44 protein-coding genes and 2 pseudogenes (1 of these 46 running past the window's edge) are annotated in these 46,155 nt (G+C 62.8%); 13 read left to right on the top strand and 33 right to left on the bottom strand.

Annotated elements, in window-relative coordinates; all coding sequences use genetic code 11:
- Positions 1-153, top strand: a pseudogene (locus tag AB4074_RS19320) (lipoyl synthase); the annotation flags it as partial.
- Between the two features lie 89 nt (positions 154-242).
- Complete coding sequence (locus AB4074_RS19315; RefSeq protein ID WP_441414823.1) at positions 243-1,007, top strand: DUF4191 domain-containing protein; 765 nt, start codon at positions 243-245, stop codon at positions 1,005-1,007.
- A gap of 65 nt (positions 1,008-1,072) precedes the next feature.
- Here the strand turns inward: AB4074_RS19315 and AB4074_RS19310 are convergent, their stop codons facing one another.
- Positions 1,073-1,510: an RDD family protein gene (locus AB4074_RS19310; protein ID WP_236816955.1), complete on the bottom strand. Its 438-nt coding sequence runs from the start codon at positions 1,508-1,510 to the stop codon at positions 1,073-1,075.
- Between the two features lie 319 nt (positions 1,511-1,829).
- Here AB4074_RS19310 and glnA point away from each other — a divergent pair, with 319 nt between their 5' ends.
- The 3 genes from glnA (at position 1,830) to AB4074_RS19295 (ending at position 4,304) form a co-directional block, all read left to right on the top strand.
- Positions 1,830-3,254 carry a type I glutamate--ammonia ligase gene (glnA, locus tag AB4074_RS19305; RefSeq protein ID WP_234753877.1) on the top strand — a complete coding sequence of 475 codons (1,425 nt, stop codon included), beginning with the start codon at positions 1,830-1,832 and terminating at the stop codon, positions 3,252-3,254.
- Positions 3,255-3,355: 101 nt separating this feature from the next.
- The gene (locus AB4074_RS19300) at positions 3,356-3,667 is read left to right on the top strand and encodes a hypothetical protein (RefSeq protein ID WP_441414822.1); all 312 of its coding nucleotides are present in this window, start codon (positions 3,356-3,358) and stop codon (positions 3,665-3,667) included.
- Between the two features lie 376 nt (positions 3,668-4,043).
- On the top strand, positions 4,044-4,304 hold the full coding sequence (locus tag AB4074_RS19295; RefSeq protein ID WP_284983876.1) for a hypothetical protein: 261 nt from the start codon (positions 4,044-4,046) through the stop codon (positions 4,302-4,304).
- 7 nt (positions 4,305-4,311) lie between these two features.
- On the opposite strand, the gene AB4074_RS19290 is transcribed toward AB4074_RS19295, so the two are convergent.
- The 3 genes from AB4074_RS19290 to AB4074_RS19280 are packed head-to-tail and all read right to left on the bottom strand — an operon-like array spanning position 4,312 to position 9,244.
- Positions 4,312-4,833 (bottom strand): GNAT family N-acetyltransferase, encoded by a 522-nt coding sequence (locus AB4074_RS19290; RefSeq protein ID WP_441414821.1) that lies wholly within the window; start codon positions 4,831-4,833, stop codon positions 4,312-4,314.
- Positions 4,834-4,882: 49 nt separating this feature from the next.
- Positions 4,883-7,894, bottom strand: coding sequence for a bifunctional [glutamine synthetase] adenylyltransferase/[glutamine synthetase]-adenylyl-L-tyrosine phosphorylase (locus AB4074_RS19285; protein WP_441414820.1), 3,012 nt, complete (start codon positions 7,892-7,894; stop codon positions 4,883-4,885).
- Between the two features lie 9 nt (positions 7,895-7,903).
- The gene (locus AB4074_RS19280; protein ID WP_234753871.1) at positions 7,904-9,244 is read right to left on the bottom strand and encodes a glutamine synthetase family protein; all 1,341 of its coding nucleotides are present in this window, start codon (positions 9,242-9,244) and stop codon (positions 7,904-7,906) included.
- A gap of 190 nt (positions 9,245-9,434) precedes the next feature.
- On the opposite strand from AB4074_RS19280, the gene panB reads away from it, so the two are divergent.
- A complete protein-coding gene (panB, locus tag AB4074_RS19275; protein ID WP_441414819.1) occupies positions 9,435-10,346 on the top strand; it encodes a 3-methyl-2-oxobutanoate hydroxymethyltransferase in 912 nt (303 codons plus the stop codon).
- Positions 10,347-10,370: 24 nt separating this feature from the next.
- Here panB and AB4074_RS19270 read toward each other — a convergent pair whose 3' ends face one another.
- Positions 10,371-10,535 carry an SPOR domain-containing protein gene (locus AB4074_RS19270; protein ID WP_345446838.1) on the bottom strand — a complete coding sequence of 55 codons (165 nt, stop codon included), beginning with the start codon at positions 10,533-10,535 and terminating at the stop codon, positions 10,371-10,373.
- 115 nt (positions 10,536-10,650) lie between these two features.
- On the opposite strand from AB4074_RS19270, the gene map reads away from it, so the two are divergent.
- The 3 genes from map (at position 10,651) to AB4074_RS19255 (ending at position 13,180) form a co-directional block, all read left to right on the top strand.
- Positions 10,651-11,529, top strand: a complete 879-nt coding sequence (gene map / locus AB4074_RS19265; protein ID WP_441414818.1) for a type I methionyl aminopeptidase — start codon at positions 10,651-10,653, stop codon at positions 11,527-11,529.
- Between the two features lie 72 nt (positions 11,530-11,601).
- Complete coding sequence (gene ppgK, locus AB4074_RS19260; protein WP_272909619.1) at positions 11,602-12,405, top strand: polyphosphate--glucose phosphotransferase; 804 nt, start codon at positions 11,602-11,604, stop codon at positions 12,403-12,405.
- A 16-nt stretch (positions 12,406-12,421) separates the two neighbouring features.
- Entirely contained in the window at positions 12,422-13,180 is a 759-nt protein-coding gene (locus AB4074_RS19255) for an SDR family oxidoreductase (RefSeq protein ID WP_441414829.1), read from the top strand.
- A 50-nt stretch (positions 13,181-13,230) separates the two neighbouring features.
- Here AB4074_RS19255 and nrdR read toward each other — a convergent pair whose 3' ends face one another.
- The 3 genes from nrdR to AB4074_RS19240 form a co-directional block, all read right to left on the bottom strand.
- Positions 13,231-13,743: a transcriptional regulator NrdR gene (gene nrdR / locus AB4074_RS19250; RefSeq protein ID WP_441414817.1), complete on the bottom strand. Its 513-nt coding sequence runs from the start codon at positions 13,741-13,743 to the stop codon at positions 13,231-13,233.
- Between the two features lie 170 nt (positions 13,744-13,913).
- On the bottom strand, positions 13,914-15,287 hold the full coding sequence (hisD, locus tag AB4074_RS19245; RefSeq protein ID WP_441414816.1) for a histidinol dehydrogenase: 1,374 nt from the start codon (positions 15,285-15,287) through the stop codon (positions 13,914-13,916).
- Between the two features lie 9 nt (positions 15,288-15,296).
- Complete coding sequence (locus tag AB4074_RS19240; protein WP_441414815.1) at positions 15,297-15,848, bottom strand: hypothetical protein; 552 nt, start codon at positions 15,846-15,848, stop codon at positions 15,297-15,299.
- Positions 15,849-16,006: 158 nt separating this feature from the next.
- On the opposite strand from AB4074_RS19240, the gene AB4074_RS19235 reads away from it, so the two are divergent.
- On the top strand, positions 16,007-16,465 hold the full coding sequence (locus AB4074_RS19235) for a flavin reductase family protein (protein ID WP_441414828.1): 459 nt from the start codon (positions 16,007-16,009) through the stop codon (positions 16,463-16,465).
- Positions 16,466-16,516: 51 nt separating this feature from the next.
- Here AB4074_RS19235 and dnaE read toward each other — a convergent pair whose 3' ends face one another.
- From dnaE to AB4074_RS19115, 24 genes and pseudogenes are all read right to left on the bottom strand, one after another.
- Complete coding sequence (gene dnaE, locus AB4074_RS19230) at positions 16,517-20,074, bottom strand: DNA polymerase III subunit alpha (protein ID WP_441414814.1); 3,558 nt, start codon at positions 20,072-20,074, stop codon at positions 16,517-16,519.
- A gap of 61 nt (positions 20,075-20,135) precedes the next feature.
- Positions 20,136-21,062, bottom strand: a complete 927-nt coding sequence (locus AB4074_RS19225) for an RluA family pseudouridine synthase (RefSeq protein ID WP_441414813.1) — start codon at positions 21,060-21,062, stop codon at positions 20,136-20,138.
- Positions 21,055-21,675, bottom strand: a complete 621-nt coding sequence (lspA, locus tag AB4074_RS19220) for a signal peptidase II (protein ID WP_441414812.1) — start codon at positions 21,673-21,675, stop codon at positions 21,055-21,057. The genes AB4074_RS19225 and lspA overlap by 8 nt, the downstream gene beginning before the upstream one ends.
- 92 nt (positions 21,676-21,767) lie before the next feature.
- Positions 21,768-22,448, bottom strand: coding sequence for a DivIVA domain-containing protein (locus AB4074_RS19215; RefSeq protein WP_437773212.1), 681 nt, complete (start codon positions 22,446-22,448; stop codon positions 21,768-21,770).
- Positions 22,449-22,612: 164 nt separating this feature from the next.
- Positions 22,613-22,900 carry a YggT family protein gene (locus AB4074_RS19210; RefSeq protein ID WP_437773211.1) on the bottom strand — a complete coding sequence of 96 codons (288 nt, stop codon included), beginning with the start codon at positions 22,898-22,900 and terminating at the stop codon, positions 22,613-22,615.
- A 104-nt stretch (positions 22,901-23,004) separates the two neighbouring features.
- Positions 23,005-23,535, bottom strand: coding sequence for a cell division protein SepF (locus tag AB4074_RS19205; RefSeq protein ID WP_345446866.1), 531 nt, complete (start codon positions 23,533-23,535; stop codon positions 23,005-23,007).
- Positions 23,536-23,623: 88 nt separating this feature from the next.
- The gene (locus AB4074_RS19200) at positions 23,624-24,373 is read right to left on the bottom strand and encodes a YggS family pyridoxal phosphate-dependent enzyme (RefSeq protein ID WP_441414811.1); all 750 of its coding nucleotides are present in this window, start codon (positions 24,371-24,373) and stop codon (positions 23,624-23,626) included.
- Positions 24,366-25,061 (bottom strand): polyphenol oxidase family protein, encoded by a 696-nt coding sequence (locus AB4074_RS19195; RefSeq protein WP_441414810.1) that lies wholly within the window; start codon positions 25,059-25,061, stop codon positions 24,366-24,368. The genes AB4074_RS19200 and AB4074_RS19195 overlap by 8 nt, the downstream gene beginning before the upstream one ends.
- Before the next feature lie 38 nt (positions 25,062-25,099).
- The gene (ftsZ, locus tag AB4074_RS19190) at positions 25,100-26,329 is read right to left on the bottom strand and encodes a cell division protein FtsZ (protein WP_441414809.1); all 1,230 of its coding nucleotides are present in this window, start codon (positions 26,327-26,329) and stop codon (positions 25,100-25,102) included.
- A gap of 215 nt (positions 26,330-26,544) precedes the next feature.
- Entirely contained in the window at positions 26,545-27,384 is an 840-nt protein-coding gene (locus AB4074_RS19185; RefSeq protein WP_441414808.1) for a cell division protein FtsQ/DivIB, read from the bottom strand.
- Positions 27,377-28,651, bottom strand: a pseudogene (murC, locus tag AB4074_RS19180) (UDP-N-acetylmuramate--L-alanine ligase); the annotation flags it as partial. The pseudogene murC and the gene AB4074_RS19185, both read right to left, overlap by 8 nt.
- Positions 28,652-28,746: 95 nt before the next feature.
- Positions 28,747-29,853 (bottom strand): undecaprenyldiphospho-muramoylpentapeptide beta-N-acetylglucosaminyltransferase, encoded by a 1,107-nt coding sequence (gene murG, locus AB4074_RS19175; RefSeq protein WP_441414807.1) that lies wholly within the window; start codon positions 29,851-29,853, stop codon positions 28,747-28,749.
- Between the two features lie 6 nt (positions 29,854-29,859).
- On the bottom strand, positions 29,860-31,164 hold the full coding sequence (gene ftsW / locus AB4074_RS19170; protein ID WP_441414806.1) for a putative lipid II flippase FtsW: 1,305 nt from the start codon (positions 31,162-31,164) through the stop codon (positions 29,860-29,862).
- A 2-nt stretch (positions 31,165-31,166) separates the two neighbouring features.
- Positions 31,167-32,768 carry a UDP-N-acetylmuramoyl-L-alanine--D-glutamate ligase gene (gene murD, locus AB4074_RS19165; RefSeq protein WP_441414805.1) on the bottom strand — a complete coding sequence of 534 codons (1,602 nt, stop codon included), beginning with the start codon at positions 32,766-32,768 and terminating at the stop codon, positions 31,167-31,169.
- Positions 32,750-33,859: a phospho-N-acetylmuramoyl-pentapeptide-transferase gene (gene mraY / locus AB4074_RS19160; RefSeq protein ID WP_437773203.1), complete on the bottom strand. Its 1,110-nt coding sequence runs from the start codon at positions 33,857-33,859 to the stop codon at positions 32,750-32,752. Before mraY ends, murD begins: the two co-directional genes overlap by 19 nt.
- Positions 33,856-35,346 carry a UDP-N-acetylmuramoyl-tripeptide--D-alanyl-D-alanine ligase gene (locus AB4074_RS19155; protein ID WP_441414804.1) on the bottom strand — a complete coding sequence of 497 codons (1,491 nt, stop codon included), beginning with the start codon at positions 35,344-35,346 and terminating at the stop codon, positions 33,856-33,858. Before AB4074_RS19155 ends, mraY begins: the two co-directional genes overlap by 4 nt.
- Positions 35,347-35,352: 6 nt before the next feature.
- Positions 35,353-36,990 (bottom strand): UDP-N-acetylmuramoyl-L-alanyl-D-glutamate--2,6-diaminopimelate ligase, encoded by a 1,638-nt coding sequence (locus AB4074_RS19150; RefSeq protein ID WP_441414803.1) that lies wholly within the window; start codon positions 36,988-36,990, stop codon positions 35,353-35,355.
- A 159-nt stretch (positions 36,991-37,149) separates the two neighbouring features.
- On the bottom strand, positions 37,150-38,946 hold the full coding sequence (locus AB4074_RS19145; RefSeq protein WP_441414802.1) for a peptidoglycan D,D-transpeptidase FtsI family protein: 1,797 nt from the start codon (positions 38,944-38,946) through the stop codon (positions 37,150-37,152).
- Between the two features lie 55 nt (positions 38,947-39,001).
- Entirely contained in the window at positions 39,002-39,667 is a 666-nt protein-coding gene (locus AB4074_RS19140) for a hypothetical protein (protein ID WP_441414801.1), read from the bottom strand.
- Positions 39,664-40,662: a 16S rRNA (cytosine(1402)-N(4))-methyltransferase RsmH gene (rsmH, locus tag AB4074_RS19135; protein ID WP_441414800.1), complete on the bottom strand. Its 999-nt coding sequence runs from the start codon at positions 40,660-40,662 to the stop codon at positions 39,664-39,666. Before rsmH ends, AB4074_RS19140 begins: the two co-directional genes overlap by 4 nt.
- A gap of 179 nt (positions 40,663-40,841) precedes the next feature.
- Complete coding sequence (mraZ, locus tag AB4074_RS19130; RefSeq protein ID WP_059389147.1) at positions 40,842-41,273, bottom strand: division/cell wall cluster transcriptional repressor MraZ; 432 nt, start codon at positions 41,271-41,273, stop codon at positions 40,842-40,844.
- Positions 41,274-41,651: 378 nt separating this feature from the next.
- The gene (locus tag AB4074_RS19125) at positions 41,652-42,017 is read right to left on the bottom strand and encodes a DUF3040 domain-containing protein (protein ID WP_441414799.1); all 366 of its coding nucleotides are present in this window, start codon (positions 42,015-42,017) and stop codon (positions 41,652-41,654) included.
- A gap of 235 nt (positions 42,018-42,252) precedes the next feature.
- Positions 42,253-43,455, bottom strand: a complete 1,203-nt coding sequence (dinB, locus tag AB4074_RS19120; RefSeq protein ID WP_441414827.1) for a DNA polymerase IV — start codon at positions 43,453-43,455, stop codon at positions 42,253-42,255.
- 182 nt (positions 43,456-43,637) lie between these two features.
- A complete protein-coding gene (locus tag AB4074_RS19115; protein WP_441414798.1) occupies positions 43,638-43,940 on the bottom strand; it encodes a hypothetical protein in 303 nt (100 codons plus the stop codon).
- Between the two features lie 22 nt (positions 43,941-43,962).
- Here AB4074_RS19115 and AB4074_RS19110 point away from each other — a divergent pair, with 22 nt between their 5' ends.
- Positions 43,963-44,151, top strand: a complete 189-nt coding sequence (locus tag AB4074_RS19110; protein ID WP_308193892.1) for a hypothetical protein — start codon at positions 43,963-43,965, stop codon at positions 44,149-44,151.
- An 89-nt stretch (positions 44,152-44,240) separates the two neighbouring features.
- Positions 44,241-45,239: a polyprenyl synthetase family protein gene (locus tag AB4074_RS19105; protein WP_441414826.1), complete on the top strand. Its 999-nt coding sequence runs from the start codon at positions 44,241-44,243 to the stop codon at positions 45,237-45,239.
- 51 nt (positions 45,240-45,290) lie between these two features.
- Here the strand turns inward: AB4074_RS19105 and AB4074_RS19100 are convergent, their stop codons facing one another.
- On the bottom strand, positions 45,291-45,644 hold the full coding sequence (locus tag AB4074_RS19100; protein WP_236816870.1) for an Rv2175c family DNA-binding protein: 354 nt from the start codon (positions 45,642-45,644) through the stop codon (positions 45,291-45,293).
- 224 nt (positions 45,645-45,868) lie between these two features.
- Between AB4074_RS19100 and AB4074_RS19095 the strand changes: the two genes are divergently transcribed.
- Positions 45,869-46,155, top strand: the beginning of a protein-coding gene (locus AB4074_RS19095) for a LysM peptidoglycan-binding domain-containing protein (RefSeq protein ID WP_441414797.1). It continues 1,099 nt past the right edge of the window; the window shows 287 of its 1,386 coding nt (coding positions 1-287); its start codon is at positions 45,869-45,871; its stop codon lies beyond the right edge, outside the window.

The following is a 46,155-nucleotide window of genomic DNA, read 5'->3' as shown; positions in this document are numbered from 1 at the left end:
CGCTCCTCCTACCGCGCCGGACGCCTCTGGGCCACCGCGATGCGCAAAAAAGGCCGCGAAATCCCCGCCCACCTGGCCCACATCGCCGAAGGCATCCAGGACTCCGGCACCACCCGCCAGGAAGCCCGCACCCTCCTCGCACACCACGCATAGCACGTCGGCTAAAGCACGGTCAAAGGACCGGACCCCGGACAAATCCGGCGTCCGGTCCTTTGGCATAAATCACGTAGAATTAAGGCACTATGGCGAAATCCCCTGATCCCAGCAACTCGACAACATCGGCTGCCGACGCTCCCAAACGCGGCTTGTTTTCCCGCAAGCCCAAGGAAGCCAAGGCCAAGAAGCCGAGCCAGCTGAAGCAGATCGGCGAGGTCTTCAAGATGACCCGCCGCAATGACCCCATCGTCGTGTGGCTCATGCTTCTGGCGTTCCTTGGCGTCATTGCTGTCAGCCTCGTCGTCGGGCTCCTCCTGAACAACTGGGTCACAGGCCTGATCATCGGCATCCCCTTGGGGCTGCTGGCAGCTGTCTTCATCCTGTCGCGCCGCGCGGAACGTGCGGCGTTCGCGCAGATCGAGAACCAGCCCGGAGCTTCAGGTGCGGCTTTGGGCACCCTGCGCCGCGGCTGGATCACCGAAGACCAGCCGGTCGCCGTCAACCCGCGCACCCAGGACGCTGTCTTCCGCGCCATCGGCCGTCCCGGCGTCGTGCTTGTCAGCGAAGGACCGTCGCACCGCGTCAAGCCGCTGGTTGACGCCGAGCGCAAGAAGCTCGCACGTATCCTGCCGAACGTCACCATTCACGTGATCGAAAGCGGCCGTGGCGAAGGCCAGGTGCCCATCAGCCAGATCGCAAAGACCATGAACAAATACAAGAACGAGCTCACCAAGGGTGAGGTCGGTGCTGTCAGCAAGCGGATCTCGTCGCTCGGCAACCGCCTGCCGATCCCCAAGGGCATCGACCCCTACAAGGCACGCCCTGACCGCAAGGCAGCACGCGGACGCTAACCAAGACAACAGCCGCCCGTTCCTGGAATCTCCAGGAACGGGCGGCTTTTTTGTCCGCGCAAAAATTACATCCGAATGAGGATTGTGTTCATGGCCCTGTCGTGGAGGCCACGCTGGTCGGGATCGAAAACAACCGCGGGAATCACCAGGCACAGGAGGATCGTCCTGACCAAGGCAGCCAGGGGTCCTGCCTGTGCTCCCCCGAGCCGTACTACGTGGATGCCGGCAACCCGGTGTCCGATGCTATAGCCCAGCGTGCCGATGAGAAGGATCTGCTCCACGGCAAACACGGCAAGCGTCGCCCACTGGTTGCCGCCGAAGGCAAAGTTGCTGATCACCAGGGCAATGACCCAGTCAATGCAGATTGCCAGGATGCGACGGCCGGCCCGGGCCATCGAGCCGGGGCCGGACTCCGGCAGGCCGAGCCGTGCTCCCGGGTACTTGGAGATTCCGGACGTGTCCGGCCCTGTGAGCCATGAACCAATATCTTTACGATCAACCACGCTTCAAGCTTACGGCTTCACCATCGCACGCCCGACGGCGAGAGGTTGCGCCGGTGGGATGTCAGCTGTGTTCACAAGGAAACAGACACACAGGCGTAAGACATAGACTGGCACTGCAGTAGACCAGTAGCGTTTACACGGCAGGCAGTTCTGTAACCTGCTCGAAACAATACCGACACTCCGGGGAAATCCCATTTCCCTATGGTTGGAGAAGTTGCTAGCCGCCGCATCAGGGATACTTTTTTGTTTCCCTGCTTTCGGTTTGCGCTGGACCAGACGGCCCGAGGGGCCTGTTACCTGTTATGCGTTAGGAGCATAGATGTTCAAGACTGCGGACGAAGTCCTCAAGTTCATCAAAGACGAAGATGTTAAATTCGTCGATATCCGCTTCACCGATCTTCCGGGCGTCCAGCAGCACTTCAATGTGCCGGCCAAGAGCGTCGACGCTGACTTCTTTGTCAACGGCCAGCTCTTTGACGGATCTTCCATCCGCGGTTTCCAGGGCATCGCCGAGTCCGACATGCAGCTCATCCCGGACGTCACCACGGCCTTCATCGACGCCTTCCGCATCGAGAAGACCCTCGCGCTGAACTTCTCCATCGTGAACCCGCGCACTGGCGACCCGTACCACCGCGACCCCCGCGGCGTTGCCGAAAAGGCCGAAGCTTACCTGGCCTCAACCGGCATTGCTGACACGGCATTCTTTGCTCCCGAAGCCGAGTTCTACGTCTTCGACAACGTCCAGTTCGAATCCTCCCCGCAGGGTTCCTTCTACAAGGTCGACTCGATTGAAGCCCCTTGGAACACGAGCCGCGAAGAAGAAGGCGGAAACCTCGGTTACAAGACCCCCTTCAAGGGCGGTTACTTCCCGGTATCGCCGGTTGACCACCAGGCTGACCTCCGCGACGCCATGTGCCTCGCCCTGGACGAAGCAGGCCTCGAAGTCGAGCGCTCGCACCACGAAGTCGGCGCCGCTGGCCAGGCTGAGATCAACTACAAGTTCACCACTCTGGTGCACGCTGCCGACGACCTGCAGAAGTTCAAGTACGTCATCAAGAACACCGCGTGGGAGTACGGCAAGTCCGTAACCTTCATGCCGAAGCCGATTTTCGGTGACAACGGCTCGGGCATGCACTGCCACCAGTCCCTCTGGAGCAACGGCGACCCGCTGTTCTACGACGAGAAGGGTTACGCCGGACTGTCCGACACCGCACGCTGGTACATCGGCGGCCTGTTGAAGCACTCCTCTGCTGTGCTCGCCTTCACCAACCCCACGGTCAACTCCTACCGCCGTCTGGTCAAGGGCTTCGAAGCTCCGGTCAACATGGTGTACTCGCAGGGCAACCGCTCGGCCGGCATCCGCATCCCGATCACGGGCTCCAACCCGAAGGCCAAGCGCATCGAGTTCCGCGCTCCGGACGCCGCCTCCAACCCGTACCTGGCGTTCTCCGCCCAGCTCATGGCTGGCATCGACGGCATCCGCAACCGCATCGAGCCCCCGGCTCCGATCGACAAGGACCTGTACGAACTGCCCGCAGAGGAAGCCAAGGACATCCCCAAGGCTCCGGGCTCCCTTGAGGAAGCCCTCGAGGCACTGCGCGAGGACAACGAGTTCCTGCAGGCCGGCGGCGTCTTCACCCAGGACCTGATCGACACCTGGATCGAGTACAAGTACGAGTACGAGATTCGTCCGCTGTCGCTGCGCCCGAACCCCTACGAGTTCGAGCTCTACTACGGCGTCTAGCAACACCGCACGAGGCAAATGAAGGGCCACGGTTCATTTTGTGAACTGTGGCCCTTTTCCTTTTAACGTCCTCGGACTCGGGCCCACAAAAAAGAACGGCTGTGTCCGATAAGACACAGCCGTTCTTTGGTAAAGGCCCCGGATCGCCGGGGCCGGACCCCCAATATTCCCTACACCCGCCGGCGCCCGCTAATCAACCTGAAGAGGAAGACGATAATCGCCAAGACGATCAGTATCGGGGCGATCCAAAGAAGGAATCCCAGGGCCTTGACAGTTCCGCCAATGATAAAGAAAACGATCGCGATGACCGCGACGATTCCGAGGATGACATTCATGATGTACCTTCCGTTTCAGTCGTAAACATTCTGATGATTGCCTTTATCGCTGTGCAAACCTCAGCAACCTTACTGTAAGTAAGCTTATTATCCCAATCGGCCAAGACCCACCTTCCCCGCCTGACCCTCGCTCACATATAGCCGCTCTTCCTGAACCCCCGCTCACATATAACCGTTCTCCCCCAATCCCGCGCTCACAAAAAATAGGTAACCTGCCCACCTTGAAGTCATAACTGCAGGAGCGTTGACCAGATGGACGGCGCAAGTGAGCGAGCGTCCCGCCAAGCACCGATATAAGTGGGCGAGCGTCCCGCCAAACGCCCATATAAGTGAGCGAGCGTCCGTGCCCTGTCGCCGACGTGGATGCCGTGGTACGTTCAGCGTGATCAGGATGCTCAAGAGAGTCCTCATCCCTTCCGGCTCCTGACGCAACTTCTGAAAGCGGAGGCATACGATGACAACCTTGATGATCTTCCATGAGGTCGACGACGTTGAGCACTGGCTCAGCTCACCAAAACGGGAAGAAATCTTCGGACCCATGGGCATTACGGTTCGGACGTTCGCAGACCCGGCAAAAACCAACCGTGTTGGCCTGATCGTCGAAGTCCCGGACATGGAAACATTCCAGCGAATGATGGAGTCCGAAGTTGCGGCCGACGCCATGAAGTTCGACGGCGTGCGCCCGGAAACAATCCTGACGCTCGTCGAGTCCTAGTTACGGCCTAGGCGCCGAAACCCCGGAACATCGTCCATTGCGGACCGGCGGAACCACCCAAGTATCTGCCTGTCTGGAGAAAACCCGCCTTTGCGTACGCGGCTTTGGCGGCGGGATTGCGTTCGTTGACTGAAAGTACGACGCCGGTCTGCCCGCCGCCCAGCCTCGCTGTCAGCTTCAGCGCTTCCCGGGCAGCAGCTGCAGCCGATAGGGAGCCCAGGCCCCTCCCCTGTCGCGCCTGGTCGATCAGGAACCCACGCAGGAGCCAGGCGGAATCGTCGTCGGGCCATCCCGCCAAGGTCGCGGCACCGGCCTGCAGGGTGAATACTCCGACGGCGGCACCGGCCGCTTCGATCACGTACGGCAGGCGGCTTTCATCTTCGAGGCCCATGAGCATCATCTTGAACGGGTCCCCGACAAAGTCTTCCTGCCCCGCGGCCAATTCCATCACTGCGACGTCGCCGAGGGTGATGGCGCGGGCATCGTCGTCGAGATCCTTCAAAGGAATGAGCCACACGGTTTCCAGCATCCTTCGAGCTTAGCCGTCTCCGCACTCCGCGAAACGGCCTGGCTGGAGCTCACTGGCCGTAGAAGTCCTTCTCAAACACGGCCCGGGTCCGCCGGCTCAGGCGCAGATAATCTTCCTCGAACACCGCGGCTTGCCCAGGAGCGTAACCACACCATCTGGCAACGGCCTCGAGATCCCTGCGGGAGGCAGGGAGGACATCGGAGGCGCGCCCGGTGCAAATCACATTCGCCGAGCGGATACGGCTCGCGAGCCGCCAGGCTTCGCGAAGCAACACGATGTCGCTCCTGTCGATCAAGCCCAACGACTCAATCGCGTCGAGGGCCTGCAGCGTGGAAGTCGTCCGGAGTTGCGGATGCTTCCCTGCGTGTTGGAGCTGGAGCAGCTGCACAAGCCATTCGACGTCACTGAGTCCGCCCCTGCCGAGCTTTACATGCCTGGCCGGATCGGCGTTTCTCGGGAGCCGTTCGGACTCGACGCGTGCCTTGACGCGTCGGATCTCACGTACATCGGTCTCCGCGAGCGATTCCGGGTAACGGATCGGGTTGATGAGCCGGAGGAACTCCGCGGCCAAATCGTCGTTGCCGGCCATTGGCTGGGCCCGCAACAGCGCCTGGGCTTCCCAGATGAGGGACCACCGCCGGTAGTATTCCGCGTATGACTCGAGGGAACGGACCATGGCCCCGTTCTTTCCCTCGGGACGCAGATCGGCGTCGACACTAAGGACCCGCTCCGCCTGGATGGCCGGTTTGAGGGGTTGGGTCAGCAAGGTGGAAATGTGCCCCACGATGGCAAGTGCTTGTTGCTGGGCTTCGGATTCACTCGCCTCGGGAAGAGCGCGATGGACGTACATGACGTCGGCGTCGGAGCCGTAGCCGATCTCGCGTCCGCCTTGCCTACCCATGGCAACCACCAACACCTGAGTCTTGAGGGGTCCATCGGAGGCCACGATGGCCTCGGCGACGTGCAAGGCGCCCAGAACCGCGGCCCGGTCGGCATCGGCCAATGCCGCGCCCACCGCATCTTGTTCCAGGAGGCCTGAGCTATCTGCGATGGCGATCCGGAGGATTTCCCGGCGCCGGATGAGCCGGATGAGCCGCATCGCGTTCGCGGGATCGGCGTGGCGCGACATCTTGGACTGGATTTCCTGCCACTGCGCTTCGAAGCTAAGCGGCATGAGTTCCTTGTCGGCACCAAGCCACGCAACGGATTCCGGGGAAACCTCCAGGAGATCGGCGATCAACCGCGAGTTGGAGAGCACGTGGCAAAGCCGCTCGGCCGCCGCTTTCGAGTCCCGGAGCATCCCGAGATACCAATGGGTCGTTCCGAGGGTTTCGCTGACGCGGCGGAAGGCGAGCAGTCCGGTGTCGGGGTCTACACCTTCGGCGAGCCAGCCGAGAAGGATGGGAAGCAGTTGCCGCTGCAGCGCGGCGCGGCGGCTGACACCCGCAGTGAGGGCCTCGATGTGGCGCATGGCCCCTTGCGGGTCACGGTAACCGAGTGCCGCAAGCCGGCCTTGGGCGGCCTCCGGAGTGAGCCGGGCGTCTTCGGTGCTCAGCTTCGCGGCAGTATTGAGCAGCGGCCGGTAGAAGATCCGATCGTGCAGTTCGCGAACGGAGCGTTTGGTCTTCTGCCAGGTTTCGATCAGGGCGTCCGGATGCGGCCTGCCCGTTGAAAAGGGCCCCAGGACGGCCTTTGCGAGGAACCGCAAAGACTCCTGGCTCGTAGGCATGAGGTGGGTACGGCGCATCTGGAACAACTGGATGCGGTGCTCAAGAACCCGCAGATAGCGGTAAGCGGCGTCGAAGGCAGCGGCGTCCACACGGCCGATGTAGCCACCCGCGGAAAGCGCGGATATCGCCGACGTCGTGTCCCGGCACCGGAGCGTTTCATCGGACTTTCCGTGGACGAGTTGCAGGAGCTGCACCGTGAACTCGACATCGCGCAGGCCGCCGGGACCGAGTTTGATCTGGCGCTGTTCTTCCGCCGGAGCGATGTTGTTCGTCACCCTGCGGCGCATCGCCTGCACCGATTCCACGAATCCTTCCCGGCCGGCCGAAGCCCACACGAGCGGTTGGACGGCCTGCTCGTAACGCGAACCCAGATCCTTGTCTCCCGCGATGGTCCGCGCCTTGAGGAGTGCCTGGAACTCCCAGCTTTCAGCCCATTTCGCGTAGTAGCTCAAGTGCGAGGGCAACGTCCTGACGAGGGGACCCGATTTCCCCTCGGGCCGCAGGTTCGCGTCGACCTCCCACAGCCCGGGTTCGGATCCCGTGGACGAAATGGCACGGGAGATTCCGGCCGCCAAGGCTGTACCGATGGTCGCAGCCTCGGCGTCCTCCAGGTCCGGCGCCTCGATCACGTAGATGACGTCGACGTCGGAAATGTAGTTGAGCTCCCGGGCCCCGCATTTGCCCATGCCGATGACGGCCAGCCCAACGCCGGCAATATCGGCAGGATCGAAAGTCGCCGCGGCTTCTGCCCTGGCAACCGCCAGTGCCGCCTCTATCGCCGCACCGGCGAGGTCGGCCAATTCAGCGCCGACGGCCGGCATGAAGTCCTGGGGACTGGCGGCGCAGAGGTCCTTGATAGCCAGCTCGGTGAGCCCGCGACGGTAAGCCGTCCGGAGGGCGGTGTAGGCGCTGGCTCCCTTCATCGAGGCAACGGGCCTGGGCGAATTGGGGTCTGCCTTCACCGATCGGAGCAGCTTCGTCCGAAGCTCACGGGGGTCGGCGGACAACGGTTCCGGGCTGACGCGGACATCGAAGACGTCCAGGTGTTCCGGATGCCTGATCAGGAACTCCCCCAAGGCTTCGGAGGCCCCCAGCAAGCGGTAAAGCGGCTCACTGCGATCCGGGTGCTCCCCCGCGAGCTGCCTGAGTGAGGGATGCTTCTCAATCAAACGGACGAGCGACTGGAGCGCGGTGTCCGGGTTGGCGCTCAGGTGCAGGCCGGCAAAGATCGTGTCCTGGTCGATGCCGTCGAGTTCACGCGCGGCAAGGAACCGTTCGCCCTTTTCAAGATCGCTGAAACCGGCCGAGATGAGCCGGCGGGCCAGGCTCACACTCACAGCCTAGAGAATGCCGAGATTGCGCTTGAGCTCGTAAGGTGTGACCTGGAGCCGGTAGTCCTGCCATTCCGCACGCTTGTTGCGCAGGAAGTGGTCAAAGACCTGTTCGCCGAGGATGTCCGCTACGAGTTCCGAATCCTCCATGGCGCGGATGGCATCGTGGAGGCTGGCGGGCAGCGGAGTGTGGCCCATCGCCTTGCGCTCGGCCGTGGTCAACGACCAAACATCATCTTCCGCGGCGGCCGGAAGGTCGTAGCCTTCCTCGATGCCCTTGAGCCCGGCACCCAGCAACACGGCGTAGGCAAGGTACGGGTTGGTGGCGGAGTCAATTCCGCGGTATTCGATCCGCGCGGACTGGCCCTTACCTGGTTTGTAGAGCGGCACACGAACCAGGGCGGAGCGGTTGTTGTGGCCCCAACTCAGGTAGCTCGGCGCTTCGCCGCCGCCCCAGAGGCGCTTGTACGAATTGACGAACTGGTTGGTGACTGCGGTGAATTCCGGCGCGTGGTGCAGGATACCGGCAATGAACTGGCGCGCGGTCTTGGACAACTGGAATTCCGCGCCGGCCTCGTAGAAGGCATTGGTGTCGCCCTCGAACAGCGAGAAGTGCGTGTGCATGCCTGAACCCGGGTGGTCGGTGAAGGGCTTTGGCATGAACGTGGCGTAGGTGCCCTGCTGCAGGGCCACTTCCTTGATGACCGTGCGGAAGGTCATGATGTTGTCGGCCGTCTGGAGGGCATCCGCGTACCGGAGATCAATCTCGTTCTGGCCGGGTCCGCCTTCGTGGTGGCTGAACTCCACGGAGATGCCCACGGATTCAAGCATGGTGACGGCAGTGCGACGGAAGTCCTGTGCCACGCCGCCGGGCACGTGATCGAAGTAGCCGCCCTCGTCAACCGGTACAGGAACGCCGTTGGCGTCGAGGTCCTGGGACTTGAGGAGGTAGAACTCGATTTCAGGATGCGTGTAGCAAGTGAAACCCATGTCAGCGGCCTTGGCGAGGGTGCGCTTGAGCACGTTGCGGGGGTCGGCGGCCGACGGCTCGCCGTCGGGGGTCAGGATGTCGCAGAACATCCTGGAGGTCTGCTCGGTTTCACCGCGCCACGGGAGGATCTGGAACGTGGAGGGGTCCGGCTGGGCCAGCATGTCGGATTCGAACACCCTGGCGAGGCCCTCGATAGCCGAGCCATCGAAACCCAGGCCTTCTTCGAAGGCGCCTTCCACTTCTGCCGGCGCAAGTGCCACCGATTTCAGGGAACCGACGACGTCGGTAAACCACAAGCGTACGAAGCGCACATCACGCTCTTCGATAGTTCGCAGAACGAACTCTTGCTGGCGGTCCATGGGGCCTCATTTCCGGGTCAACGTCCATGCCGCGGGTTCGGGGTTCGAAGCCGACGACAACTCAGCATTCACTCTACTAAGCATTGGCCCGGATTGGCTGCACCCGCGATTCGCGTAACACAGCGTTTACAAATGTGAGGCTCCTCATGCGCCGGTGGCTAGGACGGCCGGTACCGCATACGCTCTATTCATGGCCCCAAGCAACAGTTCCGATTCCAGCATGCCCGCCGAAATTCCCGCGCCTTACGGAACCGGACCTGCCGCTGCAGGTTCCGGGGCTTCAGCGGTTGCTTCAACGCCGAAGCCCGCCGCCCGGATCCGCACCCATCACCTGCAACAGGCCAAGGCCAAGGGTGAGCGCTTTGCGATGTTGACCGCCTACGAGCAATACACGGCTGAAATTTTCGACCAGGCCGGCATCGAGGTGTTGCTGATCGGCGATTCGGCCTCCAACAACGTCTTCGGGAACGAAACCAGCCTCCCGGTGACCGTCGACGAACTCCTCCCCTTGTGCCGCGCAGTGGCCCGATCCGCCAAGCGTGCCTTGGTTGTGGCCGATCTTCCCTTCGGCAGCTACGAAGTGTCTCCGGAACAGGCAGTGGCAACAGGCGTGCGCTTCCTGAAGGAAGGCCTGGCACACGCCGTCAAGATCGAAGGCGGCGCGTTCTATGCGGGAACCGTGCGGGCCATGGTCCAGGCAGGCATTCCCGTCATGGCGCACATCGGCTTCACGCCCCAGAGTGAACACTCGCTGGGCGGCTACCGCGTCCAGGGCCGGGGAGATGACGCCGAGCGCCTCGTCGAAGACGCCGTTGCCCTCGCAAATGCCGGAGCGTTCTGTGTACTCATGGAGATGGTTCCCGCGGAAACCGCGGCCGCCGTCGATGCAGCCATTGACGTGCCGACCATCGGAATCGGCGCAGGCAACGCAACCACGGGACAGGTCCTGGTGTGGCAGGACATGGCCGGACTGCGCGGCGGCAAGATGGCCAAGTTCGTCAAGCAATATGCGGATCTGCGCACCACCCTGAGCGAAGCAGCGAAGGCGTACGCAGACGACGTCAGGTCCGGCCAGTTCCCGGGCCCGCAACACTCCTTCTAGGACCTGAGCCGGCCCTCGTCGCCGCTAGTCCTCTTCGTCTTTGTCCCAGGCTTCGTTGCGGGCCTTGACCTTTTCGAGGGCATGCTCAGCTTCCTCGCGGGTCTTGTAAGGACCGATCAACTGGGACCAGTCGGACAACGCGTCCTCTTCGATTTGGTGTGTCTGAACGTTGTACCAGAACTCCGCCACGGTTTCTCCTTTGCGAATCCCGCCGTAAGCTCGGCGGGGCCGATTGCCCTTCGTGCGGGCCGATATTTAGCTACTTAGTTACTTGCGTCTCGTGCGGCCCTTATATGATCAATCTATGCCTTCTCCCGCTCTGACCGCACCCATCGGCACGCTCACCCGTGGAACCGTCAGCCCACAGCTGCCGGTACCGGCGTCCATCCCGCGTCCGGAGTACGTCGGCAAGCCTGGACCGGCGAAGTTCACCGGTTCAGAGGTCAAATCGGCGGAAACCATCGAGAAGATCCGCATCGCCAGCAAAATCGCGGCCCAGGCGATCGTCGAGGTCGGCAAGCACATCGAGCCGGGGGTCACGACGGACCAGTTGGACCGGATCGGCCACGAGTTCATCCTGGGCCACAACGCCTACCCGTCAACTCTTGGCTACCGGGGCTTCCCCAAGTCCCTGTGCTCCTCGCTCAACGAGGTCATCTGCCATGGCATTCCGGACAGCACCGTCGTCCAGGACGGCGACATCCTGAACATCGACATCACGGCCTACATCAACGGCGTCCACGGAGACACGAACTACACCTTCCTGGTGGGAGACGTCGACGACGAGTCGCGGCTTCTCGTTGAACGCACCAGGGAGTCGCTCAACCGGGCCATCAAAGCCGTAGCGCCGGGCCGCGAAATCAACGTGATCGGCCGGGCTATCCAGTCCTACGCGAAACGTTTCGGCTACGGCGTGGTCCGCGACTTCACCGGCCACGGCGTCGGCGAGGCCTTCCACACGGGCCTGATCATCCCGCACTACGACGCCGCGCCGGCCTACAACACGGTCATCGAAGCCGGCATGGTCTTTACGATTGAACCCATGCTCACCCTCGGAACGGTCGAGTGGGACATGTGGCCCGATGAATGGACCGTAGTCACCCGCGACCACAAGCGGACCGCGCAATTCGAACACACCCTGTTGGTCACCGAGACCGGCGCCGAAATCCTGACTCTTCCTTAAGCTCGCCGGAAGGTCACCCGCAGCCGTTCGTGCTGCGACATGCCCACCCCTCCTGCCATGAACGGAAACGCATTGACCAAGAAGGATGAGAAGATCCACAAGAACGGCCCGCTGATCGGCATCGACGTCGGTGGCACCGGCATCAAGGGCGGCATCGTCGATCTCAAAAAGGGCAAGCTGCTCGGGGACCGCCTTCGTATCCCGACACCGCAGCCTGCCACTCCCGAAGCCGTCGCCGAAGTGATCGCACAGATCGTCGAAGAATTGTCGGCCCGCGAGGATGCCCCCGCCAAGGGTTCGCCCGTGGGAGTCACCTTCCCCGGAATCATCCAGCACGGCGTAGTCCGCTCCGCCGCCAACGTGGACAAGTCCTGGCTCGACACGGACATTGATTCGCTGCTTACCAAGCGATTGGACCGTCCCGTCGAGGTCATCAACGATGCCGACGCAGCCGGACTCGCTGAAGCCCGCTACGGCGCGGGCGAAGGCGTCGACGGCACGGTCCTGGTCATCACACTCGGCACAGGCATCGGCTCAGCCTTTATCTTCAACGGGCACCTCGTGCCCAACGCCGAGCTCGGCCACCTCGAAGTGGACGGCCACGACGCCGAAACGAAGGCATCCGCCGTGGCACGTGAACGCGACGGCTTGAGCTGGGAAGAGTACAGCGTGCTGCTGCAGCGCTATCTCTCCCACGTCGAGTTCCTGTTCTCCCCGGAACTCTTCATCATCGGTGGCGGTATTTCGAAGCGTTCGGACGAATACTTCCCCCACCTGAATCTGCGGACCCGCATCGTCACTGCGGAACTGAAGAACGACGCCGGAATCGTGGGGGCCGCGCTTGACGTCGCCCTCCACCACAAGCTCGCCAAGTAGTACGGCAGCCTTCAGGATGGACGACGGCGTGCCCGACGTCGCGATTGTCACCGGCGCGAGCCGGGGCATCGGCGCTGCCATAGCCCTCAGGGCAGCGGCAGCGGGGTACGCCGTCGTCGTCAACTACTCCACGGACTCCGACGGCGCACGGAACGTTGCAGCGGAAATCCAGGCCAATGGCGGAACGGCCTGTAGCGTACAGGCCGACGTCAGCGACCCCTCGCAGGTTATCGCGCTCTTCGACGCTGCGGCCTCCTTAGGCAGGGTCACCTCGGTGGTCAACAACGCCGGCATCACGGGCAACCTCATCGGCAATCTCATTGATGTGCCGAGCGAAACGATCCGCCGCGTCATGGACGTCAACGTCAACGGATTGGTCTTCGTCTGCCAGGAAGCTGTTCGACGCCTATCCACCGAGAGCGGCGGGCCGGGCGGCTCCATTGTCAACGTTTCCTCGACCGCGACCAAAGCGGGTTCACCCGGCACGTGGGCGCACTACGCGGCGAGCAAGGGCGCTGTTGACGTCCTGACGGTGGGCCTCGCGTCCGAAGTAGCGAAACAGGGTATCCGGGTGAATTCCGTGGCGCCCGGAAGCACCAACACGGGATTGCACGCGGCCGCTGGGATGCCCGACCGTGTGGAACGGCTCAACCCGGGGATCCCCATGGGCCGGGGCGCAGAACCTGATGAGGTGGCCGCCGCCGTGTTGTGGTTGATGTCCGACGACGCCGGTTACATCACCGGAGCCGTGCTGCCGGTCTCGGGCGGACGGTAGAAATGGTGCCGGTAGTGGCTGCGGCTTCCCCTCCGCTGCCACCACCGGAGCTAGATGGGGCTCTTCTCGGAGCTCTTGCCCTTGGCGATTTTCGCCGCATTCGCGGCCGCTGCGCTTTCGGCTTCGTGGCGGAGCAGCGAAATGGCCGATTCGAAGTCCTCAAGCGATTCGAAGGCCTGGTAAACGCTGGCAAATCGCAAGTAGGCGACTTCGTCGAGTTTCTGGAGTGGTCCCAGGATGGCCAGGCCGACCTCGTGGGCGTCGATTTCAGCCGCACCGGAAGATCGGATATTTTCCTCGACTTCCTGGGCCAGCATCGCGAGGTCGTCCTCAGTCACGGGACGCCCCTGGCAGGCCTTCCGAACGCCGTTGATGATCTTGATCCGGCTGAAGGGCTCTCCCACGCCGGAGCGTTTGATGACAGAAAGGCTTGTGGTCTCCACGGTGGTGAACCGGCGTCCGCACTCGGGGCACTGACGCCGACGGCGGATGGCTGAGCCGTCGTCGGCCATTCGACTGTCCACAACGCGTGAGTCGGGGTTTCGGCAGAACGGACAATACACGCTGGGCCTCCCCTGTTTGGTTCCGGCTCCCCTGTCCCACGGCGGAATCGGCCGGGGACGCAAACTGGTGCCGGAAGTTTGACTTCCGGCACCAGTTTACGGCTACATAAGGCCTAATGACAAGACTGTAATTACTATATGTAGTGGTTGTTACCCATACATGTAGTGGTTTAGGGCCCCGCGAAACGAATCTTGACGGCGTCGCCGTGGCCTGGAAGGTCTTCGGCGTCGGCGAGGCTCACGATGTGTTTGCTGACTTGTTCCAAGGCAGCCTTGTCGTAGTTGATCACCTGGACGGCGCGAAGGAATGTTGTCACGTTCAGTCCGGAAGAGAAGGCTGCTGTACCGCTCGTGGGCAAAACGTGGTTGGAGCCTGCGCAGTAGTCTCCGAGGCTGACCGGGCTGTAGTCCCCTACGAAAATCGCGCCAGCGTTGCGGATCCTTGCGGCCACCGCGGCCGCGTCCGCCGTCATGATTTCCAAATGTTCTGCCGCGTACGCATCGCAGACCGCAATGCCCTGCTCGATATCGTCTACCAGCACCACGCCTGACTGTGGGCCCGACAATGCCGTGGTGACTCGCTCACCGTGCTTCGTGGTTCCTGCCTGCACCGCTAGTTCCCGCTGTACTGCGGAGGCGAGTTCCTCGGAATCGGTGATAAGGACAGACGCCGCCTTGGGGTCGTGCTCGGCCTGGCTGATGAGGTCCGCAGCCACGAGCTCCGGACGGGCGGAAGCATCAGCCAAGATGGCGATCTCGGTAGTGCCGGCCTCGGAGTCGATCCCCACGACGCCTTTCACAAGCCGCTTGGCGGTGGCGACGAAGATGTTTCCGGGACCGGTCACGACGTCCACGGGCTCGATGGGCTGATCGTCGGCAGCCCCGGGGATACCGTAGGCAAAGGAAACAATCGCCTGGGCCCCTCCGATGGCATACACCTCGTCAATGCCGAGCAAAGCGGCCGCGGCCAGGATGGTGGGGTGGGGCAAGCCTCCGAAGTCCTTCTGGGGCGGAGACGCCAAAGCGATCGAGGCGACCCCGGCAGCCAGCGCCGGAACGACGTTCATGATCACCGACGACGGGTAGACGGCCAGGCCGCCGGGAACATACAGTCCCACTCGGCCCACCGGCACCCAGTTCTGGCTGACGACGGCGCCGTCCCCCAGTTCCACATCGACGTTCGCGGGCCGTTGGCCGTCAGCAAAGCGCCGGGCACGGCTGATGGATTCCTCTAGGGCCGCGCGGACTGACGGATCCAGGTTCTCAAGGGCTTCAGCAAGGGCGGCGGCCGGCACGCGCGGGTGGGACTGCTCCACGCCGTCGAACGCCAGCGCGAACTCCCCGAGCGCCTCGAAGCCGCGGGAACGGACGGCGGCAATGATATCCAGGACCTTTTGCTCGGCGTCCGCCATGGTCTGATGCTTCGCCCGGGGCACCACGGCACGCAGCTCCGCCAGGGTCAGGGATCGTCCGCGCAAGTCAATGCGGCGGAAGTCCAGGGACTGGGCGGCGGTTTCGGCAGGATTCTCCGGAGAAATGGTCACCAGATCATTTTACGGGTCGAGCGGCGGTGCCTCCGGCTGCCTTCCCATCAAGCTGAAAAGAGTCAGCAGGAATGTCACAAGGGCCGTCGCCCCCGGCCAAAGCAAGAGTGCCGTCGTCGACCGCAACGAGAAGCCGTCGGTTCCGCTTGAGGCGGGACCCCACCAGTGCGCAGCCAGCAACCCCACCTGCCAAGCCACCAAGGCCCCCACCGCACCACCTAGGACTGCCAGGAACGTGCGGATGCCGTGGCCCGGCTTCCGGACCTTGCTGTCGAGCAAAACTGCCGTGAAACAGCCGGAAAGCAGCAGAAGCCCGGCCAGGACCAAGTCCCTCGGGAGCCGCCCCGCCGAGGTAGTGGGATCGGCGAGGGCAGGATTTCCGGAGACCACGTTGAGGCCGCCGGGAGCCAATAGCCACCATGCAAGACCCAGCCCGATTCCCGATGCGGCAGGCACGGCGAGCCATAGCCACCATTTGCGGTGTCGCGTGTCCGTACCCGTGCCCGGGTCCGTGTCCTTCGTCGGGCCGGAGTCGAGAAGGTTCGATGTTGGCTTCGTCATGACACAAACATTAACAAACGTTTCTGGAGGCTCAACAAGCAAGCGCCGGGCCGGGCAGCGGAATACGCTGATTCCACCAGCGTTATTACCACTAGCTCACGCAGGAGATCGGCAAAGTGGCCTCGGACAATTCGGCTTTTGAAGCGACATTCAAGCAAATGTTCCGCCGGCATGCCGCGGGGGTGGCCATCATCACTGCCGACCTCAACGGCAAGCCTTTCGGCTTCACGGCGACGTCCGTGGCTTCGCTGTCGGCCGAGCCGCCACGCTTCACGTTCAACATGTCCCGCAGTTCCAGTTCCTGGCCGGCGGTGGCGAATTCGACGTATATCGGCCTGCACATGCTCGGCCTTGAGAACCAGGCCCTCGCAGACCGCTTCGCCCGCACCCAGGAACGGTTTGAGGGCGATCACTGGGAACCGGGCCCGTTCGATGTCCCCATCCTCAAGAACGTCGCCGGCTGGTTGATCGGCAAGATCCAGATGCGCCTGTCCTTCGAAAACAACGCGATCGTAGTGGTGGAGGTTGTCGACGGACTGGTCGGCGAGGAGGATACTCCCCTGCTTTACCATTCGGGTTCCTATGGCCAGCCGGTTCCGATCGATTATGAGATCTAGTTAAGGCACGAGATCCAGCGTCACCGGCGGCTGTTCAGGAAGCTGGGCTCATCAACTGTCCAGGCAGGTCGGGCCGAGAAGTACCTTGAGATCACCGAAAAGCGACGGAGTGGGATTCACGCGCAGGTGCACGGGCAGGCCCATGACCTCGACCTTGGAGTCACCTTGCAGGTGGAGCCGGACCTCGGAGTTTCCCCGGTGGGTGGTCAAAACATCGCGAAGATCAGTGACGACGGCCTCGGTTGCCTTGTAGGTGGGCATCGTGATGACGAGGGGACCGTTGGTGCTTTCGCTCAGGTCCGGAACCGAGAGCTCCATGCAGTTCAAGGTGACCGCACCGTCGTCGCGCCGCTGCAGGCGGCCCTTGACCACCACGATCAGGTCCTCCGCGAGGACCGAGGCGATGGGGCCGTAGACCTGGCCGAAGAACATGACTTCGATGGAACCGCCCAGGTCTTCGATTTCCGCCCGCGCGTAGGCGTTGCCGCTTGCCTTGGCAATCCTGCGGCTGAGCGAGGTGATCATGCCCGCAATGGTGACGATGGCGCCGTCGTGCGGTCCGTCTTCTCCCAGGATTGAAGTGATCGACTGCTCGGCGTGCTGGCTCAACACGCCCTCGAGCCCTTGCAGTGGATGGTCCGAGACGTAGAGTCCGAGCATGTCACGCTCGAAGGCGAGCTTGTCTTTCTTCTCCCATTCCGGCAGGTCCGGGATCTCCGTGCTCAGGGAGGCTTGCGGCTCCTGGTCCTCGAATCCGGCGAAGAGATCGAACTGGCCGATCGCCTCATTGCGTTTGAGCGTGATGACCGAATCGATCGCTTCTTCGTGCACCATCGCCAGCGCACGGCGGTGATGGCCGAGGGAGTCGAACGCACCGGCCTTGATGAGGGACTCGATGGTGCGCTTGTTGCAGACCACCGCCGGAACCTTCATGAGGAAGTCCTTGAAGGAGGTGTAGGCGCCCTCGCTCGCCCGGGCCGCCACCATGGCTTCCACGACGTTGACGCCGACGTTGCGGATAGCCCCCATTCCGAAGCGGATGTCGGTTCCGACAGGGGTGAAGTTGAGGCTTGACTCGTTGACGTCCGGCGGCAGGACCGTAATGCCCATGCGCCGGCATTCATTGAGGTAGATGGCCGATTTGTCCTTGTCGTCGCCCACGGAAGTGAGCAGGGCGGCCATGTATTCGGGAGCGAAGTGGGCCTTCAGGTACGCGGTCCAGTAGGAAATGACCCCGTACGCGGCGGAGTGCGCCTTGTTGAAGGCGTAGTCGGAGAACGGGAGCAGGATGTCCCACAAGGTCTTGACGGCATCCATGGAATAGCCGTTGTCCTGCATGCCCTGGGAGAAGCCGGCAAACTGCTTGTCCAGTTCGGATTTCTTCTTCTTGCCCATGGCGCGCCGGAGGATATCGGCCTGACCAAGTGAGTAGCCGGCCAGCTTCTGGGCCACGGCCATGACCTGCTCCTGGTACACGATCAGGCCATACGTTCCACCGAGGATTTCGGAGAGCGGTTCCTCGAGCTCCGGGTGGATCGGGATGACGTCCTGGATCTTGTTCTTACGCAGGGCGTAATCCGTGTGGGCGTTGGCGCCCATGGGACCCGGCCGGTACAGCGCCAACACGGCGGAGATGTCTTCGAAGTTGTCAGGCTTCATGAGCTTGAGCAGCGACCGCATAGGCCCGCCGTCGAGCTGGAAGACTCCCAAAGTGTCGCCGCGCGCCAGCAACTCGTACGACGCCGGATCGTCCAACGACAGGTGCTCGAGATCGAGGTCGACGCCTCGGTTCATCTTGATGTTTTCCAGGGCGTCGGAAATGATCGTCAGGTTCCTCAAGCCGAGGAAGTCCATCTTGATCAGGCCAAGGCCTTCGGACGTCGGGTAATCGAACTGCGTGATGACCTGGCCGTCCTGGATGCGTCGCATGACAGGAATGACGTCGATGATGGGGTCCGAAGACATGATGACACCCGCGGCATGCACGCCCCACTGCCGCTTCAGCCCCTCAATGCCCAGCGCGGTCTCGAAGACCTTGGCGGCCTCCGGGTCCGTGCTGATGAGCTGGCGGAAGTCTCCGGCCTCGCCATAACGCTTGGCCTCGGGGTTCTGGATGTCCGCCAGCGGGATGTCCTTGGCCATCACGGCCGGCGGCAGGGCCTTGGTGAGCTGTTCACCCATGCTGAACGGGTAGCCGAGCACACGGGAGGAGTCCTTGAGCGCCTGCTTGGTCTTGATGGTGCCGTAGGTGACAATCATGGCCACGCGCTCGTCGCCGTACTTCCGGGTGACGTAGTCGATGACCTCGGAACGGCGACGATCATCGAAGTCGACGTCGAAGTCGGGCATGGACACGCGGTCCGGGTTGAGGAAGCGCTCGAAGATCAGGCCGTGTTCCAGCGGGTCGAGGTCGGTGATGCGCATGGCATACGCCACCATGGAACCCGCACCCGAACCACGGCCCGGGCCCACCCTGATTCCGTTGTTCTTGGCCCAGTTGATGAAGTCGGCCACCACCAGGAAGTATCCCGGGAAGCCCATGGACGTGATGACCTCAAGCTCATAGTCGGCTTGCTTCCGTACCTTGTCCGGGACGCCGTTCGGGTAGCGGTAGTCGAGCCCCGTGGCTACTTCCTTGACGAGCCATGATGTCTCGTCCTCGCCGGGAGGACAAGGGAACCGCGGCATGTAGTTCGCGCCCGTGTTGAAGGACACTTCGCAGCGCTCTGCGATCAGCAAAGTGTTGTCGCAGGCTTCGGGATGGTCGCGGAACAACTCGCGCATCTCCTGCGGTGACTTCAGGTAGTAGCCGCTGCCGGAGAACGCAAACCGCGAGCCGCCGTTGTCATAGGTGGGCTCGAGCAGCGTGGAGCCCGACTGGATAGCCAAGAGGGCCTCGTGCGCCTTCGCGTCATGCTCATGCGTGTAGTGGAGGTCATTGGTGGCCACAAGCGGAAGCTTCAGTTCCTTGGCCAAACGCAGCAGATCGCCCGTGACCCGCCGTTCGATGTCCAAGCCATGGTCCATCAGTTCGCAGAAGTAGTTTTCCGCACCGAAGATGTCGCGGAACTCGGAAGCCGCGGCCAGCGCCTCCCGGTACTGCCCGAGCCGAAGGCGGGTCTGGACTTCACCGGAGGGGCAACCGGTGGTGGCGATCAGGCCTTCGGAATACGTGTTCAGCAACTCCCTGTCCAAGCGGGGCCATTTGCCGAACACCGAGTCGAGCGAAGCAATCGAGGATGCCCGGAACAGATTGCGCATGCCGACGTTGTTGTAGCTCAACAACGTCATGTGGGTGTAGGAACCACCACCGGAAACGTCATCCTTGCGCTGGCCCTCGTCGCCCCAGCGAACGCGCTCTTTGTCGCCGCGCGCCGTGCCCGGCGTGACGTAGGCTTCGACGCCGATGATCGGCTTGATGCCTTTGTCCGTGGCCTTCTTCCAGAAATCGAAGGCACCGAACAGGTATCCGTGGTCCGTGGTGGCCAGCGCAGGCATGCCCAGCCGCTCGGTCTCGTCGAACAACTCAGTGAGACGTGCCGCACCATCCAGCATGGAGTATTCGGTGTGGGTGTGCAGATGGACGAACGAGTCATTGCTGGAAGTCACCACGACAGTCTACCGGCAGGGCCCGCGCAGTTGGAGTGGCGCGCTGGAAGCGTGGATCCGCCTATGCGTTACCGCTTTCAAGGAGCTCCAGCGCGTACTGCAGATCCGCCGGATACTCGCTGGTGACTTCCACCCATTCGCCGGTCCGGGGGTGGTTGAAGCCAAGCCGCCGCGCGTGCAGCCACTGCCGGGTAAGACCCAGGTTGGCAGCCAAACGCGGGTCCGCCCCATAGGTCAGATCGCCGGCGCAAGGGTGCCTGAGGGCCGAGAAATGAACCCGGATCTGGTGTGTCCTGCCTGTCTCAAGGTGAATTTCCACGAGGGTCGCCTTGCCATAGGCCTCGAGGACTTCGTAGTGCGTCACGGAGGGACGGCCATCCTCGATCACCGCGAAACGCCAATCATGCCCCGGGTGGCGCCCGATGGGCGCGTCTATGGTGCCCTCCAGTGGATCCGGCAGGCCCTGGACCACTGCGTGGTACACCTTCTCCACCGTGCGTTCCTTGAAGGCCCGCTTGAGCACCGTGTAAGCCTGTTCGCTCTTGGCCACGACCATGACGCCGGAGGTTCCGACGTCGAGACGATGGACGATGCCGGCACGTTCAGGCGCGCCGGACGTTGAGATCCGGTATCCCGCACCGGCAAGGCCACCCACCACGGTAGGGCCGACCCAACCTGGGGACGGGTGCGCCGCCACGCCAACAGGCTTGTCGATGACGACAAAGTCGTCATCGTCCAACAGGATATTCAGGCCTTCCACGACTTCCTCCACGACTTCCAAGGGATCCCGGCGTTCCGGAACGGTGACTTCCAGCACGGACCCGGCAACGAGTTTCGCCGATTTGCCCAGCGTGCTTGCCGAAATGGTGACGTTGCCCTCGGCGATCAGCAAGGCGGCCGCGGAGCGGGAGATATCCATCAGTTTCGCCAAGCCTGCGTCGGCCCTGGCCCCGCCCAACTCATCAGGCACCACGAATTGCTCAGGCATCGCCCGGATCCTCACCTTCCGGCGTGCCGGACTTGTCCGGCGCCGAACCGGCGGAGTGGTGGCGGGAGCCATCGAGCCCGATCCCCCGCAAAGTCAGCAGGCAGATAATCACGACGCTGGAAACCACCGCAGAGTCGGCGATGTTGAAAATAGCGAAGTTGGGCAACTGGATGAAGTCCACGACGTGGCCCATGGCAAAGGATGGCTCGCGGAAAAGACGGTCCGTGAGGTTTCCGAGCGCACCACCAAGCAGCAGGCCGAGTGCCAGGGACCACCAGACTGACCCCAATCGACGCACTTGGAAAAGGATCACCACTGAAACGGCCGCCATGACGATCGTGAAGACCCAGGTGACGTTTTCACCGATGGAGAACGCAGCGCCCGAGTTTCGGATGTAGTACCAGTGCAGGAGAGGAGGAAGGACGGGAATCCGCTCGCCTTCAACCATGGTGCTGGTGACCCAGAGTTTGGTCAGTTGATCGAAGGCGTACGCGAACACGGCGAAGGCTGCAAAGACCCAAAGCAGTGCGGGACGCCACGTATGGGCTTTGATGCGGACCGGCTCCGTGATGCCGTTCGTTCGTTCTGTGCCGTCAGTTTGTTCGTCGCTCATAGTACTTTCATTCGGTAACCGTGGCTTCTGCGCCTTAACAGGCGAAAGCCGGTGGCCGAGGAATCCCCAGCCACCGGCTTTCAGAATACTTGCTAGACCTCTGCGGCGGCTTCGCCGACCTCAGGAGCCGCAACTGAGCCGCGGGCATCCAGGTCACGCAGCTGGCCTTCGATGTAGGCCTTCAGGCGGGAGCGGTAGTCGCGCTCGAAGCCGCGGAGCTGCTCCACCTTGCGTTCGAGAACGCTGCGCTGCTGCTCGAGGGCACCGAGGATCTTGCGGGACTTGTCCTGCGCGTCGTTGACGAGGCTGGAAGCTTCGATCTGTGCCTCGGCAATGATCTTTTCCTTCTGCTGCTCGCCATCGGCCACGTGCTTGTCGTGCATCTGCTGAGCCATGGCCAGCAGACCGGCTGCGGATTCGGCGGAGGGAGAGCCGGCCGAAGGTGCGGCCGGAACCGGAGCGGCGGCAACAGCCGGCTCCTTCTTCTTCTCAGCCTCGGCCTTCGCTTCGGCTTCCGCCTTGGCCTGTGCGTCCTTGTCGGCCTTCACCGGTGCGGGCACCTTCTCGACCACGGGTGCCGATGCCGCGCTGGCAGCCACTGGGTTTCCGGCTTCGCCGAGCTTCTTGCGCAGCTCGTCGTTCTCTTGGTTCAAACGCCTCAGCTCGACGACGATTTCGTCGAGAAAGTCGTCGACCTCGTCCTGGTCGTAGCCTTCGCGGAACTTGGTCGGCTGAAAGCGCTTGTTGACAACGTCTTCTGGCGTCAAAGCCATCTGGTCACCTCGTTGGTCTAGTTAGTCAGTAGGCCTTCCGGCCGTTCAAAACTACGGTACCTAAATATCATCTGATTCCCCCAATTCAACACCACCGTGTTGGGTCGGAGATTGCAGCCCACTCGCCGACGATACAGATTGACGGAAAATGGCCTGCGGAAAAGCTACGCCAGCGTGTAGACGAATCCCATCGCGATGCTGACGACAATAAACACGATGAGGAATGCAAGGTCAAGGGACACCCCACCAAGCTGTAGTGGCGGGATCAGCCGGCGGATCCGTTTCAAGGGCGGATCAGTCACGGAATAGACCACGTGCGCGGCAACCAGGGCTCCGCCACGGGGGCGCCACTGCCGCGCAAACATCTGCACCAGATCGAAAACGAGCCTGATGACGAGGGTGACCAGGAACAGCAGCAATGCAATGTACAAAAGGCCGAAAACTATGCCCACGGGTTAGCTCAGATCTCCTAGTTCGCCACTTTGCTCGGTCAGTCCCTCTATTGCAACACAGATGCCAGGCAGATCGCTCTGCCTGGCATCCCGTGATGACTGTGCTAGCTCTGGTTGAAGAACGTTGCTTGGGCTTCGCTGACCTTCTTGTCGTCGCCAAGAACTTCGACGTACGACGGCGACAACAGGAAAACCTTGCTGGTGACGCGCTCAATGCTGCCATGGAGTCCGAAGACCAACCCGGCGGAAAAATCGACGAGGCGCTTGGCATCTCCCTCGCCCATGTCGGTGACGTTCATGATCACGGGGATGCCGTCCCGGAAACTTTCGCCGATGATCTTGGCGTCATTGTAGGAACGGGGATGGACGGTGGTGATCTGCCTCAGTCCGGAGGCGTCTTCGCGGCTAGATGCCGCACGCTTGATAGGTGTCACGGGTGCGCGGTATTCCTCTTCGGCGACAGGGGGGACTTCACGAACTACTTCACGTACAGGTGCAGGGGCGCGGCGCTCTTCACGATTGTGGTCAACAGACCGGTCCTCGTCCGCGTGCTGCATGTGCTGCTCAGACTCGTAGTGTTCATCGCCATCGGCGAGCCCAAGATAAACCATTGTCTTGCGCAATGCGCCAGCCATGCTGGACTCCTATCGTGTCTGCAGTAGGCGGGCCGCCCATGACTTGACATCGCTGAAATCCCGGCCCGTCGCTTCCAATACTTTGACGCTACCCCACCCGCGGACGCGAACCGAGAATATCCGAGCCAATTCGCAGGTGTGTCGCACCAAATTGAACGGCGGCTTCGAGGTCCTGGCTCATCCCGGCGGATATCCCCACGGCGTCCGGATACAGCCTCCGCAAATCCCGTGAAATGGCAGCGAGTTTCTCGAACGCTTCCTCCGGGGGCGCGCCGAGCGGCGCGACGGCCATCACTCCGGCCAGGCGCAGCCCGGCGGCGGTGGCGATGGATTCGGCGAGGCGCTCGACGTCGGACGGAGCGGCACCGCCGCGGTGGGCGCCGCCGTCGTCCTCAAGGCTGACCTGGATGTAGCAGTCAAGGTCCTGCCTGCCGGACTCGGATTGCTGGCGGGCAACAGCCTTGGCAAGGGCCTCGGCGAGTTGCGGACGGTCGATCGATTGCACGGAAAACGCGTATTTCGCTACGGATTTGGCCTTGTTGCTTTGCAGTTGACCGATAAAGTGCCAACGCACCGGGAGTCCGGCCAGCTCGGCAGACTTCGCGGCCGCTTCCTGGTCGCGGTTTTCGCCGACGTCGGTCACGCCAAGTGCCGCCAGCCGGGCTACGTCAGCTGCGGGATGGAACTTGCTGACGACTATCAGTTGCGGCTCTTCGCTTCGCCCGGCCGCCGCGGTTGCCGCCGAAATCCGTTGGCGTACCGCGGCGAGCCGTTCGCGCAGCTTGGCGGTCCGTGGATCGCCCGCGGCGCTTTCCGCTGTCGGGAAATTCTCACTCATGCGTCCACACCAAACCTGCAAATCGGCCCGTTTGCTGATTGCGCCTATACGAGTAAAGCCGAGCAGTCTCCAGCGTGCACTCCCCCGAGTACTCGACCGTGACGCCGAGGGCCTCCAGCTGGGCGCGCACACCTGCGGGCAGATCCAGTGCCGGCGTACCCCAGGAGGTTGTGGACCAGGTTTCCGGGACCGCGGCAGCTACGTCCGTCCGCAATTGTTCGGGAACTTCGTAGCATTCACCGCAGATGGAAGGGCCCACCCAGGCGCTGATGGTCGCCGCACCTTGGCTTCGCATATTGACCACAGTGGCCGAAACGATGTCCGCGGCAACCCCGGGCCGGCCGGCGTGGACCACAGCAAGGACCGGATCGGATTCGTCCTCCCCTTCGCCCAATAGCACGACGGGGACACAATCGGCCACCATGACCGCAAGAGGCTGTCCCCTGGACACCATGGCGTCGGCCGTCGGTCCGTCCCCGTGCACGGAGATGAATTCGACGGCTTTTCCGTGGACCTGGTTCATGTATTGGAAATGGCGTTCGCCGAGCCCCGCTGCTGCTTCCAGCCGGACCCGGCGCGCCATGACATCGTCAGGATTGTCCGCCACATGCAGTGCAAGGTTGCCCGCATCGTCATCGGAGAAGGCAACCGAAATTCCGGGCCGCACTTCTTTTCGCCACCAAAACACTACTGGCTAACTCTCCTGGGTGGGTTTGAATAGACCTGCTACTTCAGGAAGTCCGGAACATCGAGGTCGTCGGTGCGGCTTCCCGAAAGGTCCGGTTCGACGACGGCCGGGAGGTCGACGTCGAAGCCCGAGTCAGCCGGCAACGCCGAAGGGCGCTGCTGGCCCCAGTTACTCAAGCCGGAAGCGCCGACGCCGGCGGAAACGTGCTGCGGCGTGGAATAGGCCGGTGCAGCTGACGGTGCAGGACGATCCGGGGCCGCCGGGGCCTGGTGCTGACCGGGCTGCTGGGCAGCAGACTGGTTCATTGACGGTGATGTGGCCTTGACGTCGTCAAAACCAGCGGCGATGACCGTGACGCGTGCTTCGTCACCCAGGGCGTCGTCAATGACGGCACCGAAGATGATGTTGGCTTCGGGGTGGGCCACTTCCTGTACGAGCCTTGCGGCTTCGTTGATTTCGAACAGACCCAGGTCCGAACCGCCCTGGATGGAGAGCAGGACGCCGTGGGCGCCATCGATCGACGCTTCCAGCAGCGGCGAAGCGATGGCGAGTTCTGCGGCCTTGACAGCGCGGTCCTCGCCGCGCGCTGAGCCGATACCCATCAGCGCGGAGCCTGCGCCCTGCATGACCGACTTGACGTCGGCGAAGTCGAGGTTGATCAGGCCCGGGGTGGTGATGAGGTCCGTGATGCCTTGGACACCGGACAGGAGTACTTGGTCAGCGGAACGGAAAGCGTCCAGGACGGAGACGTTACGGTCGCTGATGGACAGGAGGCGGTCGTTGGGAATGACGATGAGGGTATCGACTTCGTCGCGCAGGGCGTCGATTCCAGCCTCGGCCGAACCGGCGCGCCGGCGGCCTTCGAAGGTGAAGGGCCGCGTGACGACACCGATGGTCAGGGCGCCGAGCGAGCGGGCGATCCGGGCCACGACGGGGGCGCCGCCGGTTCCGGTGCCGCCGCCTTCGCCTGCGGTGACGAAGACCATGTCGGCTCCGCGGATAACCTCTTCGATCTCATCGGCGTGGTCCTCGGCTGCTTGGCGTCCGACGTCGGGGTTGGCGCCGGCTCCCAGACCGCGTGTGAGCTCGCGTCCGACGTCAAGCTTGACGTCGGCGTCGCTCATGAGGAGAGCCTGGGCATCGGTGTTGATGGCGATGAACTCGACGCCGCGGAGGCCGACTTCGATCATTCGGTTAACTGCATTCACGCCACCGCCGCCGATGCCGACGACCTTGATGACGGCCAAGTAATTCTGCGGTGCTGCCACGTTTCGTGCCCCTTGCTTGTGTCCTATAGCGAAACAGATCGAGTCCAACTTGAATTCTTGGACCTTAACCCTCTAGTTGAAGGTTATAGTTATGTCAAGTAACTCTTAAGTGACGGTATGGGCTATGAATCCGACATTCAATGACCGCCTCCGCGTGTCGTGTGAAAGTCCGAAAAATAGCCCTGTGCGTCAGTGAGGTTACTTCCTGAAATGGCCTATTTGGTGAACGGGTGCCTCGGTGCGCTGACATCGTAGACACTCACCGGAACTTTTGGATTGGCGGGAGCCTTAAGCAACGCCTGAAGGACGCGCGCCTTCAGCTCCTTCTCGTCCGCATTCCCCCACACAACGATCTTGCCGTCCGTGAGCTTGAGCTCGACGGCATCCGGCGACGACGCCGACGCGCTGGCCATCTTGGCCAGGACATCCGCCGGCAGGGTCGCCAGAACTGCAGTGATCGCCCGGAAGAGATTCTGGTTGGCTCCTTGCCCATCAATGAGGGGCAAGGCAACCGATGCGGTATCGGCGGTTGATCCGAGCTGGACGCCGTCGACGTCAACCAGTGAATAGTTGTCGCCGCTCTTGACCAGGGCCACGGGTACCCGTTCGACGACGTGGACCAAGAGTTCCGACGGCGGGCGGGCTTCGGTACTGACGGAGCGCACCTGGACAAGGGGCTTGAGCAGCGCGGCAATCTCGGCGTCGCTGATTTGCGGGAGGGGTTTTCCCTTCACCGGTTCCAGGGCCTTCTGGACGCTCCCCGCCTGGAGCAGCTTGGTGCCGTCGACCGTCACCGTGCGCACGGCGAACACCGGCGAGTAGATCGCCGCAACGATTATTCCGGCGACCAGGGCCACAATAATGGCCAAGGCCGTGATCACCGTCCGCCGCCGCTTGCGTCTCTTGGGCTCCGGAAAGGCCAGCACATTGTTGTCCTTTCCGCCGGCGGACCCCGAAGGGCCCCCGACGGGATCGTCGAGGCTGCGTTCAGCACTGACGACTCCGGGCCGGGTGCCCGCCTGCGGCTTGAAAGTGGGCTTCCGGGTGTCAGCCACCCAACAGCTCCACGATCCGGGGCCCGTAGGCCGTCACGTCGCCGGCTCCCACGGTCAGGACGATGTCACCCTCGCCGGCCGCGGAAAGAACCGCCTCCAGCGCTTCCTGTCCGCCGGCCACGAGCCTGCCGCTCTTGAGGCGCCCCGTGATCAAGGTACTCGTGACTCCTGGAATGGGATCCTCGCGGGCAGGGTAGATGTCCAGCACGAGGGCCGTATCCGCCTCGCCAAGCGCTTCTGCGAACTGTTCCGCGAACTCGCGGGTGCGCGAAAACAGGTGGGGCTGGAAGAGCACGTGCACCTTGTTGCCGCCTGCCACGGAGCGGGCAGCTGACAAGGCGGCCCGGACTTCCGTTGGGTGGTGGGCGTAGTCGTCGTAGACACGCACGCCCCTCCCCTGTCCTTTGAACTCGAATCGGCGCGATGCTCCGGTGAAATGGCCGAGGGCGGCCGCGGCAGCCTGGGGCGCCACGCCGAGCTCGACTGCGACGCCGAACGCGGCCGCCGCGTTCAACGCGTTGTGCCGCCCGGGCACTTGAAGATCAAGGCGGTATTCCTGCCCGTCGATAGAAACCAGGACATCGCCGGGTCCCCCATCGTGCAGGCGGATATCCGCGTCCTCCGCGGTCCCGTAGCTCAGCACCCGGGTATTGCCCGCAGCACGGGTCCGTTCCGCGAGGGCCCGGGCGCCGTCGTCGTCCGCACAGGCGAAAAGAACGCCGTTGGCGGGCAGGAGTGCCGCGAAGCTGTCGAAAGAGGCGTAGACAGCCTCAGGCGTGCCGTAGTAGTCGAGGTGGTCGGCCTCGACGTTGGTGACGACGGCGATGAGGGGCCGGTAGTTAAGGAAAGAACCGTCCGATTCATCGGCTTCGGCAACGAAGATGTCCGAGGTGCCGTGCGCTGCGTTGACACCGAGCGCGGGTACGTTGGCGCCGATGGCGAAGGACGGATCGAGGCCCGCTTCCTTGAGCAACACGGCAACCATTGAGGTGGTGGTGGACTTGCCATGCGTGCCGGCCACCGTCACCACACGGTCTGCGCCCATGGTCGCCGCGAGGGCCTCCGAGCGGTGGAGCACCGGAAGGCCGGCCGCCCGGGCCGCTTCCAGCTCCGGATTGTCCGCCCTGATGGCCGAACCCGCGACGACGGTCTGCGCGTCACGAAGATTTTCCGCGGCGTAGCCGACTGCGATCCGGGCCCCCGCGGACCCGAGGTCGTGCATAACGGGAAGGTCCTTGGCGTCGGAACCGCTCACCGGAACGCCCCTGGCCACCATGATGCGTGCGACGGCAGACATACCCACGCCGCCGATGCCGATGAAATGGACCCTGCCGAGGGAATCGATGTCTGCGAGGGGCTGGGTCATTCGGTTACCGCTTCCAAGACGAGATCGGCCATCCGCCGATCAGCATTTCTGATGCCAAGTTCCTTTGCCTTGCTGGCCATATCCTCAAGGCGGGCTTGATCCGTGAGCAACGGAATCAACTCGGTCTTGAGCCATTCCGCGGTCAGGGCCCGGTCATCGACCAAAAGCGCCGCCCCGGCTTTGACCAGCGCGGAGGCGTTCATTGCCTGCTCGCCGTTTCCGATGGGCAGCGGAACGAAGACCGCAGGGAGCCCGACGGCGGCCACCTCGCTGACGGTTGCCGCGCCGGATCGGGAAAGGAGGACGTCTGCGGCCGCGTAGACGTTTTCCATGCCGTCCACGTATTCCACCTGGTGGTAGCCGTCGGCAGCCAAGGGGGCGCCGTCGTCGTTCGTCACTGCCTTGCCGCGGCCGGTGATGTGCAGTGTCTGGATGCCGGCTTCCGACAAAGCGGCGACGGCTCCGGCAATAGTCCGGTTGATGCTCTGGGCGCCGGAGGAACCACCCGTCACGATGAGTGCGGGCTGTCCGGCGTCCAGACCGAGCGACTGCCTGGCGTCCGCGCGCCAAGCCGCCCGGTCCAAACCGGCGATGGCCTTGCGCATGGGCATCCCCACGTGGCGGGCGTGCCGTAGCCGGGTCTCGGGGAAGGCCACACCCACACGTTTGGTGAACATCGCTCCTACCCGGTTGGCAAGCCCGGCGCGCGTGTTGGCCTCGTGGATGACGATGGGGATCCTGCGACGCCAGGCCGCGAGGTACATGGGAGTGCAGACGTAGCCGCCGACGCCGAGGAGGACGTCCGCCTGCGCGTTGTCTAGAATGCGCCCTGCTTGCTTGACGGCGGCCGCGAGCCTGCCGGGCAGTTTGAGCAGATCCGCGGAAGGCTTCCGGGGAAACGGAACCCGGTCGATGGTGGCCAACTCGTAGCCGGCAGCCGGAACGAGACGCGTTTCCATGCCGTTGGGTGTGCCGACGGCAAGGATCCTGGCATCGGGCCGCAGCGACTTGATGGCATCGGCAATGGCAAGCAAGGGGCTGATGTGTCCGGCGGTCCCGCCGCCGGCGAGGACCACGGAGAGGGGCTTGGGCTGGGAATTCATGGAGTGCTATGTACGCTTTCGTGCAGTTTTCGCAAATCGCCAGCGCGGCTTGGAGCGGCTGGCAGGAGCCATTTGGGCGCGGGCCAAAGACAACACTACGCCCACGCCGCATAGCGACATCACCAACGCTGAACCCCCATAGGAAATGAAAGGCAGCGGCACGCCGATCACGGGGAGCAGGCCTGCCACCATCGCCATGTTGATCGCGGCCTGTCCAAGCATCCACGCCATGATCGATCCGCCGAGCACCCTGGCGAACAAGTCTTCCTGGTGGCTGACGACCCGGTAGATGGCAACCGCGAGCAAGGCAAAAAGCACCAGGACCACGATCGTCCCCACAAGCCCGAGTTCTTCCCCGATGACAGCGAAGATGAAGTCGTTGTGGGCTTCGGGAATCCACTGGTATTTTTGCCGGCTCTGGCCAAGTCCAACACCAAGCCAACCTCCCGAAGCAAGGGCGCTGAGCCCCTGTTCGCTCTGGAATCCGATGTCGCTTGCCCCTGCGCAGCTCTGCCCCATCCACGAGGTGATCCGGCACATTCGGTTTCCACTCGTAAACGCCAGGATCAGGGCGGCAGCCGCGGCAACACCACCGGCCGCAGCGAAAAGCTTCAGGTTGACGCCGCCGAAAAACAATCCCGCAGCCATGATGAGCATGACCACCAGCGAGGTGCCGAGGTCATGTCCCAGGACAATCAAGGTGATGATGGCGCCGGAGACCGGCACGACAGGGATCAGCGCGTGAGTCCATTTGTCAAGAAGTTTTGCCTTGACGGAAAGAACCGTGGCCATCCAGAGCACCAGCGCGAACTTGGCGTACTCCGATGGCTGGAAGGTGAAACCGCCGATCTCGATCCAGTTCTGGTTGCCCAGAACACGTTTGCCGATGACCAGGACCAGCACCAGCAAGGCGCCGGCAAGAATGATAGAGGGCCATGCGAATCGCTTAAGCCACAGGACGTTGACCCGCGAAAGCACCAGCATCGCAACGATGCCGATCGCGGCGAACATGCCTTGCTTGGTGGCGATGGAGTACGGGGATTCGCCGGCCGCAATCGCTTCGACGCTCGACGCCGACAGGACCATGATGATCCCGATGGCCGTCAGGGCAAGCGAAGCTCCAAGAATCAAGTAGTAAGTTGACCCGCCGCTCGATTTACCGCTTCCTTCGAGAGTCGACCAAAACCCGGAAATCCCCGAGCGGATGCGGGACGGCAGCGAGGCCCGCGCCACGCCTGCCGCGCGTCCGGCGGGGTCTGCCTTGCCGGCCCGGGTCCGCCCGGGCCCGCTGCGCGTGGGCGTGCTGACCATTGTTACTCCTCGGTGGTCTGTGCCTGGCCTTCCACAAGCTCGCGCACTGCCCGGATGAAAGCATCGCCACGGTGAGCGTAGGAAGAGAACTGGTCCATGGAGGCAGCCGCCGGGGCCATCAGCACGGTATCGCCGGACTCGGCGATACTAGCTGCCGACTCGACAGCATGGGCCATCACGGTGTCGCCGAAGATCGGAGACGGTTCCGCGGCGGTACCAGCTGAATCGGCGGACTGCACCATTTCAGTGTCGCCCTTGGGCTGCCCGATTACGGGCACATCCGCTGCGTGTCGCTTGAGGGAGGCTTCCAGGTCCGCGGTGTCGGAGCCGATCAGCACCACCGCTTTGAGCTTACGCGCGTTGCTTTTGACCAAGTCGTCGTAGTTGACGCCCTTGGACAGACCGCCGGCGATCCAGACGACGCGATCGAACGCCGACAGGGCCGCAGAAGCAGCATGCGGATTGGTCGCCTTGGAGTCGTTGACCCAGAGGACGCCGTTCTGCTTGGCCACAGGCTGGATACGGTGGTTTCCGGGGAGATAGTTCCTGAGCCCCTCACGCACTGCGGCCGGTTCGACGCCGTAGGCGCGCACCAGTGCGGCGGCGGCCAGCGCGTTCGCAACCATGTGTCGCGGCGCAGCCGTGCCCAGGTCCGCCAGGGACGCGAGTTCCTCTGCAGAACTCTTGCGCTCTTCGATGAACGCACGGTCCACGAGCAAGCCCTCGACCACGCCGAGCATGCTGATGGCCGGAGTCAAGGTGGTGAAACCGATCGCCCGGCAACCCTCGACCACGTCGGCGTTTTCCACCATGCGTTCGGTCTCGATCTGCTCGGCGTTGTAGATGCACGCCTTCTGGGTGTTCTCGAAGATCTTTGCCTTGTCCGCGAGGTAGGACTCGTAGGAGCCGTGCCAGTCGACGTGGTCCTCGGCGACGTTGAGGCAGACGCTCGCCACCGGGGAGAGCGATTCGATCCAGTGCAATTGGAAGCTGGAAAGCTCAACCGCGAAAGCGTCGTACTCCACAGGGTCACGGAGTGCGTCCAGGATGGGGGTGCCTACATTCCCCACGGCGATTGCCTTGAGCCCTGCTGCCTGCAGCATGGCTTCGGTCATGCCCACCGTCGTGGTTTTGCCGTTGGTACCCGTGATCGTGAGCCAGTCCGCCGTCTTGCGGCCCTTGCGTTCGCGCACCCTCCAGGCGAGCTCGACGTCGCCCCACACCGGTACGTGGGCCCTTTTGGCAGCTGCCAGGAGGGACTGGTCCGGCCGCCAGCCCGGCGACGTCACGACGAGTTCGGGCTTTTCACCGTCCACGCGGGGCAGCATTTTGACGGCGTCCTGGCCGAGGAGGACGTCGGCTGCGCCGACGATCTTCAACGTGTCCGCCTGTGCTAGGGCTTTGGCGCTCGTGGCAGCGTCAACAACCACCACCCGGGCGCCGAGTTCGATCAAGGTATCGGCGGCCGCGAAACCGGAGACGCCGATGCCGGTCACGACGACGCGCAGGCCCTTCCAGTCGGAGTCCCAACTGACGAGGTTCTCGAGCCGGTCATTGGCAGAAGGCTTGGTTTGAGGACTTGCGCTCACAGCAGCACCACCCATTCAGCATAGAAAATCCCAAGGCCTGCGGCCACGAACAAGCCACAGAGAATCCAGAATCGGACAACCACCGTGATCTCGGCCCAGCCCTTGAGTTCGAAATGATGCTGAAGGGGCGCCATTTTGAAGACCCGCTTACCCTTGGTGAGCTTGAAGTAGCCCACCTGGATGATGACTGACAGCGTGATGAGGACGAAAAGCCCACCGATGATGCCCAAAAGAAGTTCGGTGCGGGAAAGGATCGCAAAGCCGGCCACCGCCCCGCCGATCGCCAGGGAACCGGTGTCTCCCATGAAGATCTTCGCCGGAGACGTGTTCCACCAGAGGAAGCCCACCAGCGCGGCACTGCAAATAGCTGCCAGGAGCGCCAAATCGAGCGGGTCGCGGACCGAATAGCAGCCGCTGCCCGCCTCGCGGGGTGAACCGCACGCCTGGTTGTTCTGCCAGATTCCCATGAGTGTGTACGCCCCGAAGACCATGATGGAGGCGCCGGCGGCAAGGCCGTCCAGTCCGTCCGTCAGGTTGACGCCGTTGGTTGCCGCAGTGACGATCAGGTTCGACCAGATGACAAACAGGATGGCTCCGAGGACGGTGCCCCCGAAGGCCAGGTTCAGCCAGGGAATGTCCCGCACAAGGGAAATATGGGTGGAGGCCGGCGTGATCCCCTGCGAGTCGGGGAAGTTCAGGACGAGTACTGCGAAGACGATGCCAACAAATGCTTGGAGAATCAGCTTTGCCTTGGCATTGAGTCCGAGGCTGCGTTGCTTGGAAATCTTGATGAAATCGTCGAGGAAACCAACGAATCCCATACCCACCATCAGGAACAACAAGAGCAAGCCCGAAGCCGACGGGCCCGGTGATCGCGGGTTCATCATCCACATGATCAAGTGGGTCAACCCATAGCTGATGAGTACTGCGGCCACCACGACCGTCCCGCCCATGGTGGGAGTACCGCGCTTGGTGTGGTGCGAGGTGGGTCCGTCGTCGCGGATGAACTGGCCGTATCCCTTGGTGACCAGGAACCGGATGAAGAGTGGCGTTCCGACCAAAGCCACCAGGAGGGCGACGCCCGCGCCGATCAACAGTGCAATCACAGCAGCTCCTTCCCTTCATTGGCGGCAGTTGCAGCCGCGGTGTTCGCACTCGTACTGGCCTGTGGAGGTAATGCTATCCGATCCCCCAAATGCCTTAAGCCGACCCCGTTCGAGGACTTGAAAAGCACCAAGTCGCCTGTTTTGAGCTCGGCCTGCAGCAGTTCGTAGGCCTCGTCGGCCGTTTCAGCGAAAATGCATTCGTCGCCCCAGGAGCCTTCCTGGATCGCGGAAATGTATAGCGCCCGGGCTTCGCGGCCAACCACCACGAGCCTGGAAATGTTCAAGCGAACCACTTGCGTCCCCACCATGGTGTGTTCGCGGATGGAATCTTCGCCGAGTTCCAGCATCGCGCCCAGCACCGCCCAGGTGCGGCGTCCCTGGCCGAGGTCGGCGAGGGTGCGCAAGGCTGCACGCATGGATTCCGGATTCGCGTTGTACGCGTCGTTGATGATGGTGACGCCGTCTGCCCGCTCAGTGCGTTCCATTCTCCACCGGCTGGCCGGGGACTGCTCGCTCAGCGAGTCGGCGATCCCGGCTGCAGGGAGGCCTGCCGCGAACGCGGCGGCCGCGGCGGCAAGCAAGTTGGTGATGTGGTGCGCACCGATCAGCTTGCTGTGGACGCGATGGGGGACCCCGCCGTCGGGAAGGATGAGTTCGAACTCCGGGTGGCCGTCCTCATCGATATCGGCGTTCCTGGCTTCGACCTCGGAGCCGGAAATGCCCGTAGCGGTGGTTCCGAGCACTTTGGCCTGGGTGCGGGCGACCATCGCCGCGACGCGCGCGTCGTCGAGGTTGATGACGGCGGTTCCGTCCTGCCCCAGCGCTTCGACGAGTTCGCCCTTGGCCTTGGCTATGTTCTCCACCCCACCGAACTCGCCGGCGTGGGCGGTGCCGACGCAAAGAACGACGCCGATGTCCGGTTGGACCATCTCGGCGAGGTATTTGATGTGGCCGACCCCGGTGGCGCCCATTTCGATCACGAGGTAACGCGTGCCCGCATCGGCTCCGTACACGGTGAGCGGCACGCCGACTTCACCGTTGTACGAACCCTGCGGTGCCACTGTGGCGCCGGCCCGGGAAAGAATGCCCGCGAGCAAGTCCTTGGTAGTTGTCTTGCCCGCCGAGCCTGTGATCCCGATGACAGTGAAGGGCTCCCCTTGGGCCGTACGTGCGGCGCGGATGCGGCGCACGGACTCTGCGGCCAGGGCACCCATCGCGATCACGGCGTCATCGACGACGACGGCGGGGTACGGCCGGCCGTCGTCGTCGGAAACGTCGCGCTCGGTCAGCGCCAGGACAGCCCCGCGCTCGAAAGCGGCGCCCACGTAGGCATGGCCGTCAGCGTTCTCACCTGGTTTGGCCACGTACAGCGATCCGGCCGCCGCCTCACGGGAGTCGGTAACGATGGACGCCGGGACAATGCCCGGGTCCGCTGCCAATCGGCCATTGGTAATATCGGCGATCTCCGCCGCAGTAAGTGCAATCATCTCGGTCTAGGACTCTATCCGCTCGTCCGTGGAAACCTTGAATCCCCTGGCTGTCAAGGCCGCCCGCAGTTCCACCCGGTCGTCGAGGGCAAGGTTGACGCCCTTCACTTCCTGCCAGACCTCATGTCCTCGGCCGGCGATCAGGATGGTGTCCTTCTCAGTGGCCAGATCCACGGCTTGGCGGATGGCGACGTCCCGGGGGTACGCTTCCACGATCTCGCAGTCAAGGTCCTCCGACTCGCGGGCGGCACGTGCGCCGGCGATGACTTCCGAACGGATCGCCGCAGCGTCTTCGTCATGGGGATCGTCGTCGCTGACAATCACGACGTCGGCGAGCCGGGCGGCTATGGCGCCCATGGTCGGCCGCTTGCCCTGGTCGCGCTGACCTGTGGCGCCGAAAACAACAATCACGCGAGATCCGGGTGATTGCGGGCGTATGGCGCTCAGGGCCCGCGCCAGCGCGTCCGGGTTGTGCGCGAAATCGACAACGGAAGCAGGGGCATCGGAAATCAGCTGCATCCGGCCGGGTACGGAAACGGTGAAGGGATCGTGGCTGTCCAGCGCCGCCTGAAGTGCCGACCGGTCGATGCCAGAGTCGAGCACCATAATCGTGGCCAGCGCCGCATTGGCGACGTTGAAATCTCCCGGCAATCCTGTATTGACGCGCAGGACCGATCCATCGCGGTGGCGCAATTCGAAGTCCGTTCCAAGTCCGCGTGGTTTGGAAGACTCGACCGTCCAGTCAGCTTCGCTCCCGGCGGTGGCCGACAGCGTGGTCACGGGAATTCCGGCCTCTTCGGCCAGCAAGCGCCCCCACGGATCGTCCACGGTCACTACGGCCCGCCGTGCTCGCGCTCTCGTGAACAGCTCCGCCTTGGTCCGGAAGTATTCGTCCATGCTTCCGTGGAGATCGAGATGGTCCTGCGTCAGATTGGTGAAGCCGGCAACGTCGAATGTCACCGAGTCGACCCTGTGGAACGAAAGAGCATGGGAGGAGACCTCCATGGAAGCCGCCTCCAACCCACGTTCACGCATGAGGGCGAGCAAGGCATGGACGTCCGTTGACTCCGGCGTGGTCAGCAGACTCGGGATGGCCTCGCCCCCCGCAAGAATTTCAATCGTCCCGATCAGGCCGGGATTCATGCCCAGGGCGCGGAGCAAGGAGTTGATGAAATACGTCGTCGTTGTTTTGCCGTTCGTACCAGTTACACCGAAAAGCGTGGGCGAAACCCCATCGAGTGGCTGGCTTCGATAAACGAGGGCAGCGAGGGTGCCGACAGCTGCACGGGGATCGCCAACGATCAGCACCGGAACGGCAAGGTCCTCAAGTGCCAATTGACGGGCGCCGTCCTCATCGGTCACGACGGCCACAGCACCGGCCGCCACCGCTTGGGTGACAAAGTCTGCCCCGTGGCGTGTGGCACCGGGCAGGGCCAAGTACAGGTCTCCCGGCTCGACGGTGCGCGAGTTGAGGGACACACCAGTGACCGACGTACCGGCTGAGTCCGGGGTCAGCGCGATCCCGAGGGACGATGCGATGGCCTCCAGGGCAACCGGCGCCACGACGGCTGGACGGAAGCCGGGTTTGTCCGTAGCCGGCGGGTTCCCTGTAGGGATCGATACGGCATCATTCTGCTCTGACAAGGTGGTCTCCGTTGGTACTCGTAAAACTGGCCGCGCGGGAACCCTTGGGCTCCCGCAAACGGCATGGGTTGATCTAAATGTGGCCGGACAGATGCCCAACAAGCTTACTTGGCGAAACTGAAGTACTTGCCGTACTGGCCTTATTTGCAGTCCTTGTCCTTATTTGCCGTATTGGGGGAACCGCGCCGGAGTGCCGGTGGAAGGCGGGACGTTGTAGGTGCGCAGGACCTGGCCCATCACCGAGCGGAAAATCGGTCCTTGCGTGATGCCGTAGATGTTGCCCTTGGGCCTCTGGACAACAACCTCGACGATGAACCGTGGATTTTCCATGGGCGCCATCCCAATGATGGAGGCCGTGAAGCCATCGAAGCCAGGCAGGCCGTCTTCGCGGGGTGCCTCGGAGGTTCCTGTCTTGGCGCCCACCCGGTATCCGTCGATGCCAGCATCTTTCACTTCGCCCATCGTCACGTTGCTCTCCAGGATGTCCCGCACTTGCTGCGCGGTGTCCTTGGTAACGACTTGCCGGGCGTCCTTGGCAGGTGCTTTCGCTTCGACCCCGTCGGCCCCGACGTAGCCGTCGATCAACCTGGGTTGCAGCATCACGCCGTCGTTGGCCACGCTTTGGTATGCGCGGACGGTCTGCAGAGTGGACTGGGAAACGCCTTGGCCGAACAGGACGGTGTACTGCTGCCGGTCGTCCCATTGATCGGGCTTGGCCAGGATTCCTGACGCTTCGGCGGGAAGACCAATGTCCGGGGCTTCCCCGATGCCGAAGCGCTGGAGATAGTCATAGCGCTGTTGCTTGCTCAGCCGGCTGCCGATCATCACGGTACCCGTGTTCATCGAATAGCCGAGGATACCGGCGAGGGTCCGCTGTTCGGTTCCGTGGAGGAAAGCATCGGTGAACGTCTGACCGTCGATGGTCACGGCAGGAGGAACGGTAACGGTGTCCAATGGGCTGGACTTTCCTTCATTGATCGCAGCGGACGCGGTGATCATCTTCTCCACCGAACCAGGCTCATAGGCGGCCGTCACAGACCGCACGCCGCGGTCCGCAGCCGCTACTTTGCCCGGGTCGTTGGGATCCGGGGCGTTCGTATCCGCCATCGCAATGAGGTTCCCGGTCTTGATGTCCTCAACGACGATTGATCCCCACTCGGCATTGAGCTGGTTGACCTGGGTCTGGATGGCCTGCTGCGCAAAGTACTGGATGTCCGTGTTCAGCGTCAGCTTGACGTCTTTGCCGTTGACAGCCGGGGTCAGCAGATCGGTTGCCACGGGGATACGGAGACCGTCGGCGCCGATCTCAAAGACGCGCTTGCCGTCCTTGCCGCGGAGGAGGTCGTCCTGGGTCTGCTCAAGGCCGGCTTGGCCCGTGGTGCCGTCCTTGAGGAAGCCGATAACGCCACCGGCTACGCTGCCGTTGGGATAGACACGCTTGCTGATGCCCTCCGACACGACACCCGGGATGTGCAGTTGGGATATCCGGTCTTCGAGATCGGGCTTCACTTCCTTGGCCACGATGTTGTATTTCTTGTCGCCGGTCACTGCCTGGGTAACCTGGTTGACGTCCATCCCCAGGGCGCTGGAAAGCTCTGCTATCCCCTGGGTCCTGGAGATCGTATCGATGGCTTGGGTCTGGGTGTTGTAGCGCGAAAATTCAGACGTGTTCGTGTTGACCGTTTGGTCCACCACAATGTTGTAGCGGATGACGCTACTGGCCAGCACGGTGCCGTTGGAGTCGAGGATCTTGCCGCGTTCGGCCGGCAGGATGGTGGTTGTCAGCCGGTTGTTGTAGGCAGCCTCGGCCAGGCCTCCGACGTCCAGCCCTTGGACCAGGAACAACTTGCCCCCAACGACCAACAGCAGCGTCAACATGATCGCGAGGCCGATGCGCAGGCGCTTCTTCGCCGCCGGCGTTCTCTTGTTCTTCGATTTGCCGGTTTTCTGCACCACGTCGATTCCTTGCTGCTTACCTTGCTGTTTACCCTGAAATCAGGTCGGCTGAACGCTACTGCCCGGGCACCTTCTGCTGTGGGGCGGGGACCGAACCACCATGGAGATCCACAACCGGCGGCTTGGGTGCCGCAGGAACCGCGGGCGCCTGCGGTTTGGCCGCGGTGGAGTCGGCGGCACCGTTGGGCTTACGGCTGTCCAGTGAATCGTTCTTGGCGGGTGCAGGAGCTGCGACGCTGGACTGGCCTGCAACCGCAGGAGCAGCGATGACGGCACCGGGATTCTGTCCCTTGGTTGCCGGCGTGGCCTTTCCTGTGACTGTCAGGTTGTCCAGATCGATCTGGCCCGTGGCAGTGGAAGCTACCATGCCCAATTCTGCGGCCTTGGCGGCAAGATTCTGGGGAGCCTGGTAGTTCTGGACCTGCTGTGTCAGATCCTGGTTCTGCTTGTTCAGGGATGCAGCGTCGTTCCTGAGCTTCACAAGGTCGTATTGGGCGGTGGAAACGGAGATGTTGAGCACCAGGACAGTCAACAAGGCGGCCGCCAGGACGCCGAAGCAAAAGACGACGAAGGGAGTCCGCCGTCGTCCGGGAACACTCTGGACGAGCGAGAGCGGTGTCCGCGCCTTGCGGGTCGTGTCGCGTTCCGGTCCCCGGGCGGGCAGGGCACGCGCGGTGTTCCCCACCGTGGTCGCCAGGATCTTCGCGGCAGCGGTGCTCATGCTGTTCTCCTCGCTTTGATGCGTTCCACGGCCCGCAGGCGGGCAGATGCCGCACGCGGGTTTTCGGCGATTTCTTCAGGTGTGGGCACTTCCGTGCCCTTGGTCAGGGTCTTGAATTCCGGTTTGTGTTCTTCCAGCTCCACGGGGAAGCCCAGCGGGGCCGACGACTTGGACCGGGACTGGAAGATCGATTTCACGATCTTGTCTTCGAGTGAGTGGTAAGACAACACCACTACCCGTCCGCCCATTGCCGAGGCCGAGAGGGCGGCAGGCACTGCTCTCTCCAGAACGTCGAGTTCCTCGTTGACTTCAATCCGCAGGGCCTGGAAAGTCCGCTTTGCCGGATGCCCGCCGGACTTTGCGGCGGCCGCAGGAACAACGCCGCGAATCTGCTCGACGAGCTCCCCGGTGGTGGCGAAAGGCTTGCCGGCCCTTGCTGTGACGATGCGGTTTGCGATCCTGCCGGCGAACTTCTCTTCGCCCCACTTGCGGATAATCCGTACCAGGTCTTCTTCGGAATAGTTGTTGACGACGTCGGCGGCAGTCTGGCCGCGGCTGGTGTCCATCCGCATATCCAGCGGCGCGTCGTAGGAGTAGGCAAAGCCGCGCTCCCGCTCGTCCAATTGGAGGGAAGACACACCCAGATCCATGAGGATGCCGTGCACTTCCGGGATTCCAAGGTCTACGAGGACATCTTCGATTTCGTCATAGACGGCATGCACTAGGTCAGTGCGGGCCGCGAAGGGTTGCAGGCGCTCACCGGCGAGGGCCAGGGCCTCTTCGTCCCGGTCTATGCCAACAAGGTGCAGATCGGGGAACTGCTGCAGCATCGCTTCGGAGTGGCCACCCATTCCCAACGTGGCGTCGATGACGACGGGCGTCTCGCCACGGCTGCGGGCGGCCTCAAAACCTGGTGCCAACAAATTGATGCACCGGTCCTTCAGGACCGGTACATGTCGCTCCGAGGTTGGTTTTGGCGCGTCTTGCTCCTCCATGCGGCCTCCTCAGAGCTGAATCGTTCGTCTGTCAGTTGGGCGGGTCGCTTCTTGAGCCGGATCCCCATCCGCGCCTATCGCAGCGTCCGCCTGGCTCCGGGGAAGGTGAGCCAGGAAAACAATGTGATGGGCGGCTGGAGATCCCGTCCAAGAAGCATTGCTGCTTCCTGTCCCGGTTTCTAAATGAACCCGGGAAGGTTGTCGTCGTCGGTCTCCGAGAAGGCGGCTTCCTTCTCGGCCAGGTATTCATCCCAAGCCTGGGCATCCCAGATCTCTGCACGGGTTCCGGCGCCGATGACCGCCAATTCCCGCTCAAGACCTGCGTAGCTCCGGAGCGCCGGCGGAATCGTCACGCGCCCCTGCTTGTCAGGTACCTCGTCAGAGGCTCCGGACAGGAAAACCCGGATGTAGTCACGCGACTGCTTGGAGGAAATGGGGGCCTCCCGCATGGATTCGTGAATACGTTCGAATTCCCGCTGGCTGAAGACGTAGATGCAACGTTCCTGGCCCCTTGTGAGCACCAAGCCGTCAGCAAGTTCCTCGCGGAACTTGGCGGGGAGGATGATCCGGCCCTTTTCGTCCAGACGAGGAGAATGCGTGCCAAGAAACACTGGCCCACCGCCCCCATCCGTAAAGGTGCCCGTACCTGCCCCACGCCGCCACTACCCTCTTACTTGCTCCACTTTACTCCACAAGCCCCCACAGTCAACGCAATCCGGCGTGTTTCTGCACCACTTTCGAACGCGGGAGCCTGAAAACACCTGGCTCTCAGTGGTGGTTGGTGGTGGAGGACGCTTTGCGGCGGCGCTCTAGGGAAACGCTCGACGCGGCTTCGCCAGCCGCGCTTACAGGCTCAGGATGTGCGGCGAACGTGGCGTTAAATGCGAAAAGACCCGATATTCGGGTCTTTTCGCAATCAGGCCGGAGCCTGGTGGTGCAATGTGGAGGACTCGGCATCCCCGTGGACGACAAGCCCCCTGGTGGAGCGTTCAGCTCTCCTCGCCGCGGCGGCGCTCGTCCCAGCGTTCTTCGAGGTTGCTCATGAACGAGTTCTTTGACTTGCCCGACTTGGCACTCTTCGATTTCCCGCCGGCTGCCCTTCTCAGGGTGGCAAAGTAAACGCCGGCGCCCATCACAATGAAGCCCAGCACGCCAAGGAAGATGTTCTGCAAGGACACACCTACCAACAACAAAAGAATCCCGGCGATAGTGCCTAGAACGCCAATAACGATGTGCCTGGTCGACCATGAGCGAATGGGGTCAGAGCCCATTGAATTGGCAAACTTTGGATCGTCCTCATGCAGTTGCTTCTCGAGTTGCTCGAGGAGCTTCTGTTCGTGCTCCGAGAGGGGCATCGCGACCTCCTTTAGTCGGCCAGCGTCTGGATACGCCGCGGCCGTTGCCTCTGTTCCCTTGAACGGACGAACCCAAAAAAGGGTTCCCGAAGACCGGGTCTTGTGAACACGGTCTCACGGAACAGGCGCAACATAGCAATTTATCCAGACGGTCTAAATCTGTGTACCTCTAGGATAGTTTGTTGGCCGCCGTTCTGAAAGACACGCCGGAGGGCACGCGAGGGCTCTTCGAAGCCTAGGGATCGCCCGGCCCGTCGGGCTCCGCATGCGGCTCCAGAAGCGTCGCCGGAAGGACAGTCTTGCTGCCGAATCGCTCGGTGACACGGTCAAGCGCCTGTTCAGCCGCCCGCCAGTTGTCGTCCCTGCGGTCGAAGCTCAACTGCAGCGAGGTGTGTTCCGCCGGTTCGAGCTGCTCAGCCCGGACTCCTACAAGGCGCACGCTCATGGGGCGCTCCCCCAGGGACGCCAGCAACTGGCTCGCCACCTGATAGATCAACTGGGCGCTGTCCACCGGCGTATGCATTGTCTTGCTGCGGCTGATTGTCGAAAAATCCGCATAGCGCAACTTCAGCGCGATGGTCCGGGCCAGCATTCCGGCTGTGCGCAGCCGCGAAGCGGTTCGGTGGGAGAGCCTTAGCAACTCGCGGTGGAGGAGCGCGTCATCCGGGGTGTCAACAGCGAACGTTTCCTCGGAACCAATGCTCTTCTCGAGGCGGATAGGCGTGACCGGCCGCGGATCCAAGCCCATCGACAATCGGTGGACGTGCTCGCCCGACGCTCCCAGGACCTTTTTCAAGGAAGACAGCGGCGTGGCCGCAACGTCAGCCACGGTACGGATCCCCAGCCTGGCGAGGACATCGGCGGTCTTGGCCCCGACTCCCCATAAGGCGTTCACGGGCAGGCTGTGGAGATAGGCTACGGTCTGCCCTTCCTCAATGAGCAGCAGTCCGTCGGGTTTGCAGCGCGTAGAAGCAATTTTGGCAACGAACTTGTTGGCCGCTATTCCCACGGACGCAGTGATTCCGAGCTCGGACGCAACGCGGCGCCGGATCAAATGGCCGATCTGGAGAGGCGGACCAAGCCTCCGGATCGCGCCACCGACATCCAGGAAAGCCTCGTCGACACTCAAGGGCTCCACGAGGTCCGTTATCGATTCGAATATGCCCATCAACTCCCGGGACACCTCGTAGTAGAGGCTGTGGCGGGGCTCGATGATGACAGCGTTGGGGCACATCCGCATAGCGTTGGCCATGGGCATGGCAGACTTCACGCCCAGCGCCCGCGCTTCGTACGACGCGGACAGTACAACTGAGCGATCCACCGGGAAGCCGACAATGACGGGTTTTCCCTTGAGTTCAGGCCGGGTGCGTAATTCCACCGAGACAAAGAAGGCATCCATGTCGACGTGGAGGATGCTGGTGCGCCTCAGTTCCCGCAGGGCAGCGGGATCCGGGGCGGATTCTTGTCCGGGGCCCCGCCCGTTGTTCTCTGCTTGTGGTCTCACAAGGAAATCCTATGCCGCGGCACTGGTTACTGGTGGCTGCATCCGGCGCCCTAAACTGGAGGCAGCATCCGGCGTCGTCCCCAGGAGGAAATCCCTGTGAAGCTCTTTGGAAAGCCTCAAACCGTCAGTATGGCCTTGTTGGCCACGGGCGTCGCGTTGACCATCTCGGCTTGCGGGTCGTCCCCCGCAGGCACGGCATCCCAAGGGGCTGCGCCAACATCGTCCGGGGCGGCCACTGCCTCGGCAAGTCCGGCGCCGGCCACCACGTCCACGGCGGCCGCAGGAGCTTCGGCGACGGTCGGCGCCCTGGTTCCGGGATTCCCGCAGCAACTGATTCCATTGATGCCCAAGGCAGCGGTGGAATCCAGCAGTTTCGACAAGAACTCCTCCCCGGCGTCGGTGGCCCTGGTCGGCACCATTGCGTCCCCATCGGACGCAGTAGTGGCTTTTTATACCTCTGCGCTCACGGCGCAGGGCTTTAAAGAAGTTCCCGGCAGCACCGTGGGAAGTATCAAATCAAAGGATTTCCTCCGTGGCGACAATGAAACCGTGAATATCTCGGTAGTGGAAACAGCGGGCAAATCCACGTTCACCATCGGTGCCAACGTGGCCGCCGGGTCAATCAAGTGACCAAGGAGAGCCTGGGTTCGGAACAGAGCCGTTTCGTGGCCGACGTCGCGGCCAAACTTAACGGTTTCCTTGGGGTGCAACAAGAAACCATGGCCACCATCTCCCCCGATGTCGCTCCCCTCATGGGCTCAATCACGAGCCTCGTGACAGGTGGCAAACGGCTCCGGGCCTTGATGTGCTACTGGGGGTGGCGAGGTGCCGGAGGCGAGTCCGCACATCCGGACATCATTACTGCCGGCTGCGCTTTGGAACTCTTCCAGGCTGCAGCCCTGATTCACGACGACATCATCGACCGCTCTGACACCCGGCGTGGCGGTCCAAGCGTCCACAAGCGGTTCAGCCAGCTCCATGAGAGCGAGGGCTGGGCCCTCGACAGCGAACGCTTCGGACATGCGGCCGCGATCCTCACCGGAGACCTCTGCCTGTCGTTCAGCGAGGAAGCGTTCACCGAGATTGGTGGCAGGGCTGCAACAGGCACGCCTGCGCGGCGGATCTTCAACCTGATGCGCGCCGAGGTCATGGCCGGCCAATACCTGGACATCCTGGAGGAAGTTGCGGGCCCCGTGCGGGACCGCGCAGGTGCCGTCCGCCGCGCACAGTCCATCATCCGATTCAAATCGGCGAAGTACTCAACGGAACACCCCTTGGCCCTTGGTGGCGCCTTGGCCGGTGCCAGCGAAGAGCTCTTGCAAGGCTATTCCGCTTTCGCGTTGCCCCTTGGTGAAGCTTTCCAGCTCCGCGACGACGTCCTGGGGGTGTTCGGAGACCCCGGGACGACAGGAAAGCCTGCAGGAGATGACCTCCGCGAAGGCAAACGGACTGTGCTGGTGGGCTTCGCCATCAACCAGGCCGGGGCTGCTGATTCGAGCTACATCGATACCATGCTCGGACGGCAGGACCTTGGCGAGGCCGAGGTTGCCGAGATCCGGCGGATCATCGTGGATTGCGGAGCGCTCGAAGCCACGGAATCTATGATCGAGGAACTCAGCAACGAAGCTTTCGAGGCCTTGGAAAGCCTCCCCTTGGCTGAACTCCCGCTTACCGCGCTCAGGCAGTTGGCCGAAGCCGCCGTCAGCCGGGCCGCGTGAACTCTTGGTCAGCAATCTGATCGCCACCACTGTATTTAAGGCAGGAGTCCCTTACCAGGCAAGCGATTGGGCCCTGCGTCGGATTTCAGTTTTGCGCCCTTCACGGAGCGCGTCGACAGGGCGGCCACGCAGCGACTCATCCGGAGTGAAAAGCCACGCGATGAGCTCCTCATCCGTGTACCCGGCATCGCCAAGCACTGCGATGGTGCCCTTCAGGCTATCCACCACATGACCATCCTGGATAAAGAGGGCAGGAATCGAACGGATATTGCGTTCGCCCACTCTCACAGCCACCACTGCACGCTCATCCAGAAGACCGTGGACCTTGGTGATTGAAACGTTCAGCAGCTCTGCCACATCGGGCAGCGGCAGCCATTCGGAAACGAGGCTTTCTACATTACTCACGGATCAAGATTGCCACGCCCGCGCGCTTTGCGCCTAGCCGGACGGACGGCACGGGCGGAATTTGCGTCCCCGAATTGCCCAAGAATCGAATGCGCCGGGATTTCTTGTGCGGAATCGAAAAATGTGAGAGATTCACATTGATCACATTTGCATCACTACTAACTTTAGTAACACTGGCAACAGCGGCATTCCCAACATCCGCTGCTGAGATGAGGATTGCTCCCATGACGACGCCCCGCTCGCCCAAGAAGACAACGAGCATGCCCATAATTGCGGCCACCACAGCGGCGCTGCCCGCCGTCATGCTCTCTTCGTTGGCGCTCGCCCAACCGGCAACAGCGCTTCCAGCGGTACAAAGCCAGAAGATCCCCGCATCGCTGACCGCGGCCATGCAGGCCCAGGCCGCGGCCGTATCCGCAAACGTCATTCCCGCCTCCGCGGTTGCCGCGAGCATCCCGACTGCCATGCAGCCCATGGCACCGACGGCTCCGGCCACGTACACGATCGTCCG

This window comes from Arthrobacter sp. 2MCAF14, assembly GCF_052115645.1.
Lineage (GTDB): Bacteria > Actinomycetota > Actinomycetes > Actinomycetales > Micrococcaceae > Arthrobacter.
The sequence above is the reverse complement of the archived record's forward strand: the minus strand, read 5'-3'. Positions and strand labels throughout refer to the sequence as shown.

What these genes read in the sequence shown, in the direction of transcription:
- AB4074_RS19315 (WP_441414823.1), top strand. Translation starts at nt 243, where the DNA reads ATGGCGAAATCCCCTGATCCCAGCAACTCGACAACATCGGCTGCCGAC.
- AB4074_RS19240 (WP_441414815.1), bottom strand. Translation starts at nt 15,848, where the DNA reads ATGACGAAGCCAACATCGAACCTTCTCGACTCCGGCCCGACGAAGGAC.
- AB4074_RS19290 (WP_441414821.1), bottom strand. Translation starts at nt 4,833, where the DNA reads ATGCTGGAAACCGTGTGGCTCATTCCTTTGAAGGATCTCGACGACGAT.
- AB4074_RS19255 (WP_441414829.1), top strand. Translation starts at nt 12,422, where the DNA reads ATGGACGACGGCGTGCCCGACGTCGCGATTGTCACCGGCGCGAGCCGG.
- AB4074_RS19115 (WP_441414798.1), bottom strand. Translation starts at nt 43,940, where the DNA reads ATGGTGCCGACCAGGGCCACCGACGCCGGGGAGGAGTTCTTGTCGAAA.
- AB4074_RS19215 (WP_437773212.1), bottom strand. Translation starts at nt 22,448, where the DNA reads ATGGCTTTGACGCCAGAAGACGTTGTCAACAAGCGCTTTCAGCCGACC.
- map (WP_441414818.1), top strand. Translation starts at nt 10,651, where the DNA reads ATGCCTTCTCCCGCTCTGACCGCACCCATCGGCACGCTCACCCGTGGA.
- AB4074_RS19295 (WP_284983876.1), top strand. Translation starts at nt 4,044, where the DNA reads ATGACAACCTTGATGATCTTCCATGAGGTCGACGACGTTGAGCACTGG.
- AB4074_RS19105 (WP_441414826.1), top strand. Translation starts at nt 44,241, where the DNA reads ATGGCCACCATCTCCCCCGATGTCGCTCCCCTCATGGGCTCAATCACG.
- AB4074_RS19140 (WP_441414801.1), bottom strand. Translation starts at nt 39,667, where the DNA reads ATGAGCACCGCTGCCGCGAAGATCCTGGCGACCACGGTGGGGAACACC.
- AB4074_RS19280 (WP_234753871.1), bottom strand. Translation starts at nt 9,244, where the DNA reads ATGGACCGCCAGCAAGAGTTCGTTCTGCGAACTATCGAAGAGCGTGAT.
- AB4074_RS19125 (WP_441414799.1), bottom strand. Translation starts at nt 42,017, where the DNA reads ATGCCCCTCTCGGAGCACGAACAGAAGCTCCTCGAGCAACTCGAGAAG.
- AB4074_RS19155 (WP_441414804.1), bottom strand. Translation starts at nt 35,346, where the DNA reads ATGATTGCACTTACTGCGGCGGAGATCGCCGATATTACCAATGGCCGA.
- AB4074_RS19205 (WP_345446866.1), bottom strand. Translation starts at nt 23,535, where the DNA reads ATGGCTGGCGCATTGCGCAAGACAATGGTTTATCTTGGGCTCGCCGAT.
- ftsW (WP_441414806.1), bottom strand. Translation starts at nt 31,164, where the DNA reads ATGGTCAGCACGCCCACGCGCAGCGGGCCCGGGCGGACCCGGGCCGGC.
- AB4074_RS19235 (WP_441414828.1), top strand. Translation starts at nt 16,007, where the DNA reads ATGTTCCGCCGGCATGCCGCGGGGGTGGCCATCATCACTGCCGACCTC.
- rsmH (WP_441414800.1), bottom strand. Translation starts at nt 40,662, where the DNA reads ATGGAGGAGCAAGACGCGCCAAAACCAACCTCGGAGCGACATGTACCG.
- AB4074_RS19200 (WP_441414811.1), bottom strand. Translation starts at nt 24,373, where the DNA reads ATGAGTGAGAATTTCCCGACAGCGGAAAGCGCCGCGGGCGATCCACGG.
- AB4074_RS19225 (WP_441414813.1), bottom strand. Translation starts at nt 21,062, where the DNA reads ATGCCTGAGCAATTCGTGGTGCCTGATGAGTTGGGCGGGGCCAGGGCC.
- lspA (WP_441414812.1), bottom strand. Translation starts at nt 21,675, where the DNA reads ATGAGCGACGAACAAACTGACGGCACAGAACGAACGAACGGCATCACG.
- murG (WP_441414807.1), bottom strand. Translation starts at nt 29,853, where the DNA reads ATGAATTCCCAGCCCAAGCCCCTCTCCGTGGTCCTCGCCGGCGGCGGG.
- panB (WP_441414819.1), top strand. Translation starts at nt 9,435, where the DNA reads ATGGCCCCAAGCAACAGTTCCGATTCCAGCATGCCCGCCGAAATTCCC.
- glnA (WP_234753877.1), top strand. Translation starts at nt 1,830, where the DNA reads ATGTTCAAGACTGCGGACGAAGTCCTCAAGTTCATCAAAGACGAAGAT.
- murD (WP_441414805.1), bottom strand. Translation starts at nt 32,768, where the DNA reads ATGGGTGGTGCTGCTGTGAGCGCAAGTCCTCAAACCAAGCCTTCTGCC.